Annotated in this window: 40 protein-coding genes and 2 pseudogenes (1 of these 42 only partly in view); 13 read left to right on the top strand and 29 right to left on the bottom strand. The window is 70.5% G+C overall.

What is annotated here, in order from left to right:
- Window positions 1-271 (top strand): transposase (locus tag ACIBAF_RS37540; protein ID WP_399469197.1); only part of this gene is annotated, 271 nt, incomplete at its 5' end.
- 223 nt (window positions 272-494) lie between these two features.
- On the opposite strand, the gene ACIBAF_RS37535 is transcribed toward ACIBAF_RS37540, so the two are convergent.
- Window positions 495-719: a hypothetical protein gene (locus ACIBAF_RS37535; RefSeq protein ID WP_399469195.1), complete on the bottom strand. Its 225-nt coding sequence runs from the start codon at window positions 717-719 to the stop codon at window positions 495-497.
- Between the two features lie 4 nt (window positions 720-723).
- Window positions 724-930 carry a hypothetical protein gene (locus ACIBAF_RS37530; protein WP_399469193.1) on the bottom strand — a complete coding sequence of 69 codons (207 nt, stop codon included), beginning with the start codon at window positions 928-930 and terminating at the stop codon, window positions 724-726.
- Window positions 931-1,897: 967 nt separating this feature from the next.
- Here ACIBAF_RS37530 and ACIBAF_RS37525 point away from each other — a divergent pair.
- The 3 genes from ACIBAF_RS37525 to ACIBAF_RS37515 all read left to right on the top strand — a co-directional run bounded on the left by ACIBAF_RS37525 (window position 1,898) and on the right by ACIBAF_RS37515 (window position 6,387).
- Window positions 1,898-4,300, top strand: a complete 2,403-nt coding sequence (locus ACIBAF_RS37525; protein ID WP_399469191.1) for an Orn/Lys/Arg decarboxylase N-terminal domain-containing protein — start codon at window positions 1,898-1,900, stop codon at window positions 4,298-4,300.
- Between the two features lie 412 nt (window positions 4,301-4,712).
- A complete protein-coding gene (locus ACIBAF_RS37520; RefSeq protein ID WP_399469189.1) occupies window positions 4,713-5,564 on the top strand; it encodes a methyltransferase domain-containing protein in 852 nt (283 codons plus the stop codon).
- Window positions 5,500-6,387 (top strand): PP2C family protein-serine/threonine phosphatase, encoded by an 888-nt coding sequence (locus tag ACIBAF_RS37515; RefSeq protein WP_399469187.1) that lies wholly within the window; start codon window positions 5,500-5,502, stop codon window positions 6,385-6,387. The genes ACIBAF_RS37520 and ACIBAF_RS37515 overlap by 65 nt, the downstream gene beginning before the upstream one ends.
- Here ACIBAF_RS37515 and ACIBAF_RS37510 read toward each other — a convergent pair.
- Both ACIBAF_RS37510 and ACIBAF_RS37505 read right to left on the bottom strand, forming a co-directional pair.
- Window positions 6,323-7,183, bottom strand: coding sequence for a thermonuclease family protein (locus ACIBAF_RS37510; RefSeq protein ID WP_399469185.1), 861 nt, complete (start codon window positions 7,181-7,183; stop codon window positions 6,323-6,325). The two genes, ACIBAF_RS37515 and ACIBAF_RS37510, sit on opposite strands and share 65 nt — an antisense overlap.
- 347 nt (window positions 7,184-7,530) lie before the next feature.
- Complete coding sequence (locus tag ACIBAF_RS37505; protein ID WP_399469183.1) at window positions 7,531-7,953, bottom strand: VOC family protein; 423 nt, start codon at window positions 7,951-7,953, stop codon at window positions 7,531-7,533.
- A 160-nt stretch (window positions 7,954-8,113) separates the two neighbouring features.
- Between ACIBAF_RS37505 and ACIBAF_RS37500 the strand changes: the two genes are divergently transcribed.
- Window positions 8,114-9,112 carry a helix-turn-helix transcriptional regulator gene (locus ACIBAF_RS37500; RefSeq protein ID WP_399469181.1) on the top strand — a complete coding sequence of 333 codons (999 nt, stop codon included), beginning with the start codon at window positions 8,114-8,116 and terminating at the stop codon, window positions 9,110-9,112.
- A gap of 90 nt (window positions 9,113-9,202) precedes the next feature.
- Here ACIBAF_RS37500 and ACIBAF_RS37495 read toward each other — a convergent pair.
- From ACIBAF_RS37495 to ACIBAF_RS37485, 3 genes and pseudogenes are all read right to left on the bottom strand, one after another.
- Window positions 9,203-9,756: pseudogene (locus ACIBAF_RS37495) on the bottom strand (SDR family NAD(P)-dependent oxidoreductase); the annotation flags it as partial.
- A gap of 79 nt (window positions 9,757-9,835) precedes the next feature.
- Entirely contained in the window at window positions 9,836-11,686 is a 1,851-nt protein-coding gene (locus ACIBAF_RS37490; RefSeq protein ID WP_399469179.1) for a glycosyltransferase, read from the bottom strand.
- Window positions 11,687-12,608: 922 nt separating this feature from the next.
- Window positions 12,609-15,485, bottom strand: a complete 2,877-nt coding sequence (locus ACIBAF_RS37485; protein ID WP_399469177.1) for an AAA family ATPase — start codon at window positions 15,483-15,485, stop codon at window positions 12,609-12,611.
- Window positions 15,486-15,796: 311 nt separating this feature from the next.
- On the opposite strand from ACIBAF_RS37485, the gene ACIBAF_RS37480 reads away from it, so the two are divergent.
- The 3 genes and pseudogenes from ACIBAF_RS37480 (at window position 15,797) to ACIBAF_RS37470 (ending at window position 19,502) form a co-directional block, all read left to right on the top strand.
- Window positions 15,797-18,754 carry an AAA family ATPase gene (locus tag ACIBAF_RS37480; protein ID WP_399469175.1) on the top strand — a complete coding sequence of 986 codons (2,958 nt, stop codon included), beginning with the start codon at window positions 15,797-15,799 and terminating at the stop codon, window positions 18,752-18,754.
- Window positions 18,755-19,078: 324 nt separating this feature from the next.
- Window positions 19,079-19,243, top strand: a pseudogene (locus tag ACIBAF_RS37475) (hypothetical protein); the annotation flags it as partial.
- 37 nt (window positions 19,244-19,280) lie between these two features.
- Complete coding sequence (locus ACIBAF_RS37470; protein WP_399469209.1) at window positions 19,281-19,502, top strand: hypothetical protein; 222 nt, start codon at window positions 19,281-19,283, stop codon at window positions 19,500-19,502.
- Between the two features lie 47 nt (window positions 19,503-19,549).
- Here ACIBAF_RS37470 and ACIBAF_RS37465 read toward each other — a convergent pair whose 3' ends face one another.
- Entirely contained in the window at window positions 19,550-20,272 is a 723-nt protein-coding gene (locus ACIBAF_RS37465; RefSeq protein WP_399469173.1) for a VOC family protein, read from the bottom strand.
- An 83-nt stretch (window positions 20,273-20,355) separates the two neighbouring features.
- On the bottom strand, window positions 20,356-20,667 hold the full coding sequence (locus ACIBAF_RS37460) for a hypothetical protein (protein WP_399469172.1): 312 nt from the start codon (window positions 20,665-20,667) through the stop codon (window positions 20,356-20,358).
- A gap of 101 nt (window positions 20,668-20,768) precedes the next feature.
- On the opposite strand from ACIBAF_RS37460, the gene ACIBAF_RS37455 reads away from it, so the two are divergent.
- Window positions 20,769-21,341, top strand: a complete 573-nt coding sequence (locus ACIBAF_RS37455; RefSeq protein WP_399469170.1) for a TetR/AcrR family transcriptional regulator — start codon at window positions 20,769-20,771, stop codon at window positions 21,339-21,341.
- A 215-nt stretch (window positions 21,342-21,556) separates the two neighbouring features.
- Here ACIBAF_RS37455 and ACIBAF_RS37450 read toward each other — a convergent pair whose 3' ends face one another.
- The 3 genes from ACIBAF_RS37450 to ACIBAF_RS37440 form a co-directional block, all read right to left on the bottom strand.
- A complete protein-coding gene (locus tag ACIBAF_RS37450; protein WP_399469168.1) occupies window positions 21,557-22,447 on the bottom strand; it encodes an MBL fold metallo-hydrolase in 891 nt (296 codons plus the stop codon).
- Between the two features lie 93 nt (window positions 22,448-22,540).
- Window positions 22,541-22,996 (bottom strand): SRPBCC family protein, encoded by a 456-nt coding sequence (locus tag ACIBAF_RS37445; RefSeq protein ID WP_399469166.1) that lies wholly within the window; start codon window positions 22,994-22,996, stop codon window positions 22,541-22,543.
- A gap of 72 nt (window positions 22,997-23,068) precedes the next feature.
- Window positions 23,069-23,848: an oxidoreductase gene (locus tag ACIBAF_RS37440; RefSeq protein WP_399469164.1), complete on the bottom strand. Its 780-nt coding sequence runs from the start codon at window positions 23,846-23,848 to the stop codon at window positions 23,069-23,071.
- Between the two features lie 86 nt (window positions 23,849-23,934).
- On the opposite strand from ACIBAF_RS37440, the gene ACIBAF_RS37435 reads away from it, so the two are divergent.
- The 3 genes from ACIBAF_RS37435 (at window position 23,935) to ACIBAF_RS37425 (ending at window position 25,704) form a co-directional block, all read left to right on the top strand.
- Window positions 23,935-24,369: a MarR family winged helix-turn-helix transcriptional regulator gene (locus tag ACIBAF_RS37435; protein WP_399469205.1), complete on the top strand. Its 435-nt coding sequence runs from the start codon at window positions 23,935-23,937 to the stop codon at window positions 24,367-24,369.
- Window positions 24,370-24,640: 271 nt separating this feature from the next.
- Window positions 24,641-24,844, top strand: a complete 204-nt coding sequence (locus ACIBAF_RS37430; protein WP_399469162.1) for a hypothetical protein — start codon at window positions 24,641-24,643, stop codon at window positions 24,842-24,844.
- Window positions 24,845-24,954: 110 nt separating this feature from the next.
- On the top strand, window positions 24,955-25,704 hold the full coding sequence (locus ACIBAF_RS37425; RefSeq protein ID WP_399469160.1) for an SDR family NAD(P)-dependent oxidoreductase: 750 nt from the start codon (window positions 24,955-24,957) through the stop codon (window positions 25,702-25,704).
- Between the two features lie 78 nt (window positions 25,705-25,782).
- On the opposite strand, the gene ACIBAF_RS37420 is transcribed toward ACIBAF_RS37425, so the two are convergent.
- From ACIBAF_RS37420 to ACIBAF_RS37340, 17 genes are all read right to left on the bottom strand, one after another.
- A complete protein-coding gene (locus tag ACIBAF_RS37420; protein ID WP_399469158.1) occupies window positions 25,783-26,835 on the bottom strand; it encodes an MBL fold metallo-hydrolase in 1,053 nt (350 codons plus the stop codon).
- Window positions 26,832-28,364 carry a class I adenylate-forming enzyme family protein gene (locus ACIBAF_RS37415; RefSeq protein WP_399469156.1) on the bottom strand — a complete coding sequence of 511 codons (1,533 nt, stop codon included), beginning with the start codon at window positions 28,362-28,364 and terminating at the stop codon, window positions 26,832-26,834. The genes ACIBAF_RS37420 and ACIBAF_RS37415 overlap by 4 nt, the downstream gene beginning before the upstream one ends.
- A gap of 93 nt (window positions 28,365-28,457) precedes the next feature.
- Entirely contained in the window at window positions 28,458-28,778 is a 321-nt protein-coding gene (locus ACIBAF_RS37410; RefSeq protein WP_399469154.1) for an EthD family reductase, read from the bottom strand.
- Window positions 28,779-28,796: 18 nt separating this feature from the next.
- Window positions 28,797-29,177 (bottom strand): hypothetical protein, encoded by a 381-nt coding sequence (locus ACIBAF_RS37405; protein WP_399469152.1) that lies wholly within the window; start codon window positions 29,175-29,177, stop codon window positions 28,797-28,799.
- On the bottom strand, window positions 29,174-29,524 hold the full coding sequence (locus ACIBAF_RS37400) for a nuclear transport factor 2 family protein (RefSeq protein WP_399469150.1): 351 nt from the start codon (window positions 29,522-29,524) through the stop codon (window positions 29,174-29,176). The genes ACIBAF_RS37405 and ACIBAF_RS37400 overlap by 4 nt, the downstream gene beginning before the upstream one ends.
- 129 nt (window positions 29,525-29,653) lie before the next feature.
- The gene (locus ACIBAF_RS37395; RefSeq protein ID WP_399469148.1) at window positions 29,654-30,280 is read right to left on the bottom strand and encodes a TetR/AcrR family transcriptional regulator; all 627 of its coding nucleotides are present in this window, start codon (window positions 30,278-30,280) and stop codon (window positions 29,654-29,656) included.
- A 96-nt stretch (window positions 30,281-30,376) separates the two neighbouring features.
- Entirely contained in the window at window positions 30,377-31,243 is an 867-nt protein-coding gene (locus tag ACIBAF_RS37390; RefSeq protein ID WP_399469146.1) for an enoyl-CoA hydratase/isomerase family protein, read from the bottom strand.
- On the bottom strand, window positions 31,240-32,031 hold the full coding sequence (locus ACIBAF_RS37385) for an SDR family NAD(P)-dependent oxidoreductase (protein ID WP_399469144.1): 792 nt from the start codon (window positions 32,029-32,031) through the stop codon (window positions 31,240-31,242). The genes ACIBAF_RS37390 and ACIBAF_RS37385 overlap by 4 nt, the downstream gene beginning before the upstream one ends.
- On the bottom strand, window positions 32,028-32,804 hold the full coding sequence (locus tag ACIBAF_RS37380) for an SDR family oxidoreductase (protein WP_399469142.1): 777 nt from the start codon (window positions 32,802-32,804) through the stop codon (window positions 32,028-32,030). The genes ACIBAF_RS37385 and ACIBAF_RS37380 overlap by 4 nt, the downstream gene beginning before the upstream one ends.
- Window positions 32,801-34,015, bottom strand: coding sequence for an acyl-CoA dehydrogenase family protein (locus ACIBAF_RS37375; protein WP_399469140.1), 1,215 nt, complete (start codon window positions 34,013-34,015; stop codon window positions 32,801-32,803). The genes ACIBAF_RS37380 and ACIBAF_RS37375 overlap by 4 nt, the downstream gene beginning before the upstream one ends.
- A 12-nt stretch (window positions 34,016-34,027) precedes the next feature.
- Window positions 34,028-34,999: a phosphotransferase family protein gene (locus ACIBAF_RS37370; RefSeq protein ID WP_399469138.1), complete on the bottom strand. Its 972-nt coding sequence runs from the start codon at window positions 34,997-34,999 to the stop codon at window positions 34,028-34,030.
- Window positions 34,996-36,207 carry an acyl-CoA dehydrogenase family protein gene (locus tag ACIBAF_RS37365; RefSeq protein ID WP_399469136.1) on the bottom strand — a complete coding sequence of 404 codons (1,212 nt, stop codon included), beginning with the start codon at window positions 36,205-36,207 and terminating at the stop codon, window positions 34,996-34,998. Before ACIBAF_RS37365 ends, ACIBAF_RS37370 begins: the two co-directional genes overlap by 4 nt.
- A 21-nt stretch (window positions 36,208-36,228) precedes the next feature.
- Window positions 36,229-37,377, bottom strand: coding sequence for a thiolase family protein (locus tag ACIBAF_RS37360; RefSeq protein ID WP_399469134.1), 1,149 nt, complete (start codon window positions 37,375-37,377; stop codon window positions 36,229-36,231).
- On the bottom strand, window positions 37,374-37,745 hold the full coding sequence (locus ACIBAF_RS37355; RefSeq protein WP_399469132.1) for a Zn-ribbon domain-containing OB-fold protein: 372 nt from the start codon (window positions 37,743-37,745) through the stop codon (window positions 37,374-37,376). The genes ACIBAF_RS37360 and ACIBAF_RS37355 overlap by 4 nt, the downstream gene beginning before the upstream one ends.
- Window positions 37,730-38,518: an enoyl-CoA hydratase/isomerase family protein gene (locus ACIBAF_RS37350; RefSeq protein WP_399469130.1), complete on the bottom strand. Its 789-nt coding sequence runs from the start codon at window positions 38,516-38,518 to the stop codon at window positions 37,730-37,732. The genes ACIBAF_RS37355 and ACIBAF_RS37350 overlap by 16 nt, the downstream gene beginning before the upstream one ends.
- A gap of 102 nt (window positions 38,519-38,620) precedes the next feature.
- On the bottom strand, window positions 38,621-39,754 hold the full coding sequence (locus tag ACIBAF_RS37345) for an acyl-CoA dehydrogenase family protein (RefSeq protein WP_399469128.1): 1,134 nt from the start codon (window positions 39,752-39,754) through the stop codon (window positions 38,621-38,623).
- A gap of 10 nt (window positions 39,755-39,764) precedes the next feature.
- Entirely contained in the window at window positions 39,765-40,559 is a 795-nt protein-coding gene (locus ACIBAF_RS37340) for an SDR family NAD(P)-dependent oxidoreductase (protein ID WP_399469126.1), read from the bottom strand.
- Window positions 40,560-40,619: 60 nt separating this feature from the next.
- Here ACIBAF_RS37340 and ACIBAF_RS37335 point away from each other — a divergent pair, with 60 nt between their 5' ends.
- Window positions 40,620-41,160: the 5' portion of an NAD(P)-dependent alcohol dehydrogenase gene (locus ACIBAF_RS37335; protein WP_399469124.1), read on the top strand. Its footprint extends 533 nt past the window's final position; only the first 541 of its 1,074 coding nucleotides appear in the window; it begins with the start codon at window positions 40,620-40,622; its stop codon lies beyond the right edge, outside the window.

Genomic DNA, 41,160 nt, shown 5'->3' with positions numbered 1-41,160 from the left:
GGCGTTCTACGACTTCCCCGCCGAGCACTGGGTCCATCTCAGGACGACGAATCCGATCGAGTCGACCTTCTCCACCGTGAAGCTTCGGACCAAGGCCACCCGCGGCGCCGGCAGCCCGGCCGCGGCCCTCGCGATGGTCTTCAAACTCGTTGAGTCCGCCCAGGCCCGCTGGCGAGCGGTCACCGCACCCCACCTCGTCGCCCTCGTCCGAGCTGGCGCCCGCTTCGAGAACGGCCTCCTCGTCGAACGAGACAAGACCCTCGCAGCGTGATCCACCTCAACTGATCCACAAGTCTTGACAATTACTCTGTCAAAGAGGCATGGGCCCGACCGCCAACCCGCCTCCTACCACGCCGATACGTATACGCCTCACGCCGTGCGTGGTACGGGCATGGTGGCTGCAGCCGTGTGTGCAGCGTCTGCCGCCCCGCCTTTCTCGTGAGCCCCCTCGATGTCGGGACGGCAGTGGAAGACCTGGATGCCGAACTCGCAAACTACTGCCGCGCCTTGCTCGTGGCCACGACTTCGATGGCGACTTGGAGGGGTGTCTCCGCATTCCCGAGTAGTGCCCGGGTGATGACGATCGCCTGAATGATGCTCATGCCGCGCTCGACCAGGAGGGCTTGGACAGCCTCCATTCCATCGCTCTCAAGGACTGGCCGGGACTCCTCGACCAGCGCGGCCCAGCGTGCGGCTTGCTCGGGACGTACTCCGCTCATGTGGTCAAACACGACTGCTTCCTTCCCGTGCCGAGCCGATGGGTTGTGCTCCCGTGTCGTCGCAGCTGACTGCGGAGCTCAGGGCCTTCACGGCGTCATCGAACTGGTCGATCGAGAAGGTGAGTGGGATCGCGTCGATGCACGGGACGACTTCGAGCACGCCACGATCAGCGTGGCGTCGGCGCGCGAAGCGGAACTCATGGCTGGTCATATTCTGATTGTCGCAGCTCAGTCCCTCCCTCTTACTCCTGGTCATGGTGAGGGTGAGGGTCATGTCCGGGACGGAGATTCCGAGAGGCCCGCTGCGGAGTCGGGATCCCTAGGTCGACGACGGTCCGATGGTCACAGCGTCGGCCAATCCGGGCCAGTCCGTCCTCTGCGCCGGCAGGGCTGACATGCAGTCCATCGACCTCGCCGAGCCAGCCTTCGCGTTCGGCTTCGGCGATGCGGGCGATCAGGTTGGCGCGAATCACGGCTGTACATCTGCGCGATGTCGCTTCCGGCGCGCCGGCCCCGGCAGCCCCGCGCGCGAGCGGTACGTCCTCCGTCCCGGCCGCGGCACGGACTCGGCCTCCCGGTCTCGAGACCTCGATGCCGGAGCTCTCGCCCGTCGCCCTCTCTGCCCACCGCCGTCGCGCGTGCCGTCTCCGGGATACGTGAGCAGCGACGACGTCGGACGTCTTCAACGCGATTGCCGAGCCGCAGCGCCGGGAGATCTTCATCGGCCGACGGCGTGGTATGCGGACGTACGCCGCACGCGGGCTCTTCCCGTGCCCGACGCACACGGCCCCGGATCGGCCGGTTCAGCGGTCCCGGTCCCGCAGCGGCCGGACCTTTGGCCAGCTCTCCCCCTCCCCTGCGAACCCCTCCCCCCGCCTACCACATACCGCATGACACCGGCGTACCGCAGGGATCACTCCCGACGCCGCCCGAAGCCAAGGCAGAAGCTCAGTAGCGACACGTCGGAAGATCGGCACGGTCTTGGAAAGGGTGAATGATCTGCAGGTTTGTTCATCGGGTGCTCCGGCGGGATGCACGAGGAGCGGGTGTTGTCACGTCAACGAGCAGTCCGGGCTGTGCGCCGATGGGGTGGTTTGGCCGGCTGTCGGCCGATCGTGCGTGCGGAGTCGGCGAACACTGGTCGGGGGGTGGCGCGGGCCACCGGGGAAGGGGACGGTATGACCGAGGGCACGGTTCTGGTGGCGGTGGCGGAGCATCCGGAGGACGGGGGCGCCGCCGCTGAGCAGTTGGCGCGCGTCGCCGAGGGGATCCGGGCGCGCGGCTTACCGGTCCGCTGGGTGGTGAGCGCCGGTGACGCCGAGGCGGTGCTCAGGACGGAGGCCGGTCTGGCCGCGGCGGTGGTCGCCTGGGACCTTCCGCCCCGAGCCGAGGACGGGCCGGGCGGCGCGACGGTGCTGCGCCGGATCGGGCACCGGTTCCAAAACCTGCCGGTGTTCCTGGTCATGGCGGACGAGGGGCTGCGTGAGCTGCCATTGTGGGTGTCGCAGTCGGTGGTGGGCTATGTGTGGCCGCTGGAGGACACGCCGGCGTTCATCGCGGGGCGCATCACCACCGCCGCGCGCGCCTATCAGGACGCCCTGCTGCCGCCGTTCTTCAAGGCGCTGCGGCGCTTCGAGGACGCGCACGAGTACTCATGGCATACTCCGGCGCACTCCGGCGGTGTCGCCTTCCTCAAGTCGCCCGTGGGCCGGGCGTTCCACGACTACTTCGGGGAGCGGCTGCTGCGCAGCGACCTGTCGATCTCGGTGGAGGAGCTCGGCTCCCTGTTCGAGCACACCGGCCCGATCGGCGAGGCGGAGCGCAACGCCGCGCGGGTCTTCGGCTCCGACCGCACGTACTTCGTCCTGCACGGCGACTCCACCTGCAACCGTCTGGTCGGCCACTTCAGCGTGACCCGCGACGAGATCGCCCTGGTGGACCGCAACTGCCACAAGTCGGTTCTGCACGGCTTGGTCGTCTCCGGCGCCCGGCCGGTGTACCTGGTGCCCACCCGCAACGGCTACGGCCTCGCCGGACCGCTGCCGCCGGCCGAGATCGCGGCGGACTCGGTGGCGGCGCGGATCGCGGAGAGCCCCCTCACGCAGGACGCGGTGTCCTCGCGTGCCCAATACGCGGTGTTCACCAACTCCACGTACGACGGGCTGTGTTACGACGCGGCGACGGCGGCCCGGGCCTTCGCGGCCGGCGCACCCCGGCTGCACTTCGACGAGGCGTGGTTCGCATACGCCCGCTTCCATCCGCTCTACGCGGGGCGCTACGGAATGTCGGTGGACGAGGAGGCCTTCCCCGGCCCCGACCGGCCGACGGTCTTCGCGACCCAGTCCACGCACAAGCTGCTGGCGGCGTTGTCCCAGGGCGCCATGGTGCACGTCCGGTCCGCGCCGCGGGCGCCGGTGGAGCATGAGCGGTTCAACGAGGCGCTGATGATGCACGGCACGACGTCGCCGCTGTATCCGATGATCGCCTCGTTGGACGTGGCCACGGCGATGATGGACGGTCCGCAGGGGCGGTGGCTGGTCGACGAGGCGGTGTCGGAGGCGGTCCGGTTCCGCCAGGAGATGGTGCGGATCGGGCGGCGGATCGAGGCCGCCGGGGACCGGCCGCCCTGGTTCTTCGGGGTGTGGCAGCCGGGCGAGGTGACTGACCCGGCGAGCGGGGCGAGGCTGCCGTTCGACGAGGCTCCGGCGGACCTGCTGCGGACCGAGCCGTCCTGCTGGCACCTCGCACCCGACGCGGACTGGCACGGCTTCCCCGGTCTGACCGACGGCTACTGCATGCTCGACCCGATCAAGGTCACCCTGACCTGCCCGGGGCTCGGCGCGACCGGTGTGATGTCCGACTGGGGCGTCCCGGCGCGGGTGCTCACCGCCTATCTGACGACGCGCGGCATCGTCGTGGAGAAGACCGACAGCTACACCGCGCTGGTGCTGTTCTCCATGGGCATCACCAAGGGCAAGTGGGGCACGCTGCTGGACGCCCTGATGGACTTCAAGGATCTCTACGACGGCGATGCCCCGCTGGATCGGGTGCTGCCCACGCTGCTCGCCGAGCACCCGCGGCGCTACGCCGGACTGACGCTGCGCGACCTGTGCCAGCAGATGCACGATCACTTGCGCGAGGCCCGCCTGGTCGAACTGCTCGACACGGCCTTCCAGCAACTCCCGCAGCCGGTCGCCCCGCCCCAGGCGTGCTATCAGAGCCTGATCCGTGGCGGCACGGAACGGATCCGCCTGAGGGACGCATCGGGCCGCGTCGCCGCGGCGATGGTCACGGTGACGCCGCCCGGCATCCCGGTCCTCATGCCGGGCGAGAGCGTCGGGGAGGAAGAGGGCCCGCTCCTGCGCTACCTCAGCGCCCTGGAGTCCTTCGACCGCCGTTTCCCAGGCTTCGGCAGCGAGACGCACGGCGTGACCCGTGCCCCCGACACCGGCCACTACCTGATCGAGTGCCTGCGTCCGGACGAGCAGAAGGGCCTCGCCGGCGCCCTGACACCGGCGCAGCGGCAGGGTCGGACGGCGCCAGGTCGGGGAGTCGAGTCCGAGGGAGCGCGGGTGGGGTGACGGTGGGGCGGCTGGGGCCGGAGACGGCGGCCCCGGCCCGGCGGAAGTACCCGCGCCACGGCGAGTTCAGAACCCATGGGGTGCGGTTGGCCAAGCCATGCCGGCCGGCGGTAGAGATCGCCGCTGATGACTACTCCGTCAGGCCCGCTGCGGGGGCCGACCGATGGAGATGGCCCTTTGGGACGGGCTTCGCCCATGCTCGTAAACTCATGACATGGCATTCATGAGCACCCCGCACTGCTGCTTTCTGTGATCGGAAGGCGTTGAGGGCGATGCCGGGCGGCGTCGCCCTCCTTGGTGTGCCTGCTGCGTGAACCTCATTCCCTACGCTGCCCGTTCCTTCCTGAGGCAGTGACGCTCTGAGCGGCGTGCAGGCACGGTCTCTTCCCTTCACCCCTGCCAGGAGTGCCTCGTGCCCGTGTCGCTTCCCCCTGCCCTCGAACTCTCCCTCGACCTGCTGTGCTGCCCGACGTGCCGCACGCCCCATCTGCACCCCGACCGCGGCGCACTGCGCTGCCCGGGCGGCCACACCTTCGACATCGCCCGCCACGGCTACGCCGGCCTGCTGACGGGCAGCCGCGCCACCAGCGGCGACGACGCGGCCATGGTCCAGGCCCGGGACCGATTCCTGTCCACCGGCGCCTACACGCCCATCCGGCAAGTCGGGGCCCGCCTGGCGGCCGGCGTCATGGCTGAACAGGCCACGGTGGTGGACGTGGGATGCGGCACGGGCTACTACCTGGCCGGCGTACTCGACCAGCTGCCCGGCGCCCGTGGTCTGGGCCTGGACACATCGGTACGCGCCTTGCGCTCGGCAGCCCGCGCCCACGACCGGGCCGCCGCGGTGGCCTGGGACGTCTTCCGTCCCTTCCCGCTGGCCGACGGGGTGGCCGATGTCGTGCTGAACGTGTTCGCCCCGCGCAACCCGGCGGAGTTCCACCGTGTGCTGCGCCCGACCGGCCGGTTGATCGTGGTCCGTCCCACCGGGCGGCATTTGGCCGAGCTGCGCGGCCGGGTGTCTGCGATGGTCACGGTCGACCCGGCCAAGGAACAGCGCCTGCACCGGGCGCTGGATCCCTACTTCGAGGCAGCCGTCACCGAACAGGTGGAGTACCCCGCGACCCTGGCCAGGCCGGATGCCCTGGACCTGGTAGCGATGACGCCGAGCGCCCGCCACGTAAGCCGTGCAGACCTCAAAGATGACGGCCTCCTGCCCGATCAGGTCACCGTCTCCGTGCTGGCCACCGCCTACCGGCCTCGGTGACCACGAGCGTGCGCATGCGCCTGCTGACCGGGGCGCGCACATCGGTCTGGACCGCGTCTCCACGTGTCTTCTCGCGCTCATGGATCCACAGGCGGGTACCTGCACAGTGTCCGGCGCCGGCCACCTGCTGCCCCTCGTCATTCAGCCCGGGGGCGTTCCCCAGATGCTGTGGGCTCCGGCCGGCCCTCCTATCGGTACCGAACTCGGAGACTACGAATCGATCACTGTCCGGATCGAACCTGGTGATGTGCTGCTGCTCTACACCGACGGTCTGGTGGAGCAGCGCGGCACTGACATCGACGTCTCGCTGCAGGCGCTCGCTGATCAGAGTCTGCGGCGGACGGCCCATTGGAGGACCTGCTCGACGCCCTTCTGGACGGGCTGGCGAACGGCGTTCCCGAGGATGACGTCGCGCTGCTCGCTGTCCGCAGGCGGACGAACTGACGCCTCGACTGCCGTTGAACACGGTCTCCGTGCTGACGTCCCGCCCATCACCGTCCCGGCCCTTCACCCGCCTCGAACGGGTGAATCCGGTCGGCCGGAATCTCGGGCTCGCATCCTGCTCCTGCTGCACACGGACCCGCGATTCCGGGAGGGCCAACCGGGTTCCATGGCGGGGAGGGTCGCACCGGTGTGCCCCGCCGCAGCCCTCACACGCCGAAATCCACGGGAACGTTGCACCCGGCCGTCCGGCGGCGTCTTGCTCGCGCTCGCGGTCGTAGGGGTTCTTGGCGACCTGGTGGCGGCCTCCTCCTTCGTCATCCCTCGTCGAAGACGAGGTCTTCGGCGGGGTGCGTCATCCGGACGGTGTGCCCGTTGGTGATCTTGACGATGTAGTCCAGGCCGGTGGTGGCGTGGCCGGTGGACAGGATGAAGAAGCGGTCCTGCTTCTGGGCGAGGAAGGCGGGGAACCCGGTCAGCGACGGGTCGCCGAGGCGCAGGTAGTCGACGAGGCGGCGGAACAGCTTGGGCAGGATCACCACCTGGTCGGTGACCGACGGCATTCCGGTGACCTTCGCGCCCTTGGTGGTCACGTCCTGCGGCCACAGCCCCTTGCCGCCCTTCTGCGCCTTGTGGGCCACGTCGGTCAGTTCGTCGCGCAGGTCGGGGTAGAGGTTGCGGTAGTAGGTGGGGTAGGCCAGGCCGGTGGCCAGCAGGTGGTGGTTGGCCGTTTTCCGCAGCAGTGCCACGTCGACGTTGATCCACGATCCGCTGGCCTTGGGGGCCTTGCCCTTGCCGACCAGGGCGATGCAACGGCCGTAGAGGTCGGCGCCCCTGGTGAGGATGAAACCGGGTACCTGGTCGGGTGTCGCCGCGGTGACGGTCTCGTCCGGGTCGCGCTGCACGTTCTTGAAGCCGAGCCACTTGAGCAGTTCTGCTGCTGCGGCGTGCGCGAACTCCAGGGGCTGGTGCACCCGCGGCGCGGTGCCGTAGTGGGTTTCCAGGGCGTCGACGGCGTCGAGCCGTAGTTGGTTGCTGCCCAGGTGGTTGTGCTGGACCGGGTGGGTGCCGTGGAGGAGGCCCCACTCGGTCGGGTCGTCCGGGGTGAAGTGGAGGGAGTCCCCGTCCGGCTGGGCGTGGAGAGCATGGAACGACCCCTGGATCAGCAGCATCGTCATGTGGGCCCCAAAGGGTGAGGAGGGGGCGCCGCATGTCGTTACATGCGGCGCATAACGGTGCAAAACTACGCATTGCATGTGACTGCGGCAATTTCTGATACTCCGCTGGGTCAGGGACGACGGCGTCGTCAGAGCGAAGCATCGGCATGATTCGACGGCCGCCTGTCCGCAGCCCGTCAGTGACTCCGATAACCCCAGCTACGCCGTCCTTGTCCGGCCCGGTGGCGCTCGAACCCGGTCGCCGATGTCTGGCCCATGCCACCAGTATCCAGACCGGGGACCGAACGGAGCGGTGCTGTTGCAAGTGCTGGCCGCGATCCATCATCTGTGGACCGCGGCCAACGGACTCAGCTGTCGTACGGGGTGGTGACGTCCAGGACCCAGGTCACGCCGAAGCGGTCGGTGAGCATGCCGTACAGCGGCGCCCACTGCGCGCGCTCCAGCGGACGGACGATGGTGGAGTCGTCGGCGAGCTTGCCCCACAGGGCGCTGATCTCCGCGGCGTCGTCACCGCGTACGGAGACGAAGAACGGGTTCTCGCCCTGGTTCCAGGGCAGTTGCGAGGGGACGTCGTAGGCCATGACGTGGAAGCCGTTGTCGCCGGCCACCTCGCCCCACATCACCCAGTCCGCCTCGCTCTCGTTCTGCACGGCGCCCGCGTCCTTGTAGGTGACGGCGACGGTACGTCCGCCGAAGACGGACTGGTAGAAGTCCAGCGCCTCCCGCGCGGCGCCTCGGAAGTTCAGGTGAGTGGTGGTGGTGACGGACATGACTGCTCCTTGCCTCGATCGAGTGGTGAATGCGCCGTCGGCCGTCCAGGCGCGATGCGGCGGCCGTGACCAGGAGCGATGCGCTCCCGAGCGGCTCGAAGGCCACGATGGCGGAGGTAGCGGACAGGGTGGGTCCTGTACTTCGGTGAAGATGGATCTCATGCAGAAAACGTCCTCCCGGCTGCTCTCGCTGCTCTCGCTGCTTCAGACGCACCGTGACTGGTCCGGCGACGATCTCGCCGGGCGTCTCGCAGTCACCTCGCGCACCGTGCGCCGTGACATCGACCGCCTGCGCGAACTCGGCTACCTGATCAGGACGGTCAAAGGGCCGGGCGGCGGCTACTGCCTGGAGGCCGGCGCTCGGCTGCCGCCCATGCTGTTCGACGACGGCCAGGCCGTCGCCCTGGCCGTCGCGCTGCAGACCGCGGCCGCCGGCGCCACCGTCGCCGAAGACGCCGCCCGCGCCCTGGCGACCCTCCGACAGGTCATGCCACCGCGCCTGCGTCACCGCATCGACCTGCTGCACATCACCGCGGTCCAACCGCCCACGGCCCGCGACACCCTTGAAGTCGACGCTCAGGTCCTGCTGGAGCTGAGCCGCGCCATTCACGCCCGCGAGGAACTTCGCTTCGACTACACGCCCGATCCCAGCGCCTCAGCTGATGAGGTCCGCCGCGTACAGCCCCACCACCTGGTCACGTGGCGGCACTGCTGGTATCTCGTGGCCTTCGACCTCGACCGCGAGGACTGGCGCACCTTCCGCGTCGACCGCATCCGGCCCCGCACACCCACCGGCCCCCGTTTCACCCCGCGCGAACTCCCCGGCGGCAGCGTGTCCACTTTCGTCACCAGCCGATTCCGCGGCAACGACGGCACCACCATCGACTGGCCCTGCCGAGGCGAAGTCGTCCTGCACCTCTCGGCCGCCGACGTCGCGCCCTTCGCCCAGGGCGCAACCGTCGAGGAACTCGGCCCCCAGCACTGCCGGCTCACCCTCGGCTCCTGGTCATGGACGGGACTGGCCGCCGCCCTCGGCCGCTTCGACGCCGACATCGAAGTCATCGGCCCACCCCAACTCGCCGCGGCATTCGCCGACCTCGCCGCCCGCTACGGCCGCGCCGCACCCACCGCAAGGCCGCAGAGCAGCCCGACGCCGTGAGAACGAAACACACCGCCCCCTCAGCACATCCGTGGACCCCAGTTCACCAACAGGCACGGAAGAACATCGGAGCGAAGGCCGGCGTTCCTGTCAGGCGCCGGCGCCGCCGTCGACCGGCAGGATCGCGCCGGTCACGTACGAAGCCCGGTCGCTGAGCAGCCACGCGGCCGCCTCGGCGATCTGACGGGGCTCGGCCATCCGATGGAGCGGGATCGTTGCGGTCATCTGCTCGACGATGCCGGGAGTCGCCGCCTCCCAGGTGTCGATCATCTCCGTTGAAGTGCCGCCGGGGGTGATGCCGTTGACCCGGATCGGTCACCGGCCCAGTTCACCGCGGCGGTCTCGGTGAGGCTGTTGAGCGCGCGCTTCATGGCGCCGTATGCGGGCAGGGCGGGGTTCGCGCGGCGGCTGCCGATGCTGGAGGTGTTGACGATCGCTCCGCCGCTGCCCTGCCGCACGAGGGCGGCCTCGGCGGTCATGGCGGTCCAGTGCGCGCGGAAGTTGACGGCGAACTGCTCGTCGATGTCCTCGTGGCTGGTGGTGTCGACCGGGCCGAACTGCTGCTGGGGCACCGCGCCGTTGTTGAAGGCGCCGTCGAGCCGTCCGTGCAGCTTTTCGACGCGGTCGACGGCGGCGCGGATCGTGAAGCGGTAGCGGCTACGACGTGTCCGCGCGAGCCCCCGGAAACCGCCCTGCGGCCGGGGGCTCGCCCGTTCCGTCAGGTCACACCGGCTCGGGGACGCGGGTGGGCGCCTGGTCCTTGCGTATCTCGCGCTCCGCCAGGTACGACAGCGCAGGTGCCGCGCTGAAGCTGATCGCCTGGTACAGGAGGGTGAGCGTCATGGCCACGGAGACGACGCCGAAGGGCAGCGCGGTGACCGACAGGACGGCGAAGCCGAGGAAGAGCACGGCGAGGACGGTCTCCGCACCGGCGCTGTTGAACACCTGGATCCTGGATTGCAGTCGGCGGAACTTGTCGGTCCTGTTCCACCTGGCCGGCCGGTTGAACATCGCGATCAGCGCCGCTTTCCCGATCACGTAGAAGAGAGCGCGCTGGGCCAGGACGGCTCCGGCGAAGTCGCGTGCGGTGAAGCCCATGACCTTGCGGTACACCGTCCACTGCAGCAGCCGCCTGCCCGCCATCACAAAGAGGAACGGCACGTACCAGGTCACCGGCACCGGCCACACGTCATCGTTCGCGATCATGGACAGCAGCATGGCCGGGGGCACCGCCAGCCCGGCGAACCGGATGCCGCGGAGGGCGTTTATCAGACCGTGGTTGGCGTGGTATATCCGCTGCGCGGCATTCAGGTGCGAGGAGGTCCGCCCCGCCCCGGGGCGGAACATGTGCGCATGAGCGCGGATCTCCTGCACCGGACCGTAGGTCCAGCGGAACCGCTGCTTCTTGTATCCGTTCCAGGTCTCCGGCACGAGCCCCCGGCCGTGCGGGTGCTTGAGGTAGACCGACTTGTACCCACTCGCGTGGATGCGGATGGCGAGCTCGGAGTCCTCGGTCAGGCACCATTCCGCCCACCCGCCGGCCTTGTCGAGGGCGGCCAGACGGATGGCGGACATCGTGCCGACGGTGAGGCCTGCCCCGTTCTCGTCGAGCGCGACCATGTGTGCGGCGAAGAAAAGGGCGTACTCCGCGTTGGCGATCCTGGTGAAGGCCGACGACTCGTAGTCGCGGTAGGCGTGAGGGCACTGCACGAAGCCCGTCTCGGGGTCTTCGAAGTACCCCACGGTGTTCGCCAGCCAGTTCGGTTCGACGATGTAGTCGGCGTCGACCACGCCCACCACTTCCGCGCGAGGGTCGATGTGGGGCCGTGCCCAGTTCAGCGCGCCGGCCTTCGCGCCGGTGATCCCCTCCACGTGCAGGAACCGGAACCGCGGTCCCAACCGGGCGCAATGCTCTTCCACTGGCCGCCAGAGGCTTTCGTCCATGGTGTTGTTGTCGATGACGATCACTTCGTAGTCGGGGTAGTCGAGCCGGCTCAGCGCGTCGAGCGTGTCTATGACCACCTCGGGCGGCTCGGCGTGGATCGGGAGCTGCACGGAGACCATCGGCGCGAATCCGACCGGACGAGGGCGCGCCGTCGCCCCGGCCCTGCGCCACCGGGAGCGCAGGAGCACTTCGGCGCCCGTGATCTCGTCGAGCAGGTCGGAGGGGAGGCACACGATGGTCAGTACGGAGCTGATCGTGACGAACACGACGGTCATCGTGCTCACCCCCGAGTTGACCGCTTTCGTCGCGAACGGCACCAGCCACACCACCGGCAGGACACTCAAAAACGCGCAGGTCACGACGAATAGGATGCCGACGGGCCGGAACGCGGACAGCCGTCGGCGGGCCACGAAGCTGAGCGCCGTCACGCAGAGCGCGGTAACCGAGCCCCACTTCAGGGAGCCCCCGAAGGCCACGCTCACCAGCAGAGCCGCGCCGAAGCAGAGGACGTGGATCGTGACGGGGGAACGCTGTTCCCACGCAGTGGGTTGTGGATGCAGCGACAGCGTGAGGATGGCGGCCAGCTGTGCCGCCGCCACGATCAATAACGTGGCGACCAGAACATTCATGAGGTTCCAACTTTCCGATGTGCGAGGAGAGGCCGGGTCGCAACGCGACAGGGCGCACCCAGGCAGGGGTGTGTCAGCACGCCCGGTGGTGGGGTGGTGTTGGGGTGGGCATGCGGACCGTGCGGGCTGCCGGAGGAGACCGAACGTGAGATCACGGTCGGGCCGGCGCCGGGCGACGAGGTCCGAGGCCGCGCAGTGTCCGGGCGCAGCCGGTCCGTCGTCACCAGATCCGCGGCGCTCCCACCCTGATGCCGGTGCGGGGCATCGGGAACGCCTGCTGTTTCTCCAGGGCGTGCGAGTGGTGCTGGTCGCCCGGCTGATGGTGGATGGCCGCCTTGTCGCTGCCTGACGTGACCCGAACAGCGTCGTACGGGTCAATCGCCGGGATACCGCGGTCGGCGCGGCGGTTCCCCGCGGTTCAGCGCGATTTCTCGACCGGAAGGATCCCCGCTCTCGGACCGGCCGACGGTGACTCCGGGCTCAAGATCGTGATCATTTCTGCCGCGCCCGGCAGCGGTGACGAGAGCAGACTGCAGCTCGCCGCAGTCGCCGTCCTTCGGACATCACGAGCGACCCGCGCCCTCGCGGGTAGCCGGGGTGCGGCTGCGGCCGTTCGAGTGGACGCGGAAGCGGCGTTGATGAACGAAACCCCAGGGACAGCCACGAGCGAGAGCGCCCGCTTGCGATCCGTGACGCGCGAAACGCCTCAGGACCGAGGTCCGGGTGGGGGCCTGTGTGTCGCCCGCCTGCCCTGCGTCCCGTCCCGCGTGTCAACCATGTTCACGTTTCTCCGTTTCCGAACTCACTTCCTGTGCCGCTGCGTTGAATCGTGTCAGGTGTGAGCGGCTGTTTCCGCCCTCGCGGCCGGTGAGCGGCTAAGTACAGGGAAACCGGACGCGAAGCGTCCGCGGGCCGTGCGGCGTCAGAGGGAGTCGGTGAGAACAGCGGTGACGAGTTCGGTGCGGGAGCGTTTTCCGGTGCGCGCGAACAGCCGGGACAGGCGTCGGGTGACCGCGTCCTCGGTGAGCCGTAGGACGGTGGCGATCTGGCGGGTGGTGAGCTGTTCGGCGAGGAGGGTGGCGAGCAGCTGGTCGTTCTCGGCGGTGGCCTGCGTGCGGCCGGGGACGGTGAGTCCGGCCTCTCGCAGGGCGGTCCTGGTGTGGAAGCGCCACAGGGTGGCGCCGGTCGTGCCGAACAGGTCGTACGCCTCGTGCAGCAGGGTGGCCGGGACCGCGCCCGCGGTGGCGGCGGCTACCAGGGTGGTCGCCGTCTCGAAGGGCAGGCCGCGGGTGCGGGCGAGGTCGACGGCCTCGCGCAGGTTGTGGCGGGCGGCGTCGGGCGTTTCCTGCCGCAGAACGCGGGCCGAGGCCAGCAGGTGCAGCAGGCGGGACCGGTCGGTGCCCGTCCGAGGGGCGATGCGCCCCAGGTGTTGCAGGCAGGCCATCGCCTCGCCGGTGTGCCCCGCCTCGGCCGCCACCTCCGCCAGCAGGGCCCACAGCTCGTCCGTGCCGTAGATCTGGTCGTGTGCCTGTGCCGAGGCCAGTGCGCTGCGCAGGGTCCTGTCGGCGCCGTCCGGGTCGCCGAGGACCATGAGCACTTCTGCTTCCGATGCGTGCAGCGCGCACTGCGGTGGGCTGCCTTCGGCGCCACGCATGCCCTCCACGAGCTGGAGCGCGCCGGTGATGCGCCCCCGGGCGAGCAGGATGGCCGTCGTCCGCGCGGGAAGCGGCGAGCTGTCCGACACCGGGGTCGACTGCACTTCGTTGCCGGCCAGCAGCCTGCGGCCCGATTCCAGCGCCTGGTCCCACCGGCCGGTGAGGTGATCGAAGAGGAACCGGCTGAGCGGGGGCAGCATGTGCACGGACAGGCCGACGGTCTCCAGCAGGGTCTTGGCCGCATTGAGGTCGTAGCCGGTGAGCAGGGTGTCGAACATGCCTCCGGCCAGCGAGTACACCTTGCCAGGGGGCAACTCCGGAGCGTCGTGCATGGCCAGCTCACGCCGGTACGGTTCGGGTCGGCCCCTTGCCAGGTCGGCCATGGCGCTGAACCGGCCGGGCGCCGCACGTGCGCGTGGGCTGGTGTTCCACACCGTTTCGGTCTGTTCCAGCAGTTCCGCTGCCTCCTGCCAGTGCGACAGGTGGCACAGGGCCAGGGCCTGGCCGGTCACCTTGGCGAGGGCGGGTACCGGTAGCCCGTCCCACCAATGGGTCGTTGCGAGTCGGGACATCGCCTGCCAGTCCCGTTCATTGGCCGTGACCGCCACGACGAGGCAGGCGGCCTCCTGCAGGTCGAGATCGGTCAGTGTCGGTCCTGGGTTGCGCAGCAGAGACTCCCCGACAGCGCGGCCTGTTCGGTAATCGCACGCCAGGTAGGCAGCCGTGGCGTACCTCTGCAGGACAAGATCGCGGGCGGCGGCATGCTCGGTCAGGTCGCCGGCAGCCCGCAGCCACCGGAGCACCGCCTCGTCATCGGTACCGGGCCGCATCTCCTGGGCGGCGGCCGTCAGTTCGGCCAGCGCGCGCTCCCGGTCGACCAAGGAGCCCGCGTCTGCGATCCGGTCCGCGCGGTAGGCCCGTTCGCTCGCCTCGTCGAGCAGGACCGATGCCGGTGGAATCTCCTCTCCGGCGTGCTGCGCGTCCGCGTCCGTCCAGAACGCCTCGACCGCCGTGGCGGACAGCCGGCTGCGTTCCACCGGGCTCAGCCGCTCCCGGACGGTGTGCGCGGTCAGCGGAAGGCGGAAGGTCCAGCCTCGCACCGTGGTTCCGTCCGGTCCGCGCAGTTCGTCGACGACGCCCCACTCCACCAGGCGGCGGACACCGTCGCTGACAGCGTCGGCGGACAGGCCGGTCCACGCCGCGGTCAGGTGAAGTGCCGACCGGCCGAGGGGTCCCAGGATGCTCAGCGCCGCGGCCACCGCGCGCAAAGGGCCGTCAAGTCGGTCCAGCTCCGTCACGAACCGGTCGTCCTCGGGCAGCACCGGTACCTGGGCTCTCGCGGCGATGAAGGCATGGCCGTCGGCGATCCGGATGTCGCCCCGACCGGTCCAGCCGGTCAGCAGGGCCTCGACCGCTCCCGGGATGCCCCGCGTCAACTCGGCTGTCTGCCCGGCCAGGGCGGCATCGGGTCGCGCCTGCAGCCACCGCGCCACCAGCGTGGTGGTGTCGTCTGCTCCCAGCCGGGTCAGGACCACGATGTGGGCCCCCGCGACGCCTGCCAACCGGTCCATGATCCCGGCCGCCCCCTCACCACGTGGTGCCCGGTCCCCTTCGGTTGTCGCGCCGCCCGCGCTCGGTGCGACGTGCCGTACGGCCGACACCACCAGCCGGACGCCCGGACCCCGGGGCCATTCGATCCGGCTGAGTGCGGCCAGGGACTCGGGGTCGGCATGCTGGGCATCGTCGACCAGGACGGCCGCCGGTGCGCTGCGGGTGACAGCGGCGCGCAGGAGTGCCTCCATTGCCGTTTGGTCACGCCGGTCGACGGCCAGCAGCGCCCGGGAAACCGGCCCTGCGGACGGCCCCTGCCGTTCTTCGGCGGACCAGGACTCCTCCAGCGCCATGACCAGCCGCAGCGCGAGCAGCAACGGCCGCCCGCCGTCACCAGGGACACAGTCCACAGCATGCACGGCAGCTCCGTGGGCTCGCAGCCGCTCACCGACCGCGTGCAGGAACGCACTTCGTCCCACGCCGTGTTCGCCTCGTACGAGGAGCAGGCGCGGGCCGCCGGGGTCGTTCAGCAGGTCGTGCATCTGTTCCGACTCGCGCGCGCGGCCGAGCAGGCGGCGGTCGGTGCGCTCCATGCGGGCGGGTGTACCCCAGCGGGCCAGATCATTGGTTACCGACCGCGCAGCCACTGTGCAGTACATCCCTTTCTCTGGAGATATGCGCCGGTCCGCGGTGAACACTGCCGTTTCCAACTGTGCGCCGACGGCTGGGACTTCGCCCGTGCGCTGGCCATTATGAGCGGCGCCGCCCGCGTGACCCGCCAGGGCCCCTGCGCACGATGTCCCGGTGAACGGAGGCGTCGTTCTTGTCCGTACATGTAAAGGGAACGGAAAGGCGCCGGGTGTTGTCTCACATCGGGGCTGAGGAGAGCGAGCGAGGTGGCACCGTGCGGCAACAGCGTGGAGCGGTCATCGGCAGAGACAGCGTCGTCCGCGAGGTGGCCGATGCCCTGTGCGCGACCGATGCGGCGGCGCGTGTCCTGCTGGTCACCGCGGGGGCCGGGATGGGCAAGACCGCTGTGGTGGAGCAGGCGCGGCGTGCGGCGGCCCGGGCCGGCGCCGCAGTGGTGCGGCTCGGCTGGGAAGGCGACGGCGCCGAGGACACCGCCGATGCGCTCGTCATAGCCGCCGGATGCGGCCTGGTCCTCGCCGACCCCGACAACTGTCTGCTTCGTCTGCCCACCGCGCAGCGGACACGCTTGGGCGCCGCGGCGCGGGAGGGCGGGGTGAGTGGACTGGCCGCGTTCTCCAACGCACTGGCCACGGCGGCCCGCCGGCTGCCGTTCGCGCTGGTCGTCGACGGTGTCGAGCGCATGCCGCGGCACATCGCCGAGGCGTTGAGTCCGCTCCTGCGGATCTTGCGCCCGCACGGCGTCCCCGTGGTGATGGCCGGCCGCCCGCAGCCCGCGACGGACCCCGGTCGCGCCCAGCTGACGGCCGCGGCCGACCGTGTCCTCGTACTGCCGCCCCTGCGGCCGGACGACGTCGCCGCCCTCGTCGACAGCCACGTCGCCCGGCGGTTCGGCCGTCCGGCCGAACCTGCTCTGACGAACGCTGTGTCGCGGGCCTTGGGCACGCTGGCAGGCAACCCGCGGGCCGTGGTGTCGGTCCTCGACGCCCTGGACCCACAAGACCTGCTGGAACTCGACGGCCTGATGTGCCTCATGCGCGCCGAGAAACATCTGCGACTGACCGTCGAGGAAGCGTTCCTCCTCGGGTTCGGCAGGCCCCACGCGCCCCCGTACCCCGCGCTCGTCGAGGCGGCGATCGTCACCGCCTGTGTGCTGGACCATGCGGACGTGCACGTCGACGACGCGTTCAGGATGACGCCATCGGCCGGCGCCCGAGCCCTCGAACACACCCTGGACCGTCTGATCACGGACCGGATCCTGACTGCGGACCCACAGGGCCGCCTGTCGTTCGCCGTCCCGGCGCTCGCGGCGTCCTTACGGACCCTGCCCATCCGGCGCGATGTTCAGGGCAACTCCGCGCGCTATGTCGCGCAGCTGGCGGACAAGCTCGGCGCCGAGGCCACCGGCAGGGGCTACCCGAGGCTGGCCGACCGCGTCGCAGCCTCCGGCGCGCGCCTGGAGGACGATCTCGCGGTGCCGCTGCTGCTGGCCGCGGCCCGCGAGGATGCCAGGACCAACTGGCCCCGGTCGGCCCGCGCCTACGCGGCCGCGCTTCACCGGCTCCCGCCACAGGACCCGCGCACCCCTGGTGTGCTCCACGAGGCGAGCAGCCTGAGTCTGCGGCACGGCGACCACGACGGGCTCCTGGCACTCGGCGAACCACTGCTTGCCCTCCAGGACACGCAGCACCCCGAATTCACCGCATACACCGCATACACCGCATACACCGCATACGCCGACGAGGCCGAGGAGGCCGACGACGCCGACGAGGCCGAGAAACCAGCCGGTCTGCAGAACGTTGCCGCCGCATGGGCGTGGGCGGCACTTCACGAACACCGAGCCCCCGGCACCGATGACATCCACCCCCGCTCCGGCGAGGTGGCCGACCGGTTTCCTGCCGCGGCCGGGCTGATGGCCCTCGGTGGCCTCTACGGCATCGGCCCGCTGATGTCACGGCCGACAAGGGTGATCCGCCTGACCCCGGACACCGATCCCGGGCACCGGCCCGCACCGTTGCCCTCACCCGGTGAACTGCACTTGGTGGCCGCCGCCGTGGGCAGCCACACCGAACTGAGCCGAGCACGACAGAACCTGTCCCCCGACGCCATCGCCGACCAGGCACTGGACCGACTGCGCCACGCCGCCGCCTACGCAGACCTGGCCGGCGCGCTCGCCGCCGTCCTCGGCGACCGGTACACCGCGGCGCCCGACGGCATCGCCGTCCAGTACGGGGGCATGGTGCGCGACTACCTGGCGGGGAACTGGGGCGCCGCGCTGGCAGCCGCCCGCCGCATCGAAGTACGCAGCCGCACCCACGGCACGGCTGGCGTCCCGCACCTGCCGCGAGCGCTGGCCGCAGAGATCCACTGCACACGCGGGGAGATCGCACACGCCACAGAGTGGCTGGGCCTGGTCCCCGACACCCTCACTCATCCCCTGGTCGCGCGGGCGCGGCTGGCCGTCCGGTACTGGTCGGGCCGAACGGAGGAGGCGCTCGAGGAGGCCTGGCACGACGCGCAGCAGGCACGAAAGAGCGGCCGGCTGGCCGGTGTCGAACGGCTGCTGCTGCGCATCCTGTCGCTCGCCGCCCTTCACGACCGGCCGCAGACAGTCCAGCAGGCCATGGAAGAACTGGAAACCCTGCACGAGGAGGCAGTCACACCCATGACCCACGAGGTCCTCCTCCTCGCACGCGGCATCGCCCACGAGGACGCCGACAGCGCACTGATCGCCCACCGGTCGATCCAGCGCCGAGGCGACGTCCACCTGAGCGTCATCTCCGGCCTCTGCCTGACACACATCGCCGACGACCCCCGGCGCCGGCTGACCGAGGCCATGCACAACGCCCACACCCTCGGCCTGGGGCGCTCCTTCCGCACCGCCGTCACCCGTGCCGCACAGCGACGCGACATCCCCGTACCGAGACTCCGCCAAGGCCACGCGAAGCTGACCGAACTCGACATCAGACTCGTGCGCATGGTCAGTGACGGCGCGACCAACCGGCAGATCGCCACAGAACTCGCCTGCAGTCACAAGACCGTGGAACAGCGCCTGACACGACTGTTCCAGCGCACCGGCTCCCGCTCCCGGGCAGAACTCGCCGCCGCCTGGCTCAACGGAGGCCTCAGCCGACCCGGCACCGCCCCTACCCCTCCCCGCCCGGGCACCCACCCCGCGGGCACATCCCCACGCACGCGAGCCGACCCACACTGAGCCTCCGCCGACTTGAACTCGCTCTGACCTGCTCTTCGACTGGTTCGCGTATGAGCCGCTGGAGCGGAGCGCGATGGCCGAGAAGTGCCTCACCGCCGTTCGGGTGGCGATGTACCGTCAAGCACGCGCCCGCAGGCACCACTGACCTGCACCGTTCGGTGGCGCGGCGGGTCGCACGGGATGGAACACGGTGGAGCATAACCGCGGCCTCGTAGCTGACCCCGGCCGGGGTCAGTGCCACGACGTATCGCCGGATCAGTGTCCTGCCGGCAGCCACTCGCTCATTGCTGTGCTGCCGGGCCGTCCTGCCTGATCAGGGGAGTCATGTCCCAGTCGCAGCGCTTCGATTCACAGCACGAAACCCCATCCCCGTGCCCCCATGGAGCCAGCCCCGCCGTCGCGCAGGATCCGCCTGTCGCCACCCTGTTCCTGATGGTCGGGCTCCCCGGAGCCGGGAAAACCACCCGGGCCGAAGAGCTCGCCGCAAGGCACCGGGCACTGCGGCTGACCCCAGACCAACGTGCCCGTGGACAAGGACGTCCAGCTCGCCCGCATCGCGCACCGCCAGGCGACGACACCGCATCAGACGTTTCCCATGAGCGAGACCGACGTAGACCAATGGCGGGAGCAGTTCCAGGTGCCTGACGCCGCCGAACTCGCCGGGGGCGAGATCCCCACCCCGCCGGCGGGCTGGCCGGTTTGGCCGGAGTGGGCGGGAGACCACTGGCCCTCATGCACCGACAGCTGACAACGTGGTGCGCGATTGCCTGGGCAACGCGTTCGGGCGGAGCGGGACTATCGGACGTGCTGGGTAAGGCCGAACAGAGCGCCGGTGGGATCGCGCATGACCACATCTCCGTTGGAGTCCTGGCGAACTTCGGTCGCACCGAGCCGTCGGGCCCGTTTGACGTCGGCGGTGGGTCTGTTGCTGGCGAAACTGACGAGCCAGAGCGATCGCTGCGCCGTTGGTTTCCCTGGCGGTCTGCCGGTGGCGGCGATCGAGTTGTCCGGCAACCGGAACTCGGTGTGCTGTGGGTTGGAGTTCCAGTGCAGTGCTGGTCGGTAGAAGGCGGCGGCATGCGCGCAGTGGTCGGTGAGAAGGCTGATGCGGGCGAATGTTCCAGGTTCGTGGTCGAGCTGCATTCCGTCATGGGTTCCGGGCTGCCAGAGTGACAGTGGTGCGCCGACGGGGTCGATCGTGACGGCGGCGTGGCCGAGCGTCCCGACTTGGGTGGGTGCCACGATGATCTGGGCGCCCAGGTTCGTGAAGCGGGTGGCGGTGGCTTGGATGTCCGACACGGTGACGTTGGTCGTCCAATAGGGTGCGCCGGCGTCCTCGGCCGGCCCCAGGGCGGCGACGAGTTGTCCGCGCAGCGTACAGAGCCGGTAGCCGTTGGAGTCCGGTTGGGCGACGGTCCAGCCGAACAGCGCGGTGTAGAACGCCGTCGTCGTCCCCATATCGGGGGTGCCGAGGTCGATCCAGCTCACGGTGTTCTCGGGGTGCCGCGTGATGTTCATCGAGATGACTTTCCGTTGAGGCCGCCTCGCCCCGGCGGTGGAGCGAGGCGTGTTCAGAGCCGACTTGGCGGCAGCCTGCGGTGTCAGGTGTAGTAGGGCGAGTTCAGGTCGATGCTGGCGTCTTTGACGATGTCGCCGTCGAACAGTCGTGTCGTTGCCGGGGCTCCGGCCCGGCGGGCTTCTTCGGCGAAGGGGCCCTGAGCGAAGGCCAGGGCGTTCTCGGCGCTGTCGAACTCGTAGAAGCCACCGACGGTGTGGGTTCCGATGCCGGACAGCCACGTCTTGCGGATCAGGCCCGGCGCGGTCTTCAGCGCCGCATTGATCTGGTGCCAGTCGAACTGGTCGAACGGTACCGCTGCCTGGATCTCGGTGTAGAGAAACGTCTTGCCCATCACGAACCTCCGGTTTAGGGGGCTGTCCAGCCCACGCCACTAGTACGTGCGTCCTAGTGGGGGGAGCATGGACTAGGATGGCCGTACTAGTCAAGGAGGTCGCGATGGCCGCGGACACGAAGTCCCGCATGATCAGCGCAGCAATCGGACTGCTGCAGCGCCACGGCCTGGCCGCGATGTCCTTCACCGACGTCCTGGCCGAGAGTGGTGCCGCGCGCGGAGCGATCTATCACCATTTCCCGGGCGGCAAACAGCAACTCGCCCTCGAAGCCGCCCGCCGCAACGCAGAAGACGTCCGCAGCCACCTGCACGAACTGCCGGACCGCACGCCACGCGAAGTCGTGGAGGCGTTTCTCGGCAGCGTCCGCCCCGTGGTGCAGGCGTCCGCCGGGGGCGGCGGCTGCGCAATCGCGGCGGTCACCGTCGACGGCGGTGCGGCCATTGCCGACCAGGGCAGCCTGCGCACTGTCGCGGCCGAAGCATTCACCGGATGGGGCGGCGAGCTCGCCGGAAAACTCACCCACGCCGGAATGAGCGCGTCCCAGGCCGCTGATCTGGCCACCCTCATGATTGTCACACTCGAAGGCGCCCACATCCTGTGTCGCGCTGCAAGTAGCATCGACCCTTTCGACAGAGCTGCTGCGGCCCTGCTCTCCGGCCTGCCAAGTTCCGGTTGAACCGGTGCCGGAACACAACAACGTGGCGCGCTGACACGATCAGGCTTTTGCCATGGCATGCACAGGGCTGCGCGGGGACCTCAGCGCGTGGCAGGTGCCGCTCATCGGCACGTGAGCGTGAGCAGCTGCAAGGTGTCGGCCCGCGCTGGCATCAGGTGGCGACGGCTTCGACGAGGGTCCAGATCGTCAGGGCGGCGTCCGGCCCGCGTGGCCGCCTACTCCTGATGACCCAGCCTCACGATCATGTTCGGGTGGCGCTCGCTGAGCGCCTTCAGGGCGAGCAGGCTCTTGATGCTGGGTTCGCGCTCCTGCATGTACGTTCCGGGCTCGACGCCGTTGTGCCAACCCCAGCGCGTGTGGCTGACGTCACCGGTCATGAGCACCGGACCCGCCGCGGTGCGGGCGAGGTAGGAGACGTGTCCGGTGGTGTGCCCCGGAGTCAGGATCGCGAAGAACGAGCCGTCGCCGAACACGTCGTTGACGCCTTCGAGCCTTCCGCCCGGGTCCTTCATGAACTGCAGTTCCTGAAGCGGCGGCCGTCCGGCAAGGAGGTGGTTGTTCGTCCCCTGGGCGAACAGGTTCAGGAAGAGCGACGCCTCCGCCTCATTGGCGCCGGTGTAGATGGGGACGTCCTTGGGAACATCCGGGAGCCCGGAGACGTGATCGAGGTGGAGATGGGTCATGAAGACCCCGTTCAGGGAAACTCCCTCCGCCTCGATGATCTCCGCGGTGCTCTGCTGAGGGCGCATCTTCTCGATGCCCCCGTATTTCCTCAGCATCATTCCGACCCCCACGCCTTCGGGGTCCTCCACCAGCCGCCGTGAAACGCCCGTGTCCACCAGGAAGAAACCCTGCGTGGGGTGCCGCACGACGTGGGCGTAGATCTTGATCGGCTCCTTGTGGTCGGTGATCCCCGCCGCAACGGCCTTCGGGTGCTTGATGTTGAGCAGACCCGCGATCGGGGCCTCCCAGTCCGCGCCGATGGTCTTGACCTCGACCGGCCCTGGCTCGTCGAGCACTGCCTCCATGGCCGCCGCGCTGATCGGCGCGCCGATACGGGCAGGCTTCGCCTGGTGGGTCGTGGCCTTGAAGGTGAGCATCTTCATGGTGGAACTCCTGTTCCTTGGTCACTGACAACCGGTGCAGACCGTTCTGCAAGCCGTGAGGCCCCAGGCCCCGTTCCAGCCGACGTGCCGCTGCTAAACCGCGCGCTGCTCGCGGGCATGGGCGTCGAGGCGGGCCAGTTCCTTGTCGTAGACGCGGTGCAACCTGCGCGGCGCGATGATCCCCTCGACGAAGCCGGCGACGCCGCTCTCGCCGTCGAAACTGGAGGTGATGTTCACCAGCGCCTGCTCGGCCTGCGGGGTCACGGTGAACGTCTTGACGAAGCCGGAGCCGTTGGTGTCGGTCTGAACCAGGGTTCGGCCCGGCTCCGGCTCGGTGACCTGCATCCGGAGTTCCCGAACACCTCCAGCAAAGTCGATCTTGAATCGGACGACGCTGCCCGCGCCCACGCCGCCCTCCTCGACGTGGAAGTCGTAGAAGGGGGTCGGCAGGAACCGAGAGTGAAGCTGCATGTCTGTCAGGTACCGGTAGACCTCGTCCGCAGGAGCGTCAATGGTGCGCTCGGCGGACGCGACGACGACATGAGCCATGAGTCTGACCTCCATGTTCGTGGGTTGAAGTGCTGGATTGCGCCCGCCGCCGCGGCGGGCTTGACACTCGGTTCAGACCGTCTTGATGGTGCCGCCGTCGATGACGTAGTCGGCGCCGGCGATGTTGCCGGCCACGTCGGACAGCAGGAATGCGACCAGGGCCGCGACCTCATCGGTTTCGCTCATGCGGCCGGTGGTGATGTTCTGGGACTTCGCGATCTGCTGGACGAAGTCGGCGAGGCTGACACCTGCTGCCGCGGCCAGCTGGGCGACCGGGCCGTTGGGGTCCTCGTAGACGGTGGTGCGGACCAGGCCGGGAGAGACGGTGTTCACGCGCACCCCCTGGGGACCGAACTCCTCGGCCAGGGACTTGCCGAGCGCGGTGACCGCGGCCTTGACGGCGCTGTAGCTGGCCGGGACGCCTGCGGGCATCCGGGCGACGGTGGAGGAGATGTTGACGACCGCGCCCCGGCGCTCGATCAGGCTGGGCAGGGCCGCGCGTGTGGCGCGGACGGTGGCGAGCACGTTGATGTCGAACATGCGGGTCCACTGGGTGTCGTCGGCGTCGAGGAAGCCCATGACGGCCTCGTCCCCGCCGCCCACGTTGTTCACCAGCAGGTCGATGCCGCCCAGTTCCGTCAGTGCGCCGTCGATGAGGGCGGCGACGCCTTCCGCGGTGCTCAGGTCCGCCGACACGGCATGGACGCCGGTCTCCTTCAGCTCGGGCGTGATGGTGCGCGCGGCGCCCACGACGCGGACGCCTTCGTCGACCAGGGTCTGGACGGTGGCCAGTCCGATGCCGCGGCTGGCACCGGTGACGACGGCGGTCTTGCCGGTGAGGTTGAGGTTCATGAGGCCCCCTCCAATACATATGGCTTGAATGCTTCAAATCATACCTATCATGGGTTGAAGCAGTTTGCTAGTCTGGAGCCATGGCGATGACACAGGAGCAGGCGGAAGCGCAGTGGGAGCTGGGCAAGCTGGTGCACGACCTGGACATGCAGAGCAATGCGCGCACGCGTGAATGGGTGGCCGGGCTCGGTCTGACCGTCGCGCAGGCCTCGGCCCTGCGCGAGATGACCGGTCCGATGACCATGCGCGAACTGGCCGGGCGGATGAGCTGCGAACCGTCCAATGCCACCGTCGTGATCGACAAGCTGGAGACCCTGCGGCTGATAGAGCGCCGCCCTCACCCCACCGACCGCCGGGCCAAGCAGCTCGTCCTGACCCCGGAGGGCACCGAGCTGCAGGAACGGCTGCTGAAGGCCCTGGCCGAGGAACCCCTGTTCGCCGGCCTGACCCAGGACGAACAGGACGCGCTGGAGGGTCTGCTCAAGCGGGCCCTCTCCCGCGATGAAGCCCTCCAGGCCTGACGGCGTCCGTCAGTTGAGGTCCCTCCACCGCGGACGTACCTCGACACTGCTGCCGTCGCGGACAACGGACACGTTCAAGCCCTGTCTCGGCGATGAACTCGGCCTGCTTCAGCTCCGGACCACAGGTGAATTCACCTCGCCGCGCAACCGCTCAGGGAAAGACCCCGGTTGTCCCTGTCGAGGCTTGTCGACCCCGCCCTCGGAACCTAGACTCAACAGAAGTGAATCCAGTTCATTTCAGGTCCCGCGACGCACCTCGAGGAGCAGCCTGATGCTGGGATCCCTGGAGCCGATGCCCTGCCCCACGCCGGCCGCGCTCCGCGTTCTGATCTACGAGGTCAACCTGAAGGCGGTGTGGTCGACGACCGAGTTCGCCGCACCGTGTCCGCGCCGCTCACCGATTGGGCCCGCCGCAGTCAACACCGCCTCCGTCTCCGGCCTCACCGGCTTCCCCACCGCGCGAGCGGGCCTCTGACGACGCCGCGTGCATCACGGGATCGTCGTACGTGACCGACGGTGGTGCCCTCGCGTGGATCGGCGTACGGAATTGAAGACCACCGCACAACCGAGAAGTGAGGGGACACGATGCAATCGAGGCTGGCCGGGAAGACCGCGCTGGTGACCGGTGCCACGGGAGGCATCGGCGACGCCGTCGTACGACGCCTCGCGGCCGAGGGAGCGGCGGTCGTGGTGACCGATCTCGACGGCGATCGCTGCGAGAAGCTCGCCGAGGAGGTCGCAGGGGGAGCTCTGGGGCTGGCCCTGGACGTCTCGGACGAGTCGGCGTGGCGTGAGGTCGTCGCCACGGTGACCGCCGCACTCGGCGATCTGTCGGTACTGGTCAACAACGCGGGGATCGCCACGATGCACTCGGTCGAGACCGAGACCATGGAGTCCTGGGAGCAGGTCCTCGGCGTGACCCAGACCGGTGTCTGGCTCGGCATGAAGTATGGCGGCCCGTCCATCGAGCGCTCCGGCGGCGGCTCCATAGTCAACGTCTCGTCGATCTTCGGAACGGTCGGTGGCTTCGGCGCCCAGTTCTCGTACCACGCCGCCAAGGGCGCCGTACGCCTGATGACGAAGAACGCCGCGCTGCACTGGTCGAAGCGGGGCGTCCGGGTGAACTCCCTGCACCCCGGGTTCATCGAGACGCCCCGGTCACGTGAACTGTGGCGCGACACCCCCCGGTTGACCGCGATGGTCGAGGGCACGCCACTCGGCCGGCTCGGCACGCCCGAGGAGGTGGCGGCCGCCGTGGCCTTCCTCGCCTCCGACGACGCAAGCTTCATGACCGGGTCAGAGCTCTACGTCGACGGAGGCTGGACGGCGCGTTGATCACGCCGTGCCGGGCCTTGTGCTGGAGCTCTGACGTGCTGGGGCTCTGACATGCTGGGGCTCTGACGTGCTGGGGCTCTAAGCGGTCGGGACCACGTACCAGTTGACTCCGTCGGTCTGTGTGCGACGGGCCCGGCCGCGAACCACCAGCACGTCCAGATGCGCCGCCGTCTCGTTGACGGCGAGCATCTGGTCGAAGACTCCGAGGTCCGCGAAGGGCACCTTGCGCCGGGTCCACCCCAGTTCCCCCGCCACCTCGTGCGCGGTGCGCACACCCTCGCCGAGGGTGGCCAGCGTCTCGGCGAGCCGGTCGTCGTGGTGGGCCAGGAGCTCTCCGGCCCGTGCGTGCACGCTGTCGCCGACCGGACCGTGGGCGGGCAGCAGTCGGGCGTCGGCGAGCGTGGTCATCAGGTGCAGTGATTCGAGGTAGTCACCCAACGGCAGGGAGGGCTCTCCGAGTTCGAAGCCGATGGACGGGGTGATGTGCGGCAGGACGTGGTCCCCGGAGAACAGCAGCCCCCGCGCCCGGTCGTGGTATACGACATGCCCCTGGGTGTGTCCGGGCGTCGGGACGACCGTCAACCGCGCGTCCCCGAAGTGGAGTTCCTCGGCGTGCAGCCAGCGGTCCGGCGCCTCCCAGACGGTGGGGTCGAAGTCGTCGTCGTACATCGCCGCGACCCGCTCGGCCAGGTCGTGGGCCCCGGCCCGACGCAGGTTCACCAGCGAGCCGACCGGCTCGTCCGTTCGCAGCTCCCCCAGGGCCTCCAGGCCCCGCCGCTCGCCCGCGCCGAGGTAGACGCGGGAGCCCAGCAGCCTGCGCAGTTCGACGGCCTGGGTGTAGTGGTCGCGGTGGATGTGGGTCACCAGGACGTGACTGATCTCGCCGAGATCGTGGCCGAGTTGGGTCAGGGCGTCCTCGAGTGCCTTGCGGGACTCGGGGATGGACCAGCCCCCGTCGATCAGGACCAGTCCCTCCGTCAGCCCTTCCAGCGCGTAGACGTTGACGGCCCGCAGCCCGTCGTCCGGCAGCGGGAGCGGGATGCGGTGGACGCCGGGGTGTACGGTCTCGGGTCCGGCCTGCGCCCATCGGCCGCGGTCGAAACGGGGGGTGCGGGTCGTGGGGGTCGTCATGCATCTCCTTGCCGGTGCTGCTGGGGGTGTGCGGCGAGACCCGCGTGCAGGTCGTGGGCGAGCCTGCGGGCTCCCGACCGGTCGAGCTTGCCGACGGTCGTCTGCGGCAACTCGCCGACGTTGAAGGCGAATTCGGGCCACTTGGCCTTGGACAGGCCGGTGCGGGCGAGGTGTGCGGTGATCTCGTCGAGGCCGAGTTCGCCACTACCGTCCTCGACCACGAGGAGCACGGCGGCGCGTTCGCCGAGGAGCGGGTCCGGTACGGGGGTCACACAGACGCGAGCCACTGCCGGATGGGTCGCTACGGCGCGCTCGATCTCGGTGATGTCTAGGTTGCGTCCGCCCCGGATGATGACGTCCTTCTCGCGGCCCATGACGGTGACCGTGCCGTCCTCGCCGCTCACCAGCAGGTCGCCGGTGGGGAAATAGCCGTCCGGGGTCAGGGCCGGCGGCTCGACCTTGCCGTCGCGGGCGTAGCCGAGGAAGAGGGACGGGCCGCGTACCTGGGCGCGGCCGGTCACGCCGGGCGCCAGGAGGGTGCCGTCGGCGGCGACGGCCCTGAGGTCCGTGCCGGGGAAGGGCCGTCCGTCACGGCCGAGGCGGATCTCCTCGGGGTCGTCGGGCCGGGGCGAGGTGTGTCCGAGGCACTCGGACATGCCGAAGACGCGCAGGATCCTCGTCCCCAGGGAGCGTTCGGCACGGGCGAGGGCGCCACGGTCCATGGGGCCGCCGCCGACGGTGATCGAGCGGACCCCGTCGAGGACCTTCGAGCCTGCGGCGGCCGAGCCCATCTGGAGAGCCATGGTCGGCACGCACATGGTCCACCGGACGTCATGGGCGGCCATCCGGGCGAGCGCCTCCTCGCGGTCCCAACGGCCGGACAGGACGAGCGGTCCTCCCAGCATGAGGGCGAGGCAGACTCCGAAGCAGTAGGCGGCGGTCGAGGAGAGCGGGACGACGGCGGCCACCGCGTCCCCGTCGCGCAGGCCGTTGACGTCGATGGTGCAGGAGCACGCGTACCGCAGGGCGCTCTCGGACTGGACTACACCCTTTGGCCGCCCGGTGGAGCCGGAAGTGAGGCCGATGAGGGCGCCGCCGGACCAACGGGAGACATCGCGCGGGCCGCGGCCTGCGCGGACCGACCAGCCGTCCAGGGCCTCGGCCGTCAGCGCGTCCGACGGGGCCGAGCCGCCGCCCCACTCCCCGATCGCGGAGGGTGCGGCGATGAGGACGTCCGGACGGATGTCCTCCATGGCGGCGTCGAACTCGGCACCGGTCGTGTGCCGGTTGACCAGGGCCAGGACCCCGCCGGTCAGTCCCACGGCGAGCGTCGCCGCGACGGTGCGCCAGGAGTTGTCGGCCTGGAGGAGCACGGTGCCGCCGGGCGTCCCGTCGGGGGTCATCGCCTCGGCCAGCTCGGTCGCATGCCGCAGGAGGTCGCGGGCGCCGTGACGTCCGTGGTCGTCGACGACGGCTGTGAAGTCGGCCTGTTCGGAACGGTCGTAGAACTCCTGCACTGTCTGTCGCATCCGCTTCCTCGCCTCTGTGCGAAGGGCCCACTGCGCGAAGGGCCCACTGTGCGCAGGGGGGCCGGGTCGGCCCGGGTCCGCGTCCCGGCGTGCTCAGCCGCCGTACATCTCCATCTCGCCGCCCATGACGGCGATCCGGCGTCCGCGCATGTCGCCGACCTGGGCGACGGCCGCTGCCCACTCCGGGCTCTTCAGTGCCTTGCGCAGGTCCTCGGCGGTGTCGAAGGTCAGGACGGAGACGCCGTCCCAGCCCTCCGAGCGCGGTTCGAGGGCCGCGTCGATGTCGGTGTGCCGCCAGGCCCTGAGCCCGGGCAGGTGCTGGGTGAGTTCGGCGTGTTCGTCGCGCCACCAGTCGATGAAACGTTCGTGGGTCCACTCGGGCGGCCGGGCGGCCAGCAGGACGAGGTTGTACATCGCGCCTCCTCAGGCTCCTCAGGTGAACAGGACCGCGGGCGAGCGCCCGATCAGCAGGCGCCGTACCCGGCCCTCGTCGTCCAGGCGGGCCGAGGCCACGAAAGTCGCCTCCGGTACGCCCGATCTGCGTACCTCGCCGAGGTACAGCTCGTCCCGGCCGACGGTGGAGGCGGTGAGCAGGTGGTGGGTGCGGACGCCCACCTCGCGCTGGGCGAGGTAGCCCTCCATCTCGGCCCGCCCGCCGTGGAAGTCGGTGCCGGCGTCGCCCCCGGTGGAGAACAGGATGGAGAAGGAGAAGCCGTCGCCGATCAGGTCGAGGATCCGGTCGGCGTCGTCGCTGTCCAGGATCCCGAACCAGGTGGTCAGAAACGGGGCGGCGGACGTGGACGGCGCGCTCACGGCCGGTCCACGAGGTCGAAGTCGGGGGTGAAGAAGGACTGGTAGCCGGCCATCAGCCCGGCGGGTGAGACCTGCACGGCGGACAGAAAGGCCCCCGTGGTCACGCCCTGGTCGACCACGAAGCCGTACGCCGTCTCCACGTCGCCGTCGACGGCGTACCGCACGATCTCGTGCCGACGGTGCACGGCGTCGCGCCCGGCGATGTAGTCGGCGAAGTCCTCACGGGAGGTGCCGGTCCGTTGACCGCCGGGGAGGGCGATGAGGAACCGGAAGCCGGGTTCCAGGAGTTCCAGGGCCTTCTCCGGGTCCTGGCCGTCCATTCTGGCCATGTATTCGCGAAGCACCATCGCAGATCGCTCTCCCTCAGCGCCATTAGACAACCTGAGTTCAGTTCAGTTTGACTGTAAGGCAGCCGCCCCGCCGCGGACAAGAGGCGGGGCCTGACCCGACGGGGCGGTCGTCAGCGGGCCTTGGGGCTACTCCGCGACCATGCGCACCACGCATCCCTCGATCATCTCGCTGATCTCCGGCAGGGGAATCGCTCCGGTCGGGCGGTACCACCGCCACACACTGACGATCATGCCGAGAACGGCGAGGCCGAGGGTGTGCGCGTCCCGGACCGGGAAGGCGCCCTTCGCCATGCCACGCATCAACAGGCTCGTCCAGTCCCGCTCGACCATCTGGACCAGTTGGCGGGCCGCGACGCGCTCGGTCTCCTCGCGCTTGGACTTCCGCGGGGTGGCTAGCAGGGACATGTTGGCCTGCAGGATCCGCATCTGGCGGATCTCCTGCTCGGTGACCGCGAACGCGGACCTGACCGCCGCGCGCAGTTCCTCCACCGGATCCGTCTCGTCGGTCGTGGCCTCGACGAACTGGTCGTGGGAGCGCTGGAGTTCCAGGCGCATGATGGTCAGCAGGCAGTGGGCCTTCGACTCGAAGTAGTGGTACAGGGCGGTCTGCCCGATGCCGACCCGGTCGGCCACCTCCGACCACTTGGTGTTCTCGTAGCCGTCCTCCCCGAACCGCTCCACGGCAGCCACGAGAATCGCACCGCGCTTCGACCTGGGCCCCTCCTCCGGATCCACGATCCGCGCCCTTGCCATCGTCTCCCCCTCTCCTCCACGGCCGGTACCGATCACCGTCCGGTCGTCCGAGAGTAGACCCAAATTCAAGTCGGCTACGAATCGGGATCGGCCGGGTCACTCGTGCGTCGCGGGCCACGTGGGGCCAGGCTCCCGCGCACTCGGGCCGTGGGAGATCGGGGGCGCGGCTGCGGACCGCGCCGCCTCGGTCCTTGCGAAGTCCGGTCTGCGGCCGGCGAGGAACGCCGCCACGCCTTCCCGGCCCTCCGCGGACGCCGCGGCGGCGGCCAGGTGACGGGCCTCCGCGTCGAGGTGCTCGTCGAGGCCGGCGGAGAGCGCCCGCCCTACCAACCGCCGCGTCGCCCCGTACGCCGCCGTGGCGCCGCGTGCCAGCGCGCCCGCCGCCTGTACGGCCTCCTCGGTCAGCCGTTCCGGCGCGACGACCCGGCTCACCAACCCCATCTGCAGTGCCTGCGCAGCCGTGACGCGCCGATTGGTCAGCAGCAGGTCCACAGCCCGCCGCGGCCCGACCAGCCGGGGCAGCGACCAGCTGACCCCGGCGTCCGGTGTGTACCCGATCGCGGTGTACGCCGCCGTGAAGCCGGCGTCGGTCGCCGCGAGACTCACGTCCGCCGCCGTCACGAGCCCGAGACCGGCGCCCGCGACGGCCCCCTGCACGGCGACCACCAGCGGAGCGTCCAGCCCGGCGAGGATCCGCAGCGCCCCGTGGAGCGCGTCGGTCACTTCGGTGAGGTGCTCCGTCAGGTGTTCTCCGGTCAGCGCGGCGAACTCCTTCAGATCGCCGCCGACGCAGAAGGACCGTCCCCGCCCGGTGAGCAGCACCGCCCGGGCCCGCGCCTGCTCGCACTCCCGGGCGGCGTCCAACAGCGCCCGGGCCGTCGCCAGGTCGATCGCGTTGCCCGCCCCGCGGCACATCTCGACCCGTGCCAGCCCCTCGCCGTCGACCTCGACCGTGACCCTCATCGCGCCGTCCACCCGCCGTCCACGGTGAGCACGTGCCCGGTGCAGTAGGAGGACGCGTCCGAGGCGAGGTAGAGCAGTGCCCCGTCCAGTTCCCCTCGCTCACCGCCGCGCCCCAGCATCGTGCCGCGATCGACCCACCGTCGGGAGCGCTCGTCGGAGAACAGCCCGTCGGTCATCTCCGAGCGGAACCAGCCCGGCGCGAGCGCGTTGACCCGCACCCCCGACCTTCCCCACTGTCCCGCCAGTTCCCGGGTCAGCCCCAGGAGCCCGGCCTTGGACGCGGCGTAGGCCGCACCGCCGAGTGGGGCGCCGGAGACCAGGCCCAGCACGGACGAGACGTTCACCACCGATCGGGTACAAACCGTCCGCGTGCTCCCGGACGTCGGCGCCTCGGCCAGCAGCCGCGCGAGGTGGAAGGGCGCCACCAGGTTCACGTCCAGTACGGCGGCGAAGTCGTCGGCGCTCTCGTCCTCGGCGCGTACGGCGCCCGGCGCGCCGGCGTTGTTGACGAGGACGTCGATCCGGCCGGTCTCGTCGAGCGCCGTCCCCATCAGCCGCGTACGGTCCTCCTCCCGCGAGACATCGCAGACGACGGGGTGGATGCGCGGGTCGTCGTCGGCGAGTTCCTTGAGCTTCTCCAGCCGCCGGGCGGCGGCGAGGACGGTGGCGCCGGCCGCCGCGAGAACCCTGGCGAACCGGGCCCCCAGCCCGGACGACGCCCCGGTGACCACGGCGGTCCGCCCCCGCAGCGAGAACAGCTCCGCCATCGGGTCCGCGACGGGTGTCATGCATCCACCCCGATCGGCAGCACGGTCGCCCCGCCGTCCAGGACCAGCGTCTGCCCCGTCATCCAGGAAGAGGCCTCGGAGGCCAGGAAGACGGCCGCGTGCGCCACGTCCTCCACTGTTCCGAGTCTCCGCAGCGGCAGCTTCGCGGTCAGGATCGGCTCCCTCGGCTCCCACACCGCCCGGGCCAGCTCGGTCTTGATCAGCCCGGGCGCGATCGCGTTCACGCGCGCCATCGGCCCGAGTTCGTAGGCGAGTTGCCTGGTCATGTGCAGCATGGCCGCCTTGGTGGCGTTGTACCAGCCGATGTGGGGGTCGACGACCAGTCCGCCGACGGAGGCGATGTTGACGACCGCTCCCCCGTGCTCGCTCATCCACGCCCGCCAGGCACACCGCGTCCAGGCGACCATGCCGTACTGGTTGACCCGTACGGTCTTCTCCGCGCGCGGCAGGTCGAGGTCGACGAGATCGCCCATGTAGGGGTTGGTGGCCGCGTTGTTGACCAGGACGTCGAGACGGCCGAGGCGGGACACGGTCTCCTCGACGCAGCGCTCGGCGTCCTCGGGCTCGCCGACGTTGGCGACCACCTCGTGGACCTCGCCGTCACCCTTGACCCGCAGCAACTCCTCGCGCGCCGCGGCCAGTCCGTCCGCCTTGCGCGAGGCGATGACCACATGGGCTCCCGCCTCCCGGTACGCCTTGGCGATACCGAGACCGATGCCCCGGGAGCCGCCGGTGATCACGGCGACCCGGCCGTCCAGTCGCTGTCCGTTCACGCCGACTCCTCCGGGTACTTGGCCAGTTCGCGCCGGGCGACCGTCCGCAGATGCACCTCGTCGGGCCCGTCCGCGATCCGCAGCGCCCGGGTGATGGCGTACAGCCGGGCCAGCACGGTGTCGTCGCTGACCCCCGCCGCTCCGTGCGCCTGGACCGCCCGGTCGACCACCCGGTGGGCGACCTCCAGCGCGGCCACCTTGATCGCGGCGACTTCGGTGCGCGCGGCCGCGTTGCCGGATGTGTCCATCAGCCAGGCCGACTTGAGGACCAGCAGCCGCAGTTGCTCGATCTCGATCCGACTGCGGGCGATCCACTCGCGGACGACGCCCCGTTCGGCGAGCGGGCCGCCGAAGGCGGTGCGGGTCAGCGCCCGGCGGCACATCAACTCCAGTGCGCGTTCGGCGAATCCGACAGCCCGCATGGCGTAGTGCATCCGGCCCGGCCCCAGGCGCCCCTGAGCCAGGGCGAATCCGTCGCCCTCGCCGCCGAGGAGCGCCGAGACCGGTACCCGGACGTCTTCGAAGAGCACGTCGCCGTGCCCGCAGCGGTCGGTGTAGCCGAACATCGGCAGATCGCGCAGCACGGTGATCCCGGGGGTGTCACGCGGGATCAGCAGCATGCTCTGCTGCCGGTAGGCCGGCGCGTCCGGGTCGGTGACCCCCATGAGGATGATCAGCCGGCAGTCCGGATCGAGGATCCCGGACGTGTACCACTTGTGCCCGTTGACGACGTACTCGTCGCCGTCACGGGTGATCCGGGTGCGGATGTTGCGCGCGTCGGAGCTCGCCACCTCGGGCTCGGTCATGGCGAAACACGACCGGATCTCGGCGGCCAGCAGGGGCCGCAGCCAGCGGTCCTGCTGCTCGGCGGTGCCGAAGAGGGCGAGCAGCTCCATGTTGCCGGTGTCCGGGGCTGAGCAGTTGAACACCTCGGGGCCGATCACCGACCGTCCGGCCAGCTCGGCGAGCGGCGCGTATTCGAGGTTGGTGAGGCCGGCGCCCCAGTCGCCGTGCGAGAGGAAGAGGTTCCACAGGCCCTCGGCGTACGCCTTCTCCTTCAGCTCGTGCATGATCGTGGGCAGTTCGTGGGGGTCTTCGGCCTCGGCGAGTTGCCGGTCGTAGACGGGTTCGGCGGGCAGGACGTACTCCTCCATGAACGCGGCCATCCGCGTGCGGAGTTCGTCGGCCCTCGGGGAGAGTGCGAAATCCATGGTGGCGCTCCTTCAGGACCGTCGGGCGAGGATGTCGCGGGCCGTGCGGATCATCGCCGCGATGGTCGGCGGCAGCCGTTCCTGGTCGGGGTCGTGGTGCCTGCCCTCGCGGTGCCGGCGCAGGTTGTGGCCCATGATCGCGGCCATCTTGGTGCGGGCCAGGGCACGGAACCAGTCGAGGGCAGGCGGTTCGGGCTGTCCGTCGAGGTAGGCGGTGAGCAGCTCTTCCTCGGTGGGCAGGCCGGGAACGGCGCGTCCGAGCCGGGGGAAGTCGTGGTGGTCGGTGAAGAGGAGGAACCACCCGAGGTCGATGCGCGGATCGCCGTATCCCCAGATCTCCCAGTCGACGACGGCGGCCGGTCGCTCGCCCTGGCACAGGACGTTGCCGAGGCGGAAGTCGCCATGGGTGAGGGTGGGGGGAATGCCGTCGGGGATGTGTGCGGCCAGGGCGGCCAAGACGTCCTCGCCCCCGGGGCGGAGTCCGGGCGGCACCGCGCGCATGGTGCGGCTCCACCGTTCCAATTCCCCCGCCGGGTCCAGCGGTTCGACCGTCTCCGTCCTCGTCGTGCCGTGCAGATCCCGCAGTACGCCGGCCAGGGCCAGCATCCGCCTGCGGCACAATCCCGGGTCGAGCCGGTGCTCGTCGAGGACCGGCTCGACGGCCTCACCGTCCACGAACTCCATGGCGAACCAGGCCGGTTCGTCTTCGTCGACGGCGATGACCTCCGGCACGGGCACCGGTGATGCGGCCAGCGTGCGCAGGACCCGGGCCTGGCGCAGCACGTCGTTGCGGCCGACGGCCCGCCGGCCCGGTGGCACCGCCTTCACGACGTACGAGACCGGTCCCGCCGTGATGGAATAGGTGAGCCCCGAGTGACCGCCGGGCAGGGTGCGCAGGTCGCCGCATTCTTCGCCGGGATGGCGCTCGGCAAGCCGCCCGCGGACCCTTCGCTCGAGATCGGTCAGCTCGGTCGTGGTGCTCAACGCCCGTCTCCTCTCGGTGCTTTGGGCAGTCCCAGGATCCGTTCGGCGAGAATGTCGCGCTGGATCTCGTCGCTGCCGCCGGCGATGCGGTAGCCGGGAGCGCCGAGCAGGTGCTCGGTCCAGGCGAACGTGCCCCACTCCCCCGTGTCGGCGGCGAGGCGCGGCCCGAGGAGTTGCTGGACGAGGTCGGTGGTGGCGCGCATGGTCGCGGTGGCGTGGAGCTTGCCGACCGAGGCCTCGGCGCCCGGTGTGCGGCCTGCTGCCGACGCCGACGTCACGCGCAGCCCGGTGAGCCGCTGGACGAGGGCGCGGACGAACAGGTCGGCAGCCTGCTGCCGTTCCCCGTCGGTGAGCCGGCGGGGCAGGCGCCGGGCGAGGTCGAGGGCGCGGTCGGCGTTGTCCAGGCCGAGTCCTCCCGAGTCGAGGCGCTCCGCGGCGAGCACGGTGAGGGTGACCCGCCAGCCGTCGCCGACGGGGCCGAGCCGGTCGGTGTCGGGAACGAAGACGTCGTCCAGATACACCTCGTTGAAGCTGGCGCCACCGGTCATCTGCCGGATGGGCCGTACGGTCACGCCCGGCGCGTCCATCCGGACCAGGAAGACGGTGATGCCCGCGTGTTTGGGGGCATCCGGGTCCGTGCGGCAAACGGCGACACCCCAGGTGGCGACCCTGGCGCCGGAGGTCCAGATCTTGTGGCCGCGCAGAATCCAGCCGTCGGCTTCCCGTACGGCCCGGGTACGGACGGCGGCGAGATCGGAGCCCGCCTCGGTCTCCGAGAACAGTTGGCAGGCGAGTTCGTCGGTGCGGAGCATGGGGCGCAGCCAGCGCCGCTTCTGCAACGCCGTCCCCCAGGTGCGGACGGCGGGGGCGACGAGCTGCTGGGTGACCGGGAAGATCTCGGCGCGCCTCGGTACGTCGAAGGCGGCCTCCTCGGACCGGTACAACTGCTCGTAGTGAGGGGGCAATGCGCGGCCGCCGTACTCCGCGGGCCAGGCGAGCGCGCCCCAGCCATGGTCGTAGCGGGTGCGTTCCCAGTCCCGTGTCCGGTCCGTGTGGGCGCGTTCCTCGGCCTCGGTCCAGTTCTCGAAGACAGCCACCGAGTCGTCGCCGCGGCCCCACTCATGATGTGCGGCGCGCGCGGTCGCCACGGTCTTCAGCCAGCGCCGGGCCTCGGCGCGGAAGTCGTCCGGGCGGGGTATGCCGTCCATGCTCCTCCTCTCAGCGCACTCTCAACGGGTCAGCACGGTGCAGGCGCTGACACCCGGCGCCCCGTACACATGGGTGAAGCCGGTCGACGGATCCCCGGGCACCTGCCGTTCGCCGGCCCGGCCGCGCAGCTGCTGCACGACCTCGTGGACCTGGCGCAGTCCGGAGGCGCCGATGGGCTCGCCGTTGGCGATGCAGCCGCCGTCGGTGTTGACCGGCAGCAGGCCGTCGATCCCCGTCGCCCCGAACGGGATGAGCGACTCCTGCTGGCCGTGCTCGCAGAACCCGCACTCGGCCATGTGCATCACCTCGGCGCCGCTCTCGGTGTCCTGCAACTGACAGACGTCGATGTCGCGGGGTCCCAACCCGGCCTCCTCGAAGGCGCATCGGGCGGCGTCCGCGCTCACGCTCGTCGGCGTCCCGGGCGGCGCCCATGGGCTGAACACCTCGAAGGAGCCGAACCTGCGGGTGCGTACGACGGCTGCCCGCAGCCTGACCGGCGTCGCGCCGATCTCGCGGGCCACCGCGCGGGTGCACAGGATCAGGGCGACCGCGCCCTGGCCGGGTGAGCAGAACATGTACCGGGTGAGGGGGTCGTTGACCGTCCCGGACGCCAGGATCTCGTCGGCGTCGAGCGGCTTGCGGCGCCAGGCGTACGGGTTGAGCACGCCGTTCGCGTAGGCCTTCTCGGCGACCAGCGCGAGGGTGCGGGCGCTGATGCCGTGGTCGTACATGTACCGCTGGATCTTCATCGCGAAGAACTGGGTGGTCACCATCAGCCCGTCGCGGCCGTAGGCCTCGTCGAGCCCCCAGTCCGCGGGGCGTGGGTCGAAGGCGCCGCGCGGGTGCTTGTCGAAACCGACGGCGAGGGCCACGTCCGCCGCCCCGGACCGGATCGCGGCCACAGCCGAGATCAGCGCACTGCCGCCGGTCGCGCAGCCGTTGCGCACGTTGACGAACGGCAGTCCTGTCAGCCCGAGTTCGGCGACCAGCGTGTCGGCGTTGCCGGCGGCATCACTGCCGCCGTACGCGGCCCGCACCCGGGACCACGGCAGTCCGGCGTCGGCCAGGGCGGCCCGCACGGCCTGCACGGCCAGTTGCCGGCCGCTCGCCTGCGTGCGGGCGAAGGAGGTGATCCCGGCGCCGCAGACGAGCACGTCCGCACTGCTCATACGGCGGCTCCCGCGGCCCTGGGCACGCCGTCCCCGGCCGTGATCGTCACCGGCATGCCGATCTCCGCGTCCTCAGGCCGGATGTCGACTACGGCCAACACCCGTACCCCTTCCGTCAGTTCGACGTAACCGACGGTGAACGGTGTGAATCCGGCTGCGGGAGGAACGTACGGAGGCGACTTGGGCGGGTACCGCTGCACGGTCCAGGTCCACAGCGTTCCCGTTCCGGAGAGCACGACCGGCTCGGCCGGTCCCCCGCAGCGCGGACACGCGGCGTCGGCGGGGTAGGCGGCCACCGCGCAGTCGGCGCACCGGGAGCCGCGCAGCCGGCCCCCGGCCTCCGGCACGCCGCTCAGCGCCCCTTCCACTGCGGCTCCCGCTTCTCCAGGAACGCCGCCACGCCTTCCGCCGCGTCCTCGGAGTTGAGCATCACGCCGACCGCGAGGTGCTCCATGACCATCAGCGACTGGATGTCGGCGTCGAGGCTGCGGTCGATGGTCATCTTGGTGATCCACATGGTGAACGGGCTCTTGTCGATGAGCTGGTCGGCGAACTCCTCGACCGTGGCCTCCAGCTTGTCCGCGGGCGCCGAGGAGTTGATGAGGCCGAACTCGGCGGCCTCGACCCCGGTGAGCAGCTTGCCGGTGAGCATCAGCTCCTTGGTCTTGCGGACACCGATCATGCGCGGCACCCGGTAGATCGGGCCGGCGCCGCCGAACAGCGCGCGTCGGATGTGGAAGTCCCCGATCAGGGCGTCGTCCGCGGCGATCGCGAAGTCGCAGGAGATCATCAGCTCGAAGCCGCCCGCGGTGACGTGGCCCTCCAGGACGGCGATCGACGGTGTCTTCATCGAGTAGAGCCGGTCGCAGACCTTCGCCGACAGCACGGCGACCTCGATGGCGGTGGAGCTGCCGACGAAGTCGGCCTGGAGGCTGTCCAGGTCGAACCCGGAGCAGAAGGTGTTACCGCGACCGCGCAGCACCAGCACGCGCAGCTCGGGGTCCGCGTCGACCTCGGTGATGATCTCGTCCAGCCGGTTGAGGATCGGCACGGTCACGCAGTTCTTCTTGTGCGGGCGGTTCAACCAGACCCGCGCCACATGACCGTCCCGCTCGAACTGGATCTCGTCCTCGACTGCCATGAGTTCCTCCAAACTGAACTGAATTGAGTTCGATTCTGTGGCCAGCGGATGCCCCTGTCAATGGACCGGAAGCGGTGACCGCTCCCGGCGGCCCGCGAACGATCAGCCGGAACGGCCGGTGAGGCCGAGCAGGGCGGCCAGGCGCAGGCGGTGGTCGTCGCCGGTGCCGACGAGCGCCTCGTCGGCGCGGGCCCGGCGCACATAGAGGTGGGCCGAGTGCTCCCAGGTGAAGCCGATCCCGCCGTGGAGCTGGACGTATTCCGCGGTGGCCAGCCGGTAGGCGCCGGTGCACGCCACCGCCGCCGCACTCGCGGCCACCGGCAGTTCTCCTGCCCGTTCGGCGAGGCAGGCGCTCGCGTACGCCGAGGCCGACCGAGCGCCCTCGACCTCGACGAGCAGGTCGGCCAGCCGGTGCTTGACCGCCTGGAACGAGCCGATGGCCCGTCCGAACTGGGTTCGCCGGGTCACGTGGGCGAGTACGGCGTCCAGGGCGTGCGCACTGCCGCCGACATGCTCGGCCGCCAGCGCCACCCGCCCTGCGTCGAGGACGGCGTCGACGACGCCCGCCGCCCGTCCGGGCTCGCCGACCGGTTCGGCGGGCGCTCCCCGGAAGCGGACGAGCGCCTGTCGGCGAGTGGGGTCGAGGACGCGACGAGCCGTGCGGTCGCAGGTCGAGCGGTCCGGCTCACAGGCGAACAGCCGCTCCCCGTCCGGCGCCCGGGCCGCGACCAGCAACAGGTCGGCGTCCTCTCCGTCGGGCACGAAGTCGGCCTCGCCGCGCAGCACCCAGCCGTCGGGGCCACGCTCGGCCGTCACCTCGGCGAGGTGAAGGAATCCGGCGACCGTCGCGGTGAGCGCACCGGCGGCGATGCCCGGCAGCCAGCGGGCGCAGGCCCGCCCGTCGGCGCTGTCCAGCAGGGCGGTTCCGGCGAGGACGACGGTGCTCAGCAGCGGGGCGGGGCACACCACACGCCCGGTCTCCTCCAGTGCCACGGCGAGTTCGGCGAAGGTGCAGCCGGCGCCGCCGTACTCCTCGGGCACAGCGAGCCCGTGCACGCCGATGTCGCCCGCGAGCCGCTCCCACAGCGCCCGGTCGTGCCCGCGCGGGCTCTGCGTCTGTTCGCGGACCGCCTCGGGTCCGCATGCCTCGGCGAGCAGGTCCCGCATCACCGCGCGCAGTTGGCGCCGTTCGTCGCTCTCCAACAGCATTGCCGGATCGGCGTCGAGCCGGAACATCCAAGCCTCCCTAGACCGTGAAGCGGCCGCCGTTGGCGAGCAGGATCGCGCCGACGAGGTTCGCGGCCTCGTCGCTCGCCAGAAACAGGGCGATGTCGGCGATCTCCTCCGGCGTTGCGTACGGGCGTACCCGCGGATCGGCGAAACCGCGGCGCAGCGCCGCGGGGGTCCTGGCCGCCATGCCCGTCTCGGTCGGCCCCGGCGCCACGGTGTTGACGCGGACCCCGAACGCGATCGCCTCCTTGGCGACGGACTGGCTCAGCGCGTGCACCCCGGCCTTCGAGGCCGCGTAGTGCGGGTAGCCGGCCTGGGCGTCGAAGGCCGATGAGGAGCCGACCGTCACGACGGCTCCGGACCGCTGAGGCGCCATGACCCGCAGGGCGGCGCGCAGGACGTGGAAGGCGCCGTCCAGGTTGACGCGCATGACCCGCCGCCAGGCGTCGTCGCCGAGCCGGCCCGTCACCTCCGGCGGCCGGTCCTCGACCAGGGCCTCGGCGATCCACTCCTTGGCCGTGGGGTCGTCGACTCCGGCCGCGTGCACCACGACGTCGAGCCGCCCGTGCCGCCGCACGACCTCCTCGAAGGCCCCGTCGACCTGCGCCGATTCGGCCACGTCGACGGTCAGGGAGTGCGCTCGCGGCAGCTCCTTCGCGACGGCCTCCGCCACCGGACCGTCGATGTCCGCGGCGTAGACCTCGGCGCCCTGCGCGGCGAGTCGGCGGGCGACCGCCGCGCCGATCCCGGACCCTGCGCCGGTGACGAGCGCGATCCGTCCGTCGAAGCGCTCCGTGCCTTCACCGCCCATGTGCGGCCACCACCCCACGTCATCTACTGAACTGACTTCATTTTTGTTACTGTCGCACGTATGTCAACAGGCAGGACGAGAGCGGTCCAGCTGACCCGCTGGGGCGGCCCACCGATCCTCACCGAGGCGCCACGGCCCACCCCCACAGCCGAAGAGGTCCTGATCCAGGTGGAGGCGGTCGGCCTCTGCCGTTCGGACCTCCATGTCATCGACGCACGGCCGGGCGATCTCCCCTACCGGATTCCGTTCACCCTCGGGCACGAGGTCGCGGGCCGGGTGGTGCGGCGCGGCCCGCTGGCCGTGGGGCCGGCGACCGGCGAGCGTGTGGTCGTCTACGGCCCCTGGGGCTGCGGGAGTTGCGCCCGCTGTGCGGTCGGGGCGGAGAACTACTGCGACCGACGCGCGGCCCTGGACGCGGACCGCGCCGGCACGGGGGCGGGCCTGGGGCGCGACGGCGGGATGGCCGACCTGCTCCTCGTGCCATCGGGGCGACTGCTGGTCCCGGTGGGCGACCTGGCCGCCGTCCAGGCTGCACCCCTGTCGGACGCCGGGCTCACGGCCTACCACGCCGTGGCCACGGTTCGGCGGGCGCTCGGCGACG

It is taken from the genome of Streptomyces sp. NPDC051677 (genome assembly GCF_044453465.1).
GTDB lineage: Bacteria > Actinomycetota > Actinomycetes > Streptomycetales > Streptomycetaceae > Streptomyces.
This window is presented reverse-complemented; position numbering and strand designations above follow the sequence as displayed.

What these genes read in the sequence shown, in the direction of transcription:
- ACIBAF_RS37535 (WP_399469195.1), bottom strand. Translation starts at nt 719, where the DNA reads ATGAGCGGAGTACGTCCCGAGCAAGCCGCACGCTGGGCCGCGCTGGTC.
- ACIBAF_RS37530 (WP_399469193.1), bottom strand. Translation starts at nt 930, where the DNA reads ATGACCAGCCATGAGTTCCGCTTCGCGCGCCGACGCCACGCTGATCGT.
- ACIBAF_RS37525 (WP_399469191.1), top strand. Translation starts at nt 1,898, where the DNA reads ATGACCGAGGGCACGGTTCTGGTGGCGGTGGCGGAGCATCCGGAGGAC.
- ACIBAF_RS37515 (WP_399469187.1), top strand. Translation starts at nt 5,500, where the DNA reads ATGACGGCCTCCTGCCCGATCAGGTCACCGTCTCCGTGCTGGCCACCG.
- ACIBAF_RS37510 (WP_399469185.1), bottom strand. Translation starts at nt 7,183, where the DNA reads ATGACGATGCTGCTGATCCAGGGGTCGTTCCATGCTCTCCACGCCCAG.
- ACIBAF_RS37505 (WP_399469183.1), bottom strand. Translation starts at nt 7,953, where the DNA reads ATGTCCGTCACCACCACCACTCACCTGAACTTCCGAGGCGCCGCGCGG.
- ACIBAF_RS37500 (WP_399469181.1), top strand. Translation starts at nt 8,114, where the DNA reads ATGCAGAAAACGTCCTCCCGGCTGCTCTCGCTGCTCTCGCTGCTTCAG.
- ACIBAF_RS37490 (WP_399469179.1), bottom strand. Translation starts at nt 11,686, where the DNA reads ATGAATGTTCTGGTCGCCACGTTATTGATCGTGGCGGCGGCACAGCTG.
- ACIBAF_RS37485 (WP_399469177.1), bottom strand. Translation starts at nt 15,485, where the DNA reads ATGGAGCGCACCGACCGCCGCCTGCTCGGCCGCGCGCGCGAGTCGGAA.
- ACIBAF_RS37465 (WP_399469173.1), bottom strand. Translation starts at nt 20,272, where the DNA reads ATGAACATCACGCGGCACCCCGAGAACACCGTGAGCTGGATCGACCTC.
- ACIBAF_RS37455 (WP_399469170.1), top strand. Translation starts at nt 20,769, where the DNA reads ATGGCCGCGGACACGAAGTCCCGCATGATCAGCGCAGCAATCGGACTG.
- ACIBAF_RS37450 (WP_399469168.1), bottom strand. Translation starts at nt 22,447, where the DNA reads ATGAAGATGCTCACCTTCAAGGCCACGACCCACCAGGCGAAGCCTGCC.
- ACIBAF_RS37445 (WP_399469166.1), bottom strand. Translation starts at nt 22,996, where the DNA reads ATGGCTCATGTCGTCGTCGCGTCCGCCGAGCGCACCATTGACGCTCCT.
- ACIBAF_RS37440 (WP_399469164.1), bottom strand. Translation starts at nt 23,848, where the DNA reads ATGAACCTCAACCTCACCGGCAAGACCGCCGTCGTCACCGGTGCCAGC.
- ACIBAF_RS37435 (WP_399469205.1), top strand. Translation starts at nt 23,935, where the DNA reads ATGACACAGGAGCAGGCGGAAGCGCAGTGGGAGCTGGGCAAGCTGGTG.
- ACIBAF_RS37430 (WP_399469162.1), top strand. Translation starts at nt 24,641, where the DNA reads ATGCTGGGATCCCTGGAGCCGATGCCCTGCCCCACGCCGGCCGCGCTC.
- ACIBAF_RS37425 (WP_399469160.1), top strand. Translation starts at nt 24,955, where the DNA reads ATGCAATCGAGGCTGGCCGGGAAGACCGCGCTGGTGACCGGTGCCACG.
- ACIBAF_RS37420 (WP_399469158.1), bottom strand. Translation starts at nt 26,835, where the DNA reads ATGACGACCCCCACGACCCGCACCCCCCGTTTCGACCGCGGCCGATGG.
- ACIBAF_RS37415 (WP_399469156.1), bottom strand. Translation starts at nt 28,364, where the DNA reads ATGCGACAGACAGTGCAGGAGTTCTACGACCGTTCCGAACAGGCCGAC.
- ACIBAF_RS37410 (WP_399469154.1), bottom strand. Translation starts at nt 28,778, where the DNA reads ATGTACAACCTCGTCCTGCTGGCCGCCCGGCCGCCCGAGTGGACCCAC.
- ACIBAF_RS37400 (WP_399469150.1), bottom strand. Translation starts at nt 29,524, where the DNA reads ATGGTGCTTCGCGAATACATGGCCAGAATGGACGGCCAGGACCCGGAG.
- ACIBAF_RS37395 (WP_399469148.1), bottom strand. Translation starts at nt 30,280, where the DNA reads ATGGCAAGGGCGCGGATCGTGGATCCGGAGGAGGGGCCCAGGTCGAAG.
- ACIBAF_RS37390 (WP_399469146.1), bottom strand. Translation starts at nt 31,243, where the DNA reads ATGAGGGTCACGGTCGAGGTCGACGGCGAGGGGCTGGCACGGGTCGAG.
- ACIBAF_RS37385 (WP_399469144.1), bottom strand. Translation starts at nt 32,031, where the DNA reads ATGACACCCGTCGCGGACCCGATGGCGGAGCTGTTCTCGCTGCGGGGG.
- ACIBAF_RS37375 (WP_399469140.1), bottom strand. Translation starts at nt 34,015, where the DNA reads ATGGATTTCGCACTCTCCCCGAGGGCCGACGAACTCCGCACGCGGATG.
- ACIBAF_RS37365 (WP_399469136.1), bottom strand. Translation starts at nt 36,207, where the DNA reads ATGGACGGCATACCCCGCCCGGACGACTTCCGCGCCGAGGCCCGGCGC.
- ACIBAF_RS37360 (WP_399469134.1), bottom strand. Translation starts at nt 37,377, where the DNA reads ATGAGCAGTGCGGACGTGCTCGTCTGCGGCGCCGGGATCACCTCCTTC.
- ACIBAF_RS37350 (WP_399469130.1), bottom strand. Translation starts at nt 38,518, where the DNA reads ATGGCAGTCGAGGACGAGATCCAGTTCGAGCGGGACGGTCATGTGGCG.
- ACIBAF_RS37345 (WP_399469128.1), bottom strand. Translation starts at nt 39,754, where the DNA reads ATGTTCCGGCTCGACGCCGATCCGGCAATGCTGTTGGAGAGCGACGAA.
- ACIBAF_RS37340 (WP_399469126.1), bottom strand. Translation starts at nt 40,559, where the DNA reads ATGGGCGGTGAAGGCACGGAGCGCTTCGACGGACGGATCGCGCTCGTC.